This window comes from Sorangiineae bacterium MSr11954 (assembly GCA_037157815.1).
GTDB lineage: Bacteria > Myxococcota_A > Polyangia > Polyangiales > Polyangiaceae > Pendulispora > Pendulispora albinea.
On record CP089984.1, the window covers coordinates 10,885,464 to 10,943,134 of the forward strand.

At 66.4% G+C, this 57,671-nt stretch carries 46 protein-coding genes and 1 tRNA gene (2 of these 47 cut by a window edge); 28 read left to right on the plus strand and 19 right to left on the minus strand.

The window, feature by feature from the left end; translation table 11 throughout:
* Nucleotides 1-1,273: the final stretch of a hypothetical protein gene (locus tag LZC94_42640; GenBank protein WXB14511.1), read on the plus strand. Its footprint begins 1,697 nt before the window's first position; 1,273 of the gene's 2,970 nt are visible here — the last part of the coding sequence; its start codon lies beyond the left edge, outside the window; the stop codon is at nucleotides 1,271-1,273.
* Between the two features lie 14 nt (nucleotides 1,274-1,287).
* Here LZC94_42640 and LZC94_42645 read toward each other — a convergent pair whose 3' ends face one another.
* Entirely contained in the window at nucleotides 1,288-1,458 is a 171-nt protein-coding gene (locus LZC94_42645; protein ID WXB14512.1) for a hypothetical protein, read from the minus strand.
* A 310-nt stretch (nucleotides 1,459-1,768) separates the two neighbouring features.
* On the opposite strand from LZC94_42645, the gene LZC94_42650 reads away from it, so the two are divergent.
* Nucleotides 1,769-2,017, plus strand: a complete 249-nt coding sequence (locus LZC94_42650; protein WXB14513.1) for a hypothetical protein — start codon at nucleotides 1,769-1,771, stop codon at nucleotides 2,015-2,017.
* Here the strand turns inward: LZC94_42650 and LZC94_42655 are convergent.
* Nucleotides 1,963-3,441, minus strand: a complete 1,479-nt coding sequence (locus LZC94_42655) for a penicillin-binding protein (GenBank protein ID WXB14514.1) — start codon at nucleotides 3,439-3,441, stop codon at nucleotides 1,963-1,965. The genes LZC94_42650 and LZC94_42655 overlap by 55 nt on opposite strands.
* 158 nt (nucleotides 3,442-3,599) lie before the next feature.
* Between LZC94_42655 and LZC94_42660 the strand changes: the two genes are divergently transcribed.
* Entirely contained in the window at nucleotides 3,600-6,041 is a 2,442-nt protein-coding gene (locus LZC94_42660) for a HEAT repeat domain-containing protein (GenBank protein ID WXB14515.1), read from the plus strand.
* A 210-nt stretch (nucleotides 6,042-6,251) separates the two neighbouring features.
* Here LZC94_42660 and LZC94_42665 read toward each other — a convergent pair whose 3' ends face one another.
* The 3 genes from LZC94_42665 to LZC94_42675 all read right to left on the minus strand — a co-directional run bounded on the left by LZC94_42665 (nucleotide 6,252) and on the right by LZC94_42675 (nucleotide 11,338).
* Nucleotides 6,252-8,426 carry a bifunctional alpha,alpha-trehalose-phosphate synthase (UDP-forming)/trehalose-phosphatase gene (locus LZC94_42665; protein ID WXB14516.1) on the minus strand — a complete coding sequence of 725 codons (2,175 nt, stop codon included), beginning with the start codon at nucleotides 8,424-8,426 and terminating at the stop codon, nucleotides 6,252-6,254.
* Nucleotides 8,426-9,190, minus strand: a complete 765-nt coding sequence (locus LZC94_42670) for a TlpA family protein disulfide reductase (protein ID WXB14517.1) — start codon at nucleotides 9,188-9,190, stop codon at nucleotides 8,426-8,428. Before LZC94_42670 ends, LZC94_42665 begins: the two co-directional genes overlap by 1 nt.
* Before the next feature lie 648 nt (nucleotides 9,191-9,838).
* Entirely contained in the window at nucleotides 9,839-11,338 is a 1,500-nt protein-coding gene (locus tag LZC94_42675) for a B12-binding domain-containing radical SAM protein (GenBank protein WXB14518.1), read from the minus strand.
* An 81-nt stretch (nucleotides 11,339-11,419) separates the two neighbouring features.
* Between LZC94_42675 and LZC94_42680 the strand changes: the two genes are divergently transcribed.
* Both LZC94_42680 and LZC94_42685 read left to right on the plus strand, forming a co-directional pair.
* A complete protein-coding gene (locus tag LZC94_42680; protein WXB14519.1) occupies nucleotides 11,420-12,166 on the plus strand; it encodes a hypothetical protein in 747 nt (248 codons plus the stop codon).
* A gap of 181 nt (nucleotides 12,167-12,347) precedes the next feature.
* A complete protein-coding gene (locus LZC94_42685; protein ID WXB14520.1) occupies nucleotides 12,348-14,960 on the plus strand; it encodes an amidohydrolase family protein in 2,613 nt (870 codons plus the stop codon).
* A 12-nt stretch (nucleotides 14,961-14,972) separates the two neighbouring features.
* Here the strand turns inward: LZC94_42685 and LZC94_42690 are convergent, their stop codons facing one another.
* The 3 genes from LZC94_42690 to LZC94_42700 form a co-directional block, all read right to left on the minus strand.
* Nucleotides 14,973-15,398, minus strand: coding sequence for a hypothetical protein (locus LZC94_42690; GenBank protein ID WXB14521.1), 426 nt, complete (start codon nucleotides 15,396-15,398; stop codon nucleotides 14,973-14,975).
* A 9-nt stretch (nucleotides 15,399-15,407) separates the two neighbouring features.
* Nucleotides 15,408-16,088, minus strand: coding sequence for a hypothetical protein (locus tag LZC94_42695; GenBank protein ID WXB14522.1), 681 nt, complete (start codon nucleotides 16,086-16,088; stop codon nucleotides 15,408-15,410).
* 131 nt (nucleotides 16,089-16,219) lie between these two features.
* Complete coding sequence (locus LZC94_42700) at nucleotides 16,220-16,525, minus strand: YggT family protein (GenBank protein ID WXB14523.1); 306 nt, start codon at nucleotides 16,523-16,525, stop codon at nucleotides 16,220-16,222.
* 271 nt (nucleotides 16,526-16,796) lie between these two features.
* On the opposite strand from LZC94_42700, the gene LZC94_42705 reads away from it, so the two are divergent.
* The 3 genes from LZC94_42705 (at nucleotide 16,797) to LZC94_42715 (ending at nucleotide 21,357) form a co-directional block, all read left to right on the plus strand.
* On the plus strand, nucleotides 16,797-18,785 hold the full coding sequence (locus LZC94_42705) for a protein kinase (GenBank protein ID WXB14524.1): 1,989 nt from the start codon (nucleotides 16,797-16,799) through the stop codon (nucleotides 18,783-18,785).
* A gap of 167 nt (nucleotides 18,786-18,952) precedes the next feature.
* On the plus strand, nucleotides 18,953-20,260 hold the full coding sequence (locus LZC94_42710) for a 6-phosphofructokinase (protein ID WXB14525.1): 1,308 nt from the start codon (nucleotides 18,953-18,955) through the stop codon (nucleotides 20,258-20,260).
* Complete coding sequence (locus LZC94_42715; GenBank protein ID WXB14526.1) at nucleotides 20,257-21,357, plus strand: PAS domain-containing sensor histidine kinase; 1,101 nt, start codon at nucleotides 20,257-20,259, stop codon at nucleotides 21,355-21,357. The genes LZC94_42710 and LZC94_42715 overlap by 4 nt, the downstream gene beginning before the upstream one ends.
* Nucleotides 21,358-21,384: 27 nt before the next feature.
* Here the strand turns inward: LZC94_42715 and LZC94_42720 are convergent, their stop codons facing one another.
* Nucleotides 21,385-21,576 (minus strand): hypothetical protein, encoded by a 192-nt coding sequence (locus tag LZC94_42720; protein WXB14527.1) that lies wholly within the window; start codon nucleotides 21,574-21,576, stop codon nucleotides 21,385-21,387.
* A gap of 132 nt (nucleotides 21,577-21,708) precedes the next feature.
* Nucleotides 21,709-22,680, minus strand: coding sequence for an Rpn family recombination-promoting nuclease/putative transposase (locus LZC94_42725; GenBank protein WXB14528.1), 972 nt, complete (start codon nucleotides 22,678-22,680; stop codon nucleotides 21,709-21,711).
* Between the two features lie 143 nt (nucleotides 22,681-22,823).
* Between LZC94_42725 and LZC94_42730 the strand changes: the two genes are divergently transcribed.
* Nucleotides 22,824-27,452: a protein kinase gene (locus LZC94_42730; protein ID WXB14529.1), complete on the plus strand. Its 4,629-nt coding sequence runs from the start codon at nucleotides 22,824-22,826 to the stop codon at nucleotides 27,450-27,452.
* 10 nt (nucleotides 27,453-27,462) lie between these two features.
* Entirely contained in the window at nucleotides 27,463-28,809 is a 1,347-nt protein-coding gene (locus LZC94_42735) for a patatin-like phospholipase family protein (protein WXB14530.1), read from the plus strand.
* 75 nt (nucleotides 28,810-28,884) lie between these two features.
* Here the strand turns inward: LZC94_42735 and LZC94_42740 are convergent, their stop codons facing one another.
* Both LZC94_42740 and LZC94_42745 read right to left on the minus strand, forming a co-directional pair.
* Entirely contained in the window at nucleotides 28,885-31,185 is a 2,301-nt protein-coding gene (locus LZC94_42740; protein ID WXB14531.1) for a fused MFS/spermidine synthase, read from the minus strand.
* 334 nt (nucleotides 31,186-31,519) lie between these two features.
* Nucleotides 31,520-32,410: a LysR family transcriptional regulator gene (locus LZC94_42745; protein ID WXB14532.1), complete on the minus strand. Its 891-nt coding sequence runs from the start codon at nucleotides 32,408-32,410 to the stop codon at nucleotides 31,520-31,522.
* Between the two features lie 89 nt (nucleotides 32,411-32,499).
* Between LZC94_42745 and LZC94_42750 the strand changes: the two genes are divergently transcribed.
* Complete coding sequence (locus LZC94_42750; protein WXB14533.1) at nucleotides 32,500-33,921, plus strand: MFS transporter; 1,422 nt, start codon at nucleotides 32,500-32,502, stop codon at nucleotides 33,919-33,921.
* Here the strand turns inward: LZC94_42750 and LZC94_42755 are convergent.
* Nucleotides 33,869-35,323 carry a serine/threonine protein kinase gene (locus LZC94_42755; GenBank protein ID WXB14534.1) on the minus strand — a complete coding sequence of 485 codons (1,455 nt, stop codon included), beginning with the start codon at nucleotides 35,321-35,323 and terminating at the stop codon, nucleotides 33,869-33,871. The genes LZC94_42750 and LZC94_42755 overlap by 53 nt on opposite strands.
* A 194-nt stretch (nucleotides 35,324-35,517) precedes the next feature.
* Between LZC94_42755 and LZC94_42760 the strand changes: the two genes are divergently transcribed.
* From LZC94_42760 to LZC94_42785, 6 genes are all read left to right on the plus strand, one after another.
* Nucleotides 35,518-36,702: a thiolase family protein gene (locus tag LZC94_42760; GenBank protein WXB14535.1), complete on the plus strand. Its 1,185-nt coding sequence runs from the start codon at nucleotides 35,518-35,520 to the stop codon at nucleotides 36,700-36,702.
* Nucleotides 36,699-37,568, plus strand: a complete 870-nt coding sequence (locus tag LZC94_42765; protein ID WXB14536.1) for an MBL fold metallo-hydrolase — start codon at nucleotides 36,699-36,701, stop codon at nucleotides 37,566-37,568. The genes LZC94_42760 and LZC94_42765 overlap by 4 nt, the downstream gene beginning before the upstream one ends.
* Entirely contained in the window at nucleotides 37,565-37,768 is a 204-nt protein-coding gene (locus LZC94_42770; protein WXB14537.1) for a hypothetical protein, read from the plus strand. The genes LZC94_42765 and LZC94_42770 overlap by 4 nt, the downstream gene beginning before the upstream one ends.
* An 11-nt stretch (nucleotides 37,769-37,779) precedes the next feature.
* Nucleotides 37,780-38,382, plus strand: a complete 603-nt coding sequence (locus tag LZC94_42775) for a hypothetical protein (protein ID WXB14538.1) — start codon at nucleotides 37,780-37,782, stop codon at nucleotides 38,380-38,382.
* Nucleotides 38,375-39,538, plus strand: a complete 1,164-nt coding sequence (locus LZC94_42780; GenBank protein ID WXB14539.1) for a site-2 protease family protein — start codon at nucleotides 38,375-38,377, stop codon at nucleotides 39,536-39,538. The genes LZC94_42775 and LZC94_42780 overlap by 8 nt, the downstream gene beginning before the upstream one ends.
* 125 nt (nucleotides 39,539-39,663) lie before the next feature.
* Nucleotides 39,664-40,497 carry a hypothetical protein gene (locus LZC94_42785; GenBank protein WXB14540.1) on the plus strand — a complete coding sequence of 278 codons (834 nt, stop codon included), beginning with the start codon at nucleotides 39,664-39,666 and terminating at the stop codon, nucleotides 40,495-40,497.
* On the opposite strand, the gene purS is transcribed toward LZC94_42785, so the two are convergent.
* Nucleotides 40,481-40,732, minus strand: coding sequence for a phosphoribosylformylglycinamidine synthase subunit PurS (gene purS / locus LZC94_42790; protein ID WXB14541.1), 252 nt, complete (start codon nucleotides 40,730-40,732; stop codon nucleotides 40,481-40,483). The genes LZC94_42785 and purS overlap by 17 nt on opposite strands.
* Entirely contained in the window at nucleotides 40,729-41,718 is a 990-nt protein-coding gene (locus LZC94_42795) for a phosphoribosylaminoimidazolesuccinocarboxamide synthase (GenBank protein WXB14542.1), read from the minus strand. The genes purS and LZC94_42795 overlap by 4 nt, the downstream gene beginning before the upstream one ends.
* Nucleotides 41,719-41,822: 104 nt before the next feature.
* On the opposite strand from LZC94_42795, the gene LZC94_42800 reads away from it, so the two are divergent.
* The 4 genes from LZC94_42800 to LZC94_42815 all read left to right on the plus strand — a co-directional run bounded on the left by LZC94_42800 (nucleotide 41,823) and on the right by LZC94_42815 (nucleotide 45,475).
* Nucleotides 41,823-41,904 (plus strand) — tRNA-Leu (locus LZC94_42800).
* 312 nt (nucleotides 41,905-42,216) lie between these two features.
* Nucleotides 42,217-42,666, plus strand: coding sequence for a hypothetical protein (locus LZC94_42805; GenBank protein ID WXB14543.1), 450 nt, complete (start codon nucleotides 42,217-42,219; stop codon nucleotides 42,664-42,666).
* Nucleotides 42,663-44,000, plus strand: coding sequence for a hypothetical protein (locus LZC94_42810; GenBank protein ID WXB14544.1), 1,338 nt, complete (start codon nucleotides 42,663-42,665; stop codon nucleotides 43,998-44,000). The genes LZC94_42805 and LZC94_42810 overlap by 4 nt, the downstream gene beginning before the upstream one ends.
* A gap of 2 nt (nucleotides 44,001-44,002) precedes the next feature.
* Nucleotides 44,003-45,475 carry a hypothetical protein gene (locus LZC94_42815; GenBank protein ID WXB14545.1) on the plus strand — a complete coding sequence of 491 codons (1,473 nt, stop codon included), beginning with the start codon at nucleotides 44,003-44,005 and terminating at the stop codon, nucleotides 45,473-45,475.
* 315 nt (nucleotides 45,476-45,790) lie between these two features.
* Here the strand turns inward: LZC94_42815 and LZC94_42820 are convergent, their stop codons facing one another.
* Complete coding sequence (locus LZC94_42820; GenBank protein WXB14546.1) at nucleotides 45,791-46,186, minus strand: hypothetical protein; 396 nt, start codon at nucleotides 46,184-46,186, stop codon at nucleotides 45,791-45,793.
* Nucleotides 46,187-47,004: 818 nt separating this feature from the next.
* Between LZC94_42820 and LZC94_42825 the strand changes: the two genes are divergently transcribed.
* From LZC94_42825 to LZC94_42850, 6 genes are all read left to right on the plus strand, one after another.
* Complete coding sequence (locus LZC94_42825) at nucleotides 47,005-47,379, plus strand: hypothetical protein (protein WXB14547.1); 375 nt, start codon at nucleotides 47,005-47,007, stop codon at nucleotides 47,377-47,379.
* Entirely contained in the window at nucleotides 47,376-48,881 is a 1,506-nt protein-coding gene (istA, locus tag LZC94_42830) for an IS21 family transposase (protein ID WXB14548.1), read from the plus strand. Before LZC94_42825 ends, istA begins: the two co-directional genes overlap by 4 nt.
* The gene (gene istB, locus LZC94_42835) at nucleotides 48,878-49,663 is read left to right on the plus strand and encodes an IS21-like element helper ATPase IstB (GenBank protein WXB14549.1); all 786 of its coding nucleotides are present in this window, start codon (nucleotides 48,878-48,880) and stop codon (nucleotides 49,661-49,663) included. The genes istA and istB overlap by 4 nt, the downstream gene beginning before the upstream one ends.
* A 1,843-nt stretch (nucleotides 49,664-51,506) precedes the next feature.
* Nucleotides 51,507-51,968: a nuclear transport factor 2 family protein gene (locus LZC94_42840; protein WXB14550.1), complete on the plus strand. Its 462-nt coding sequence runs from the start codon at nucleotides 51,507-51,509 to the stop codon at nucleotides 51,966-51,968.
* Between the two features lie 323 nt (nucleotides 51,969-52,291).
* Nucleotides 52,292-53,404 carry a hypothetical protein gene (locus tag LZC94_42845; protein WXB14551.1) on the plus strand — a complete coding sequence of 371 codons (1,113 nt, stop codon included), beginning with the start codon at nucleotides 52,292-52,294 and terminating at the stop codon, nucleotides 53,402-53,404.
* A 197-nt stretch (nucleotides 53,405-53,601) separates the two neighbouring features.
* Entirely contained in the window at nucleotides 53,602-54,036 is a 435-nt protein-coding gene (locus tag LZC94_42850) for a CBS domain-containing protein (protein ID WXB14552.1), read from the plus strand.
* Nucleotides 54,037-54,053: 17 nt separating this feature from the next.
* Here LZC94_42850 and LZC94_42855 read toward each other — a convergent pair whose 3' ends face one another.
* Entirely contained in the window at nucleotides 54,054-55,001 is a 948-nt protein-coding gene (locus LZC94_42855; GenBank protein ID WXB14553.1) for an NAD(P)-binding domain-containing protein, read from the minus strand.
* Between the two features lie 175 nt (nucleotides 55,002-55,176).
* Here LZC94_42855 and LZC94_42860 point away from each other — a divergent pair, with 175 nt between their 5' ends.
* On the plus strand, nucleotides 55,177-56,007 hold the full coding sequence (locus LZC94_42860) for an AraC family transcriptional regulator (GenBank protein WXB14554.1): 831 nt from the start codon (nucleotides 55,177-55,179) through the stop codon (nucleotides 56,005-56,007).
* A 14-nt stretch (nucleotides 56,008-56,021) separates the two neighbouring features.
* Here LZC94_42860 and LZC94_42865 read toward each other — a convergent pair whose 3' ends face one another.
* Nucleotides 56,022-57,017, minus strand: a complete 996-nt coding sequence (locus tag LZC94_42865) for an Ig-like domain-containing protein (protein ID WXB14555.1) — start codon at nucleotides 57,015-57,017, stop codon at nucleotides 56,022-56,024.
* Between the two features lie 40 nt (nucleotides 57,018-57,057).
* A protein-coding gene (locus tag LZC94_42870) for a hypothetical protein (GenBank protein ID WXB14556.1) crosses the window boundary here: on the minus strand, nucleotides 57,058-57,671 show its 3' portion. The gene runs 46 nt beyond the window's last position; the window shows 614 of its 660 coding nt (coding positions 47-660); its start codon lies off the right edge, out of view — the gene reads right to left on this strand; it ends in the stop codon at nucleotides 57,058-57,060.

A 57,671-nucleotide genomic window follows, 5' to 3' on the forward strand; every position in this document is an offset into this window, starting at 1 on the left:
CGTCTCGCCCGATGGTCGCACCTTGGCCTATCTCGGCTACACGCACACGGGCTTCGATCTCTTCGCCATGCCGCTGCGCGAGAGCGAGTGGCTCGACCCGCTGCCGTACATCAACGATCGCCCGGCGCCCAACCCCACGCCGCCGCACTACGAGTTCCCCGTCACCGGCTACAACCCGCTCGAGACCTTGCGCCCCCGCCGCTTCGGCGTGTCGATCACGCCGGGGAATTTCGGGCAAATGGCGGTGGTGACCGCCGACGGCGCCGACATCGCGGGCCACCACCTTTTGGCGGCCAGCATGACCACGGAGTTCGAGCGACCGTATTTGCAGTTCGGCCTCGGCTACACGTACGCGCGCCTGCCGGTCGATCTCAACATGAGCGTCTCGCGCACCATCACCCCGCGCGGCGGCTACCAGCTCGGGCCGAACTACAAGCCCACGTGGATCCAAGAGGCGCTCGGCTTTTCCACCGGCATCAGCTACGGCCTACCCAGCTACACGGGCTTCGACGGCCAATCCTTCGCCCTCAGCTACGGCGTCACCCGCTTGGGCGGCGATCTTCCGATCCCGGCCGACAAGCTCGATCCCTACGACACACCGGTCATCCCGGGCGGGCGCGGGATGATGGCGTCGGTGCACCTCGGCTGGGGGTACTCCAACGCGCAGCGCTTCCTCTACAGCATCGGCGCCGAGAAGGGCTTCAGCATCAGCGCCAACTTCGACTTCACGAACACGGCCATCGCCAGCGATTTTTCGGGCTACGGCGCCACGCTCGACTTTTCGACCTACTTCACGATGCCGTGGCTGCAGCATCACGCGCTCGCCCTTCACGCGGGCACCGGCACCAGCGGCGGCAACTTCGGCCGCGCGTACTCCGTGGGCGGCATGGTCGATTTGCCGCTCTACGACGTCGTTCGCAACGTGCTGATTCAAGGAGGCGTGGCGCTTCGAGGCTATCCGCCGGTCGCCGAAGCCGGGCGCCACTATGCTCTGTTCAACGCCGAGTACCGGTTTCCGATCGTCAACATCGATCGAGGATTCTCCACCTTTCCGGTCTTTTTCAACCGGCTGACCGGCGCGGTCTTCCTCGACTATGGCAGCGCCTTCGACGATGCCACCACGGCCATGTTCAAGACCGGCGTGGGCGGCGAGCTTTGGCTCGACTCGCTTCTGGCCTACATCCTCAATTTTACGTTCCGGATCGGCTACGCCAAAGGGCTGGCGAGCGGCGGTCTCGACAAGTTCTATTTTGTCGCGACCGTCCCCTTCTGAAAAAATCGTCTCGCCTATTCCGCCTTCGCCTCGGGCTTGGCACCAGAGCTCTTCTTGGCCTTCGGAGCAGGCGCGGTGGTTGCTTGAGAACGCGCTTGAGCTTGGCGCTTGGCGCGCTCCTTTTTCTTCACCTGACCCTTGCGACGCTTCATCTTTTGCGAGTTGCGGCGATCGAACTTGCCCATGGTGTCCTCGTAGAATCGAATGATTTCACCGGCTTGCAACAGGCAAACGCCAAGCGAGCCAGCGGGTTGGAGCGCACTTTGCAGAGTCTCGGGGATCCCGTCAACCCTCGAGACAGGGGCCGCTCTTCCCAATGTCACCTGACGTGCGTAACTTCACAGTCCAAGGTGCTCGGATGTTCCGTACGGGGTTGGGTCCAGGCGCTTGGGGCACTGGGCTGATGTCGCTTCGACCAGACGCCACAATGCGTCGAGCACAATGGTGCACAAATACCTCAGTAGACGTCCGAATCGAGGATGCTAGATTGAGGACGTGGACGTGGTCCTGCGAAAGCTTGGTAAGGGCTCGCGCGCCGTTGCGGGCCGATTGGTCCGAGCGCCGCGCAAGGGCTCGGTGGTCGTCATCGAATTCCCCGATGGCATGCATGAATACGTGACCACTCCGGTCAAACGGGTGCTCCGCATCTGTGGCCGCGAAGTTTTTTACATCGAGACGATTAACAGTCGTTATCGGCTCGAAGTACGTGGTCGCGAAGAAGCGGTGGCCGAAAGTACGGGCTGACTTCTTCCCAGCGCCAGGGCCACCCGCGTTCGGTCGCGGTCGCGGTCTCTGCCTTGATTTTCGCTGTTTTCGTTGCCTGCGCGCAACGCATGCAGAGCTGCGCGCCGTCGCGGCCGCCGGCCCGAGAGCGCCGCGCCCGGCGCCGTAATGTGCTCGAGATTCTGCTGCGCGAAGTAGGCGCGCAACATTTCGCGCGCGACGACGTTGGCTTTGACGTTCCACGCGGGGTTGTTGACGACCAACACCGCGATGGCGACCGGCTTCACGTCGCCCTCGACGGCAACGGCATGACTCGGCGCGAAGCCCGTGAACCACGTGAAGAGCCGCCCGGTCTCGTGATCGGAGAGGGTGCCCGTCTTTCCCGCCACGGGAATTCCCCGCAGAAACGGCCGCCCCGAGGAATCGCGGAACGCGCGGTACGCGGTCCCCTCCGTGACGGTGTGCTCCATCATGGCGACGACGGCTTGCGCCGTCTCCGGCTTCAGCACGCGGCGCACAGAAGGTTTGTCGGGCTCCGTGTAGATGGCTTTACCTTGCGCATCCAGCGCCTCGCGCACGACGTGAAGGCGAATCGCCTCGCCGCCCCGCGCGAGCGTGGTGCTCATGGCGGCGGCCTGCAGCGGCGAGAGCGTGGTGTGGAAGAAGCCCGCGGCGGTGCGCGCATACTCCAAGCGATCGCCGGGGATCTGCAGCGCGCTCGGCTCGACGTCGACATCGAAGGGGACCTTCTGCCCGAAGCCGTACGCCTGCGCGGTGAGCTCCAGATCCTTCGGCTTGAGCCTGCGCAGCGCCAGGCGCGCAAAGACGGGGTTGATGCTGCGCCCCATCGCGTTGGAGAGCGTGATGCACCACCGGTCGCGGCGCGGGTTCTCCTCCAAGTCGCCCGCGACGATGCGCTGCTCGCCACCGCCCGCATAGCACTCACGCGTCTCGGGCCCCATGTCCGCGGTGTCTACGAGCGCGGTGCCCGTGACCACCTTGAAGACGCTGGCCGCCGGCGCGATCGCGCGCGCGCACAGATCGCGCGGGCCGCCCGACTCGACGTGGCTGGCGTACACGAGCACGCGGCCCGTGACGGGATCGACCATGACGATGGCGGCCTCCGGAAGATGGCGACCCGCCAGGATGCCTTGGGCGATGCGCTGCAGCGCGGGATCGACCGAGAGCCGCGCCACGCCTTGGTTCGGGAGAGGAGCGGTCGTGCCTTCGTCGTCGAAGCCAATGTGCACGAGGTCGAGCCCCGCTAGCAGCGGGCTCGCGCCGGGCAGCGCGGCCGCCGTCGCGCCCGGCTCGGGTCGGGTGGCGCTCGGACCCCCTTTGCTGCCCTCGGGGAGGCCGTTGGGCGAGCTAGGTGCCACGTGGGAGACCGACGGCTCGTCGACTTGCTTTCCGCCCAGAGGTCCGACCCCGAGCAGGCGACCCACGGGAAATTCTCGCACGAGGTAAAAAAGGCCGACGCACGCTGCCGCGGCCGATAGCCCCAGGATCCACCGTCGCATCGCGTCTGGGTGTGTCATACGGTGGGGGAGCAGGGCAAGAAATGCGGGTATGGTCGTGGGCCATGGCCAAGGTCCGAAGATCGATGCAGCTCGGCTCAGTCGCCCGCTCTCGCTCGCCGTTGCGGCTCGTGGCGCTGCTCCTCGCGCTGCCGGCCACGGCGCACGCCACCACCGAGGGGAGCGCTCCAGCGGGCGGCGGGCTCGCGGCCATCGCGGTGAGCGTGGACCTCGCCGCGGGGTCGATGCGCTACGGCAGCGAGGCGGTGGCCATCGAGCTCGATCGCAACGAGCTGCCGGACGGCAAGAGCGTGCGCATCGCCCCGGTCGCCGTGGGCGAGGGACGCAACGTGGTGCACGTGGTCGTCCCCTCGAAGACGCGCAAGGCGGCGTGGGAGGCCATCGTCGCGGGCGGCGAGTCGGGCAAGGGGCGCGTGGTGTACGCGGGGGTCACGGGGCTCACACGCGGGCGCAGCGACGGCGAGGGCGATCGCACGGGGGCCGCGGTCGACGTGCTCGCGCGCGGCGATGGTACGTCGATCGTGGCCGTGGGCGATCTGCGGGAGGACCTGCGCCTCTGCGGCCGCGAGACGACGCTTCTGTCGCCGCAGGTGCTCGATCCCAAGTCGATGCAGCTGCGCGGCGCCTCGCTCCAGCGCTTGCCGCGCGCGCAGCGCGACGGTGCCGAGCGCATCGCGGCGGGGCTGCGGGGCGGGCCGGCCGACGTTCCGATCGGGCGGCTGCTCGCGGCCACGGGCGCGAGCACGGCGCTGGGCAAACCGGCGGCGCTCACCGATGGAAATCCGTCGACGACATGGGCCGAGGCGCGCTCGGGGATGGGCCTCGGGGAGTTCGTGGTGATGCGCGCCCCCGAGGCGGTGCCGCTCGTGCGGTTTCAGCTCACGGTGGCCCCGCCCGGCGCCAACGCCACGGCGGGGACGGCGCCGCGCTCGTTCTTCCTGGTGACGGACACGAAGACCTTCTCCGTCACCCTCCCCGAGGACGGGTGGCTCAAGCCCGGCGCGTCGTACGACATCGCGCTCAAGGAGCCGGCGCGCACCAGTTGCGTGGCGCTGGTGCTCGATCAAGCTTATGCGCGCAGCAATGCGCGGCCCGAGGTCGCCCTGGCCGAGCTGACGGCGTACAGCGAGTTCGACGTGCCGAACGCGTCGACCGTGTCGGTCGCGCGGCTCTTGTTCGGCGGCGGACCGCGCGCGCAGGCGGCGGCGGCCGTGCTCCAGCGCGCGGGCAAGCGCGGCGTGGACGGCGTGATGGAAGCGTGGAACGAGCTCGATCCGGCGGGGCGCGCGCTGGGGGTCGACGTGGCCGTGATCACGGGGTGCGAGGACGGCGCCCCGCTGCTCATCGCGTCGCTCGACGACAAAGACCGCAACGTGGAGCGCAAGGGCCGCGAAAAGTTGGAGCGATGCGGGCGCGCGGCCGGGCCGGGGCTGGTGCGCGCTTTGGGCGAAGGGCCGGTGGCGCGCCGGGCGAAGCTGGCGTCGTTGCTCGCGTTCCTCGCCCCCAGCGCGGGGCTCGCGCCCATCGCTGCGCTGCTCGGGCAGGGCACGGCCGCGGATCGGCAGACCACGCGCGGCGCCTTCCTGCGCGCCGCGCGGAGCGCCGAGCCGGGCAAGCTCACCGAGCTGCTGCACGATCCGGGGCGCAACGCGGAGGGGCGGCTCGAGCTGCTTCGGGCCATGGGGCCGCGCATCGCGGACGTGCGCGACGACGCGCTGCCCGTCCTGGACGATCTGCTCAAGAACGCCCCTTCGTTCCAGACGCGCTATGTGGCGCTCGGGCCCATCGCCGAGCTCGCGCGCGGCGGCGATCGGGCGTCGCTCGATCGCTTCGCGGCGCTGATGTCGCGCGACAAAGAGTGGCCCGTGCGCGCGCGGGCGGCGGAGCTCGCGCTGCAGATCCCCGGCGCGCGCCAGGAGCTGATCGAGCGCCTCCGCGATCCCGAGCCGCGCCCGCGTGAAGCGGCGCTGCGGGCCATCGCCGAGGAGAGGCTCTCGGCGGCCGCCGTCACCGTGGAGGCGCTCTTGGCGCGCGATCCTTGGACCTTCGTGCGCGTCGCCGCCGCCTCGGCGCTGGGGGCCATGCCGCAGTCGCCCGACATCGACGCGGCCCTGGCCGCGGGCCTCGAGGATCCCCTGCCCCAGGTCCGCGTGGCCGCCGTCGAGGCGCTCGGCGTGCACCGCGCGGCGACGTACGCGGCGCGCGTGCGGACGCTCTTGGACGAGGACAACGCGCCCGAGGTGCACCTGGCCGGGGTGCATACGCTCGCGCAAATGTGCGACGGGAGCGCGCTCGATCGCCTGACGGAGCTGGCGACCAAGGCCGCCGCGCCCAACGCCGAGGCGAACGAGCTTACCTTGGGCCTCGCCTCCATCGACGCCCTCGGCAAGATCCATCCGCCCGATCTGGCGCGCCGCCTCGCCAAGGTCACCGGCAAAGACGTGCGCGCCCAAGTCCGCGGCGCCGCTCAATTGGCGCTCGCTGCGCCGGGCATCTGCAAGCGTTAGCGGCGTCGAAGCTCACGCGAGGCGAACCGCGCACGGCGGATGCGATCCGTGCGCGGTGGATGCGATCCGCGCACGGCGGATGCGATCCGCGCACGGCATGCGATCCGCGCACGGCATGCGATCCGCGCACGGCATGCGATCCGCGCACGGCATGCGATCCGCGCACGGCGGATGCGAACCGTGCGCGGGATGCGAACCGTGCGCGGAGCGTCAGATCAAGGCGCGGAGAAGGACCGACACGGCGGAGGGATCCGCCAGGCGGTATTGGGCGGCGCTGCGGCCTTGGCCGACGTGGATGGCGATGCCGTTGGGCGGCAGCGCGCGGAACATGTCCTCGTCGGTGCGATCGTCACCGATGGCGAGGACCAGCGCAGGCTGAATGCGCTCGAGGACCCGGTCGACGATGATGCCCTTGTGGATCCCTTGTTGGCGGATTTCCACGACCTTGTGGCCATGGATCACTTCCACCGGCGCGTTGGACAAAATGTCCGTCAGGTACGTGGCCAGCTCGCGGGCTTGCACGGGGCCGAACTCAGCGTCGGCCATCCGGTAATGCCAGGCGATCGAGGACCACTTCTCCTCCGTGCGCGAGCCGGGGGTTCGATCGGTGAAGTCGTTCAGGATCGGCCGCAGCGCCGCCTTCCACTCGCTTTGAAGCTCGCGCATGGGGCTCCACGATTGACCGTGATCGCGCCCCCACGCTCCATGCTCGGCGTAGAGCGCGATCGGCAGATCACCGAGCCACTCGTCGAGCGACTCGCGCGTGCGGCCGCTCACCACGCTCACGTGGGTCGGGCGGCTTCGGTGGGTGAGCGAGGCCAGCAGCGCCTTGACCTCCTTGGTGGGCACCGCCATTTCGGGCAGCAGCTCGAGCGGCGCCAACGTGCCGTCGTAGTCCAGAAAGAGCGCCAGCGAAGGGGCCTCGCGGAGGCGCTCGAGCAGGTCCTCGATTTCGACGTGCGTGGAGGGGGTGTCGCCGATTGGCTCGGCCTGGGGGAGGTGTTCCATGGTGGCGATGAAGGAGTCGGCCCAGCGGTGGACGTCGTGACGTTGGATGCGCTCGCGAAGGGTCCGCATGCGCGAGCGCCGCTCTTCCTCGGGCATCCGCAGCGCGCGCTTGAAGCTCGCGGCCATGCCCTCGATGTCGTACGGGTTGACGGTGATGGCCTCGCCAAGCTCCGAGTGCGCGCCGGCGAACTCGCTGAGCACGAGGACACCGTCGCCGTCGGTTCGCGATGCGACGAACTCTTTGGCGACGAGGTTCATCCCGTCGCGCAGCGGGGTCACCATCATCACGTCGGCCGCGCGATACAGCGCCGTGATCTGGCGTTGCGAAAACGATCGATAAAGGTAATGAATCGGCGCCTGGCCTACGGAGCCGTACGTGCCGTTGATGCGGCCCACCGTCTCGTCCACTTGGCGGCGAAAGGACGCGTACGCATCCACCCGTTCGCGCGAAGGAACGGCGACTTGGATCAACCTTACGCGGCCTCGAAGCTTGGGCTCGCGTTCGAGCAAACGCTCCATCGCGAAGAGGCGGTACTGGATCCCCTTCGTGTAATCGAGCCGGTCGACGCCGAGGAAAAGCTGCTGCCCCTTGGCCTCTTCGCGGATCGAGCGGACTTGAGCGAGCACGTCGTCGTCGGTGGCGAGCTTCTCGAACGAAGCCACGTCGATCCCCATCGGGAAAACGCCTAGCCGGACGGTGCGGCCTTGGTACGGGATGCGGTCGATGGAGAAGCTCGCATCGAGGCTGCGCACGATCGATTTGGCGAAATGGCGAAGGTACCCGTACGTGTGAAAGCCGACGAGGTCGGCGCCCAGCATGCCGTCGAGGATCTCCTCGCGCCACGGCAGGATGCGAAACACGTCGGTGGCCGGAAATGGGATGTGCAGAAAGAATCCAATTTTGGCGCGTGGCAACGCTTTCCGCAGGATTCCGGGCACCAGGGTCAGCTGGTAGTCGTGCACCCAAATGAGATCGCCTTCGCGGTATTGGGCAATCACCGCGTCCGCAAAGCGGTAATTCACGCGGCGGTACGCGTCCCAGTCGTGCACGTCGATGGGGACGCGCTGGAGCAGGTAGTGAAAGAGCGGCCAGAGCACGCCGTTGGAGAAGCCCTCGTAAAAACGGGAGACTTCACTGGCGGTCAGCTGCACCGGCACCGTTTTCAGATCGGCCAGCTCTTGATTCACCTGCGCGAGCTGCGCGGGTTTGAGCTTCGACGTATCGCCGGGCCAGCCGATCCAAAGTCCGTCGGAACGCTGGTGCGGCCCGCGCAGCCCGGTGGCGAGACCTCCCGAGCTCGGTATGACCATGCTCTCGCGTGCATCGGCCTTGACGGTGACCGGCAAGCGGTTCGAAACGAGGAGAAGCCGGGGCATCAGCTACCACCGACGTCGTCGCACACCTTCGCGCCGTCCCCGTGGGGCCGGCCGTCTTGGATTTCCATGGGGCAATAACCGCCTACCCGCAGCTGATCGACCAGCTCCACAACGGCTGAGCTAGACCAGTTTCGTTTGCCATCGAAGCGTGCGCGAATGACGCCGCGTGCGTCGATAATCCACGTTTCCGGGAAAAGGTGCGTTCCGTACTTGCCGGCAACGATGTCGTTCTCGGGGTCGAACAGGACGGGGAAGGGCGGCGCCTCGCGCAACACGGCGCGTAGCGTGTCTTGCACGTCGGCAGGGCCCTGATCGACGGACACCGTTAGTACGGTGACGTCGGGGCGGTCGCGGAGGATGCGCGAGAGATCCGCCAGGCTCGGCAGCTCCTCGAGGCACGGTCCGCAGGTTTTGGTCCAGAAGTTCAGCACCACGACCTTGCCCCGGTACGAGGACAAGTTGACGGTGTCCCCGTTCATGTCCTTGAGCGCAAAGTCCGGTGCGGTGCGGTTGGTGGCCGCATACTCTGGGTGCAACAGGCACATGGGCGCGCAGCGGCGCCGTGTTTCGCCTTCTTTTGCCACGGAAACGAAGCTGTAGACGAGCACTCCGGCCGCAAGGACGAAGCCGACGTACGACAGGTTGGCGATCCCTGCAAATCCCCCTTTGGTCGATTCCGGCATATGTGCCTTATAGTCCACGATCCGCGTCTTCCCCAACCCCATGGCGTCGGGGTGGTCACGATTGCTGCCAGCAGGCAGCAAATGGCACCCACACGTGTGGCGCGCCCGCGGATCACTCGCTAAAGCGCCACGCTAGAAAGCGAACGGCTGCGCTCGTCCCATCTAAAACTACCTTGGATCCGCAACGGGGTTTGAACGGCATCCCACATGCAAGGGTCGGCGGTGTCATTCAGTGGAGGGGAGAGAGAGACCGCGGTTCATGCGAAGCGCATTTCCAGCTCTGGTCGGGTTTTTGTTTCTTCTTGGTGCAGCATGCTGGTTCGACGCTCACTCGAGTGAGCTCGCCGGAGGATTGGGTAGCTCGAACGATCAACTCGTGCAGTCCAGCGCCGCCGTACAGTAGCGCACTTCAACCAAGCGGCCCTTCGCGGGGCCCTTAGCCAACTACCAATACGAAACAAAACGGCCCTTCGCGGGGCCTCGAAGCAAAACGACCCTTCGCGGGTCTCGAAGCAAAACGGCCCTTCGCGGGCCTCGAAGCAAAAACGGCCCTTCACGGGCCTCGAAGCAAAGCGACCCTTCGCGGGTCTCGAAGCAAAACGGCCCTTCGCGGGCCTCGAAGCAAAACGGCCCTTCGCGGGCCTCGAAGCAAAACGGCCCTTCACGGGCCTCGAAGCAAAGCGACCCTTCGCGGGTCTCGAAGCAAACGGCCCTTTCTCGGGGCCGATTTCAAATCTGAGCGATGGCCAAGCTACGACGCGGCTTGGCCATCGTGGCGACGGGCAGCGAAGCGAAGGCTCTCTTGTAATCGGCGAATCGTCCGCCTTCACGGACGGCGTCGACGACGGCGAGACCTTCCGCCTCGCTCCCCTGGGCAAGCACATATTCGACCCACGCCCATTTGGCGCTGGTAGAGCGCACGTCCACGCGGCCTCGCAAACCGCGTCGAAGGCGCTCGAGTCGATCCTGAACCACCTTGATCCCTGCGAAGGGTTTTCCATCCAGCGGTGTATTGCGCTTTGCGCAGAACGGCGCGATCCCGAGCGAGAGCGGCACGATGCGCGAGAGCTCCGTCGAAAAGGCGATGCACTCGTCGATATCGGCGTCGGTTTCGCCGGGGAGCCCGACCATCAAGTACAACTTGAGGCGGTCCATTTTATGGGCCTTCGCCAGCTCCGCGGCCCGGATCAAGTGCTTGACGCGCGCGCGCCGCTCCAGCGATTCGCGCATGCGATCGCTCGGACCATCCATGGCGGTGGTCAGCGTTTTGTAGCCGCCGCGCTTGAGCGCCGCCACGAAATCGTCGTTCAACCGATCCGGCCGCAGCGAGGAGAGCCCCACCTCCGCGCCGCGATCCGCGAGCGCATTCACGATGTTCGTGATGCGCGGATGATCGCTCACCGCCGCGCCCACGAGCCCCACGCGCGTGGCATCCTCGGGGATGGTCGCGAGGATTTGATCCATGGAGACGAGGCGCATGCCGCCGTTCGTCGAGCGGCGCATCACGCAATACGTGCACGTGCGCGAGCAGCCCCGCTCCGTCTCGATGAGGAACATGTTCGAGAGCACCGCGTGCGGCGTGCGAATGGGCGACCACGCGGGCAAGAGCGCATTGTCGACCTTGGCCACGATGGGCAACGTGGCGCCGTGATGCTCGGGGACGAAGACGTGCGGAACCTCCGCCAAGCGCGCCAAGAGGCGCGCGCGATCGCCGGACTCGCTCTCGATGATGCGGAGCACCGGCTCGACCAGCTCTTCGCTCTCGCCCACGATGATGGCGTCCACGATGCCCGCCAGCGGCAATGGATTCGAGAACGTGAGCGGCCCGCCCGCGAGGATGAACGGGTGGCGCTCGTCGCGCTGGGTGCGGCGCGCGGGGATGTTGGCCGCGTCGAGCATCCGCACCAGACCGGCGATTTCGAGCTCGTAGGCGACGCTGACGGCCACGATGGGGAACTCGTCCAACGGACGCAAGCTCTCGTAGCTATGCGGACGGGTTTGCTGGGCGAGGTCCTGCTCGGCTTCGTCGTCGAGGAAGATGCGCTCGCAGGCAAAGCCGGGCATGTCAAAAATGGCGCGATAAACGCGCTGAAATCCGAGCGAGCTCATCCCAGCGCCGTAAGGCGATGGATAGAGGAGTGCGACGGTGGTGGGCGCCTCCTTCGTGAACCGTCCGACCTCGTCGGCAAGGCGACGGCGGACGAGTGCTTCGAAGGGGACAGCCGACATGTGGGACTCTTCGTGAGCGATTTTCCGCCACAAAGCAAGGTCATGGTGCATTGCTCGTCTCGATTCGCGAGACTGGTCCCTGTGACGACAACCGATCCCAACGCACCCCTCGCCCGTTTTTGTCTGACCCTCGAAGAATTTCGCCGTAGCCCCGATGGGCGCGTTCGCGCCGAGCGCGAATTCGTGAGCCATTTCTTCGCCTACGACGCCAACGAGGCGACCGATATCGTCTTCCGCCATCTCCCCCGGGAGGTGCGCGGCCCCATCCTCTCCGCCTGGAAAATCCGCGGCCAGAAGACCGCCGTCCGCGACGACGACGCCAAGGTGAAAGAAGCCGTGCACGACGCGCTGGTCTCGGGCGACATCGACGCGCTGACCTTCGAGACGGGCATCGCCGCCGACGTGCTGATTCGCTGGGTGCCGCTCTCGGACTGGTGGTCCTTCTGGCGCGGCGGAAACCTCTCGGAGCGCGCCATTTTAAAGGCGCTTTCGACGGGCTACGAGCTCGGGCTCTTCGACGCGCACTGGTTCCTCACCACCCTCGAAGCGGGCGCCGAGTCCAAGGGCGGCATCGAGGTGCTGAGCGAGGGGCTCTCGAAGGCCGATCTCACCGAGTGGCTTCGAACGGTGCACCAAGGCGGCGATGGCTCGCCCAAAGGGTTGGTGCTGGCGCTTGGGTGGGAGAAGATCGTGCACCATACGAAGCCGCCCATTCTCATCGCGGTGCTCGATGCGCTGGCCAGCAAGACGGGGCTGACGAAATCGTCGGCGACGGCGGCGCCCGAGGCGGGGGCGGCGGATCCGCTGGATGCGGTCTTCATGAATTGATTTGGGCGGATCGAGGCACCGTTCGGTTTTCTCCCCACGTAGCGTAAACGCCGGCCCGGCTGAGCAGCGGCTGGCGTAGCCGTACCCGCGGCTGGCCGGCTGCGGTGGCGTACCCGGCTCGAGGGGGCTAGCGTGGGGACGCCGCGGTCGTTCGTCGGCGGCGGCGCGGGGGCGGGGGATCATGCGCTTGTGCGATGTTCTGCTGTACACGAGCGGGGCGGTGGTCGGGCTCGCCCTGCCCGTGGCGTGCACGGATCAAACGGTGGATGGGCCGGTTCGTCCGCGTTTCGTGGAGGATGCGGGCGAGGATCGAACGGCGCCGCGCGCCGATTCGGAGCTGGGGCCAAACCGCGCGGCGCCGGTGACGGAGTGTGGGCGGGCGCCGCTCGAGCGGCCTGCGTCGGGGATTTGCGCGGTGACCCAGCGGGGAAGCGCGGGGCGCCTGTTTCGAGGGACGGTGCTCCTGCCGGACGAGACGCTCCATCGCGGAGAGGTGCTGATCGGCGACGATGGGATCGTGGTGTGCGGTGGGTGCGATTGCTCGGGCGCGCCAGGATATGCGGCCGCCTCGGTGGTGACGTGCGCCGACGGGGTGATCTCGCCAGGGCTGATCAATCCGCACGATCACATCACGTACGCGAACAACGCGCCGGTGGGGCATGGGACGGAGCGGTTCGAGCACCGCAACGATTGGCGCAGGGGTTTGCGCGGGCACACGCGGCTCGAAACGAACGGCAGCGCGAACCAAAAGGTCGTGCGCTTTGCGGAGCTGCGCTTTCTCATGGGCGGCGTGACCAGCGTGGCGTCGGCCGGGGGAGAGCCCGGGTTGGTACGCAACCTCGACAGCGCCGATCCGGTGCTGCTCGAGGGGCTGCCCATTCTGCCGGCCGACTCCGACACATTTCCGCTCGACGACAGCGATGGAACGTTGCGCACGTCGGACTGCAACTACGGCAAGGGGCGGACGAAATCCGCGACGGTGGCGGCGCTCGAGGGGTACCTTCCGCATCTGTCGGAGGGGGTCGGGCCGGAGGCGCGCAACGAGATCGTCTGCAGCATGGTGGACGATGCGCAGCGGAACAAAGTCGACCTCTTGGGCCGCCACACGGCGGTGGTGCACGGCATCGCCCTCACGGAGTCGGACGCGCTCGGGCTTCGAATGGGCCAGACGTCGCTCATTTGGTCCCCGCGGTCGAACATCGATCTTTACGGCAACACGGCGCCCGTCACCTTGCTCGACGCGGCGGGGGTGCGCATTTCACTGGGCACCGATTGGATCGCCAGCGGGTCGATGAACCTTTTGCGCGAGCTGAAATGCGCCGACGCGCTGAACGCTTCGTACTTCGCCGCGCACTTCTCCGACGCCGATCTCTGGCGGATGGTCACGCTCCACGCCGCCCTCGCCGTGGGCGCGCAGAACATGCTCGGTGCGCTGAAGCCCGGGTACGTGGCCGACATCGCCATCTTCGATGGCCGCACGAGCAAGGACCATCGGGCCATCCTCGACGCGGGGGTGGAAGACGTGGTGCTGGTGCTGCGCGGCGGCAAAGTGCTCTACGGCGATACGGCGTTGCTCGATGATCCGGTCATCGGCGGGGGCGCGTGCGAACCGATCGACGCCGGCGCCGGCGAGGTGTGCGGGCGCGCAAAGAAGGCGTGCGTGGCGGCCGACATCGGCGGCGGCGTAACGCTCGACGGGCCCAAAGGGATCAAGCCGGAGGGCGAAAAATGGTACCCGCTCTTCGTCTGCAAAGACAAAACGCCGCCCAACGAGCCCTCGTGCACGCCGTACCGCCCGGAGTACGCGCGCGGCATCACGGCGGGCGATCGCGACGGCGACGGCGTGCCGAACGACCGAGACGATTGCCCGGCCATCTTCAATCCACCGCGGGCCGTGGACGGCGGCGAGCAAGCCGACGGCGACGGCGATGGCCGCGGCGATGCGTGCGATCGCTGCCCGGGCGATCCGCTCAACGCGTGCCCGCATCGGGATGTCGCAAACGACGGCGTCTCGGCGCGCGCGGATCCCAACGACACGGACGGCGACGGCATTTCCAATGGCAAGGACAATTGCCCTGGCGATGCGAACCCCGATCAGAGAGACACGGACGGCGATGGCTGGGGCGACATTTGCGATGCATGCAAAATGGCGAACCCCGGGGCCGCCCCGTGCGCGGTCACCGTGGCGCAGATCCGCGATGCAAACGCGCCGGAGCATCCGAAGCCCCACGGCGTGGTTCGCATCCGGAACGCGTACGTCACGGCGCTTCGCCCTTACAAGAACACGGGCGACGCACGCGGCTTCTACGTGCAGACCGGCACCGAGGCGTACGATGGAATCTACGTGCTCGCCGGCTCGAAGACATACGGCGTCGCCGTCGGCAACGAGCTCACGGTGGAGGGCTTCTACCTGGAGTCCTTTGGCGTGAGCCAGATCCGAGCGTCACGCGTGGCGATTGACGACGCGACGAGCATCCCCCGCTTCGCCCCCATCGAGGTGCGGACATCCGAGATCGTCACCGGCGCGAGCAAAGCCGAGACCCACGAGTCGATGCTCCTTCGGATTCGCGGACCGCTCACCATCACCGACGACAATCCCGACAAGCGCATCGAGTCGAACGAATTCGTCGTGACGGGCAATCTGCGCATCGACGATCACATCTTCACGACCTTCGGCGGCGCCGTTCCCCCCAAGGGCACGAGCTACCAAGAGCTCCGCGGCATCCTCTACTTTTCGTTCGCCAACACGAAGCTCCTCCCCCGCAACGCGGACGACCTCGTAAAAATGCCCTGAAGCGCGCGCCGATCAGTTGTTCGGCGCGTTGCAGACGAGCCACGCGAGGAGCGTCGAGCGTTGCGACGGGGTGAGCGCAGTCGCTTCGCGGGGAGGCATGTTGCACGAGTAGACTTGGCTCAGGACGGAGGTGCGGTGCGCGGAGAGGGCGTCGTAGCGGGTGAAGTCGCGGCCTGCGCGTCCGACGCCGGTGCCGTTGGGGGCGTGGCAGGGGGTGCAGCGCTCGGCCATCAGCGGCTTGATGTCGGCTTCGTAGCTGGGCGGGGGTGAGGGGCAGGCCTCTGGAAGGTTGGCGGGGCAGCTCGGGCCGGGATCGGTCGAGGAGTCGCTGCCGCAGGCGGTGAGGGCGGCGAAGGAAGCAGCGGTCAACGCGGAGAGGACGACGGCCCACGCGGGGAGCGCCCGGCGGCGGGGGGATTCGGGGTGGTGAAGGTGCACGATGACGACTTAGGGCACGGCGACGAAATAAGCAGCGTGGCCGTGCGGGGAGCTCTCGGCGTCGCCGCATTCTTCGCGGACGTGGAAGCGAACCATCCACTGGCCCGGGCGATCGAGGCGAATGGGGCCCACGCTGTAGACGCCGGGGGAGCCCGCGATTTCGAGCGACCTTTGATCGGTGGGCGGGGCCGGGAATTTGTGGTCGAGCACCGCTTCGACGCGAATGGGGACGTTGTTGCGTACGGGCGCGCCGTCGGCGGTGGTGGTCAGGGTGACTCTGAAGAAGATGTCGCCGTTGACGCAGACCGTGGACGGGTTCTCCGCCTCCCACTTGACGTGGTACTTGCAATCGTCGTCGTCGGACTCGTTGCCCGTCAAGGTGGGCCCGTAGCCGGGATCGGCGCCGCCGTCCCCCGCGGATGCATCGCCGTGGTGCAGAAGGACGGATTGGATGGTCGCGCCGCCATCGGGCTTGAGGCTGCAGGCCGATTCCATGATCGGCGTTTTGCTGCCCCCGCAGTGGTTGTCGGCCTGGCCCGATACGACGCCGCCGCTCGGGTTGTTGCACGTGATCGGCCCCGACTTTTTGTCGTCGTCGGAGCACGAGAAGAGCATGACGAGGCCCGCCAGCGACGAGGCCAGGGTCAAAGCTCGAACGATTTTACCCGACCAGGTCAGCCGTTTCGCCACAAACATTTCCTACAAGCAAAGGCTGCTTGCAGCAAGGTCGCGCGCACGAAGCGCGCACCTCTCGCGTGCGGCGCGGAGGGCCCGTAAAGGACGCGCGAGGAGGACCTCGACGCGTCCACCTTGGAGGGATCTCAATCCTCGATCAGCGCCGGTCGGGATATGGCCCGTAGGAGCGAACGGAGGATCAAGTGGACGATGGCGACCGCGGCCATCGCGGCCAGGATCGAAACAACGAGTGGGTGTCCACCCGGATCGGACATCACGGGGAGTAGACCTCGGAAGGGCCGATACAGAGGTTCCGTGTACTGCTTGATGAAGCGCACGAAACCGACTTGCTCGTTCGCACGAATGTATTCGAGACCGAATCGTATGAAGAGCAACGTGTAGACGCAGAAAAAAGCGAGATTGATGAGCTGGATCAGACGCACCCAAATCATCGATCGCGCGATAACCCCCCGGTGAATCACAAACCCGGTATCGCCTCGCATGCACTTTTAGATGCCCCACACAAGGGGAAGTTGCGAGCAGAATCATAGCTTTCCAGTCCAAACGGACAGGTCAAGCGGACGCTACTGCTACGGCCCGATGCTTTGGCTCGCTCGTACGTAAGATGCCAATCCGCAGTCCGAACGTTTCGTTCCTACATCTAGCGAGCCCGACCCCATCATGGGAAATCGGGCGCGTTTCGTGGTACGCATGGGAGCTAGGATGGCTGCACCCGAGCTCGTAGAGCGCTCCAAGGCACGCATCGGAAGCGTGCTGCGCGACAAATGGCGGTTGGACTCGTTGCTCGGCGTCGGAGGAAGCGCGGCCGTCTATGCTGCAACGCATCGGAACGGGAAGCGCGGCGCCATCAAGTTGCTTCATCCGGAGCTGTCGGTTCAGACGGATTTCGTGGCGCGGTTCCTCCGCGAGGGGTACGTCGCCAACAAGATCGAGCACTCGGGGGCCGTCTCCATTTTGGACGACGATCACACCGAGGACGGAACGGCGTTCTTGGTCATGGAGCTGCTCGAGGGCTACACGCTCGAGCGGCGGCTGCGAAAACAGTCGGCGTTTCCGGTGGGCGATGCGCTGAAGATCGTGGAGGACCTGCTCGACATCGTGAACGCGGCCCACGACAAGGGCATCATCCATCGCGATCTGAAGCCGGCGAACATTTTCGTCACCAAGAAGAACGAGGTCAAAGTCCTCGACTTCGGCATCGCGCGCCTGGGCGAAGCGCACCATTTGAGCGGCTCCACGCAAATGGGGATGCCGCTGGGAACCCCCGCCTTCATGCCGCCGGAGCAGGCGCGCGGTCGCTGGGGGGAGGTCGATGTGCGCACGGATCTCTGGGCCGTGGGTGCGACCCTCTGGGCGCTCTTGTCGGGTCAGAGGCCGCGCCGGGCGGAGACGGCCAACGAGGAGCTCCTGCTCGCGATGACCGAGCCGCTGCCGCCGATTGGCTCGGTGGCGCCGCATGTCTCGCTCGAGGTGTGCAAGCTGGTCGATCGCGCGGTGGCCTTCGATATGAGCGCGCGCTGGCCGAACGCGCGCACCATGCAGCAGGCGCTCCGGCTGGCGCTCTTGCTCGAGCAAGCGCATGGCGCGGGCGAAGGCGCCGCGGTGGAGAAGCCCAAGGTCGAGGCGCCGGTGCCCGCGATCGCGCGGGTGGGTGAGCCCAAGGTCTCCACGGGGACGATCTCGGGGCTCGGCGGGTACGTTCTGCCCGAGGTGCCGTCGCCTCCGTCCCCGTCGGCGACGAAAGCGGCGGTGGCCATTTCGGAGGCGCCGGCTCCGGCGGTGGCGGTGGCCGTGCCGAGCGCCAACCCGGAGCCGGGCGCGCAGGCGGGTGCGCCGCCATCGGGCGAGGCGCCTTCGTCGATGACGGCGGTGCGGCCGTTTGCGTCCATCGTGGATGCGCCGCCGGCGCCAGCGGGGCGCTCGCCTTCCATTCCATCGGCGGAGGAAGCGGGGCAAACCAATTCGCTCGAGGGGCCGCCGTCGCTCAACTTCAGCGGCGCCCTCTCGCTCTCGCGCTATGACGCGCTCGGAGAACGGCGTCCGCGGGCCGCGGGGCCGTTGGCGGGTGGTTCGAACCCCACGCCGTCGGGTGAGACGCGGCTGCTCACGACGGAGACGCCGCTCACGGCGGGCGCGCGGTCGATGCTGGCCGAGGGTCCGGAGGCCGCGCCGCGGCGAAGCGGGTTTTTGCTGTCGGGGCTCCTGGCAGCGGTACTCGTGTGCGTGGCGTTCTTGGGCTATCGGGCCGGGTGGTTCGGGCACACCAGCGCGCAAGCGAGCGATCCGAATGCGGTGGCCGCGGTGGATGCGGGGGTGGCGCACGAGATGGTCGCCGACGCAGGGGCCACGATGACGACGGGCGCGTCGGGGATCGGGGAGCCGGATGCAGCGATCGCGACGCCGGTCGATGCGGGGAGCCTGAGCGCCCCCGCCCACGATGACACTCCGCCCGCGGCGGCTGCGAGCAGCGCGCCGCCTGCGGCAACGCATAGCCGTCCTTCACGTTCGCGGCCGCGGCCCTCCAAGCCGCGTTCGGCCGCATCTTCGGATCCGAGCGCTCCGGCCAGCTCGAGCGAGCCGTCGGCGCCTGCGCCGTCCCCCACCACGACGAATGCGCCTGCACCTGAAGGGCAAACTCCTGCGCCGATTCCGCCGTTCGTCGAGCCGGAGTCGAATCCCAATTCCAATTAGCGTAAGTGCACGAATGTGCACTCCGACCTTCAATCGGGGGCAGGCCACAAGCCATCCGCTTTAGCAAGCAGGATCGCAGATTCTGCGGTCACGATGTAGCGAGCCGAGGTGTGGCAATGTCCCCACGAAGTGGAAATGACGCACCGCAACTGAGCTACCATCGCCTCATGCTTGAACGGCGTCTCGGCATTCTGGTCGGCGGGGGCCCTGCTCCCGGTATCAACAGCGTCATCGGTGCAGCAACCATTCGTGCCTGCCTCTCCGGTTACGAGGTGCTGGGCATCTACGATGGCTTCAAGTGGCTCATCGAGGGGAACACGTCCCACGTGCATCCCCTCACCATTACGGAGACGAGCCGCATTCACTTCCGCGGGGGCTCGCACATCGGCATCTCGCGCGCGAACCCCACGAAGGATCCGAAGCACCTCGCGCGCGCGCTCGAATCGCTGCATCACCATCGCATCACCAAGCTGATCACCATCGGCGGCGACGACACCGCCTTCAGCGCGCACAAGCTCGCGGAGGCGTCGAACGGAAGCCTGTCGGTGCTCCACGTCCCCAAGACGATCGACAACGATCTCGATCTGCCGCCCGACATCGTGACATTCGGCTTTCAGACGGCGCGCCACATCGGCGTGGAGATCGTGAAGAACCTGATGGTCGACGCCAAGACGACGTCGCGCTGGTATTTCATCGTGGCCATGGGGCGAAAGGCCGGGCATTTGGCGCTCGGCATCGGCAAGGCCGCGGGGGCCACGCTCACGCTCATCCCGGAGGAGTTCGCGCCCGGGCTTCGCCTTCGCACGATCGTCGATACGTTGGCGGGGGCGATCATCAAGCGCCTCGCGTATGGCCGGCAGGACGGCGTCGCGGTGCTGGCGGAAGGTTTGGTCGAGATGCTCTCCGAGGAAGATCTCGCGGGGCTCTCAGGGGTGGAGCGGGACGCGCACGGGCACATCCGCATCGCCGAGGTCAACTTCGGCGACATCGTCAAGCGCGCCGTGCAAGAGCGGCTCAGCGAGCTCGGGATCAAGCTCACCGTGCAGGCGAAGGACATCGGCTACGAGGTCCGGTGTGCCGACCCGATCCCCTTCGACATGGAGTACACGCGCGATCTCGGCTATTGCGCGGCGCGCTACATCACCGAAGGCGGCAGCTCAGCCCTGGTATCGATTCAGGATGGGCGCTTCCGTCCCATTCCGTTTTCGCAGATCATGAACCCGGAGACGGGGCGCATGCGAGTGCGGATGGTGGACATCGAATCGGATCGCTACAAGATCGCGCGGAGTTACATGCTTCGGTTGAAGGCAGAAGATTTCCAAGACGAGAGCGAGATCAAGCGGCTGGCGGGCACGTGCAACCTGTCGCCCGAGGAGTTCCGCAAGGAGTTCCTTCCGCTGGTTCAGCAGCAGAAGGACACCCCGCCGTCGCTTCGGGATTCGAGGCTGCCGCAGTCGAGCTCGAGCTCCGTGTGAAACCTCCCGAGGACATTCTCAAGCAAATGCCGGTGCCCGTGGCGATGTTCACGGGCCCGGACCACGTCTACGAGTTCGCCAACCGACTCCACGACGACGTGATGGGCCGGACGAATGTCATCGGGAAAGCGTTTCGCGAGGTTTATCCCGAGCTGGTGGGGACCCCCATCCTCGAGGCGCTCGATCACGTGTACCGCACGGGCGAGCCGTTCTCGGCGGAGGAGTTTTCCATTCCGCTCATCCGCGGTGGAAAGAAGCGCGAGGCGATCTTCAAATTCGCCATCGAGCCTCTCCGCGACGAGAGCGGCGCGACCACGGGTCTGCTCACCGTCGGCATCGAGGTGACCGAGCAGGTGCTGGCCCGCTGGGACCTTGGCGCTGCCCTCAACGTGCACAAGCGCGCCGAGACCATGCGCGAGCGCCTGCTCGGCATCGTGGGCCACGATCTGCGAAACCCGCTGTCGACCATCACGGTGTCCGCGCACATGATGCTGAAGCAGGAGTCGCTCACGGCGGCGCAGCAGAAGATCGCGCGGCGCATCTTGAACAGCGCCGAGCGCATGGCGCGCATGATCGCCGAGATCCTGGACTTCACGGAGGGGCGGCTCGGCGGCGGCATTCCCATCACGCGGGCGCTCATCAACCTGCACGAGGTCACTGCACAGACGGTCGAAGAGCTCTGCGTGCTCTACCCCGATCGAACCATCTCGCTCGAGACCCACGGCGACGCCAAAGGGCATTGGGACTCGGACCGCATGGTCCAGGTGCTGACGAACCTGGTGCTCCACGCGCACCAATCCGCGCCCAAGGAGTCGTCCATCCAGGTCATCGTGGCCGGCGAAGCCGACGACGTCCGCCTCGACGTCTCCTACGCGGCGCCGGCCATCCCCGACGACATCCTGCCGTACATCTTCGATCCATTCCTGCGCGCCACCGAGGGCGGCAACGCCCAAAAGCCGCTGCGCGGGCTCGGTCTGGCGCTCTACATCGTCGACCAAATCGTGCGCGCCCACGGCGGCACCATCGACGTGCGCTCCACGGCGGACACCACCACGTTCTCCGCGCGCATCCCCCGCACCGAGGCGCACGAGACCTAGTCGCGGGGACGCCGTGTCTCGTTTGCGCTAGGGCGCGAAGAGCGCATCGGCGGACGTCGCCGTAACGACCGTTTTGGCCCAGCGTGAGAGCTGCGTCGGGTCCGTGCACGCGAGGATCCGCGCGCGCTGTTCGCTCGTCACACGCAGACCACGGGCCTCGAGCACCTCGAGCAATGTCTCGGCTTTGCCCTGCGCTACCCAGTTTTCCGCGATCGTCATGATCACTCCTTCGACCTTTGGACCGATCGCAGCCATCACGGCTTGCCATAGCGGCTCGGTCGTCCCTTTTTTCACGCTGACATCACCGAGGCGCACGAGACGTAGTCGTGCGGGCGCCGTGTCTCGTTTGCGCTAGGGTGCGAAGAGCGCGTCGGCGGACGTCGCCGTAACGACCGTTTTGGCCCAGCGCGAGAGCTGCGTCGGGTCCGTGCACGCGAGGATCCGCGCGCGCTGTTCGCTCGTCACACGGAGACCGCGGGCTTCGAGCACCTCGAGCAATGTCTCGGCTTTGCCCTTGAGCAAGCCCTGCGCTACCCAGTTTTCCGCGATCGTCATGAGCACTCCTTCGACCTTTGGACCGATCGCAGCCACCACGGCTTGCCGTAGCGGCTCGGTCGTCCCTTCTTTCACGGTGACATAATAGCGCAGGAGCGTCGCCAGGGCCGCTTCGCCGCGGGGAGTGCGCCAGAGCTCGCGGAGCAGCGCGGAGAATACGTGTAAGCCCTGCACCAATGCGTCGCCACGTCGCGTTTGTTTGAGGAAGAAGAGCGCGAGGCGGGCGTAGGCCGTGGCCGTCGCGCGATCGCGTAGCTCTTCGTCGCTCACCTGGATGAGGTCATCCAGCATGAACCGAAAGCTCGGAACGAATTCGCTGAGCTCGGCGTAGTCGTCGGGCTCGATCGCGAGGATCTCCGAGAAGCGCACCGCCTCGTGCCAGCCGCGCTCCCCATGGTGAACGACGATAGGGAGGATCGCCGGAAGGCGTTTCGCGTCGGGGTGGTCCTTCAAGAACTGCTCCCAGATGCGAACCTGGTAGCCGAGCACGCGAAGAACCATGAAGCGATCCGGCTCGCTTTGATGCTCCATCAACACGTACGCGAAGGCGCGCTCGGCGCGATTGTGGCGGAGCGACACCGAGAAGAGGAGGTCCGTGTGCCGCCCCACGAACGCTTCGTCGACGAAGCTGCCCGGCTCGTGGCGGAGGGTGCTCCAGTCGAAGCGCGCCGCCAGCGACGGTGGGAGCACGGCCTGGAGCTCGCCCGATGCGTTCTCGGGCTCCGAGAAAACGGCGCGGAAAAGCGCGTCGTGGGGGTGCGACGTCATGGGACGCCATCGTGAGGCCTGCGCCGCGTGACGACGAAATTTTCCGCGCGGCTTGATCGATGGGTGACCGCAGGAAGGTTCATGTCAGGAAGGAGCTCGAGCGTAGAGCGTTTTGCGGCGACAGGGATTACAATGGATGGCGCATGGCAGCACGTGCCGCCCCCCATCAGCTTGCGCACTTCGAGGTGGTGCGCCGACTGGGGGCCGGGGGAATGGCCGAGGTGTTCCTCGCCAAGAAGAGGGGCGCCGAGGGGACGTTCAAGCTGCTCGTGGTCAAGCGGATTTTGCCGACGCATGGAGCGTCGCGGCGGTTTCGCGCGATGTTCATCGAGGAGGCGCAGCTCGCGACCCGGCTGAATCATCCCAACGTCGTTCAGGTCTTCGAGTTTTACGACGGGGGCGATGAGGGGCAGTTGCTCGCCATGGAGTATGTCGAGGGCCCGGACCTCGGGATGCTGATGGCCAGCGCCAAGGCAAAAGGGACGCGCCTCCCGCCATGGGTCGGCGCGTGGGCGATCGCCGAGGCCGCCAAGGGGCTGCACTACGCGCACGAGAAGAAGGACGAGGGCGGCGCGCCGCTCGACATCGTGCACCGCGATGTTTCGCCGCAGAACGTGCTCTTGTCGTACGAGGGCGCGGTGAAGATCGCCGATTTCGGCATCGCCAGCGCGCGGCTGTTCGTGGAGGAGACGGGGGTCATCAAGGGCAAGTTCGGGTACATGTCGCCCGAGCAGGCCCGCGGCGAGAACGTGGATCGGCGCAGCGATTTGTATGCGCTGGGGGTCATTTTTTGGGAGATCCTGGCGGGGCGCCCCATCCACGGCGGGCTCGGTGGCGAAGCGCTGCTCGACATCGTTCGCTCGGGGTTCGTGGAGCCGCCCAGCACGTACGTGCGCGACGTGCCGACGGAGCTCGAGGCCATCGCCATGAAGGCGCTGGAGCCGCGGCGCGAGGATCGCTACGCCACGGCGCGCGATCTGTCGGCCGCGATCGCACGGGCGCTCTTGGCCAAGCAGGTGCTCGTCGACGCGTCGACCTTGGAGGCGACCATCGCGCAGCTGGTCGCGCCGCGCAGCAACGAGAGCAGCGCCAACGACGACGGGGCGAATGTCCCGGGCGCGAGCTTTCCGCCGTCCATCACGGTGGCGCCGAGCGCGGACGACGAGCACGAGCTCGGGGCATCGAGCCTCGCCGGGGAGCTCGCCGGCGACGCGGGGTCGATCCGGGGGGCGGCAAAAGTCTCGGTGGAGGAGAACGTCCCCTCCGTGCCGAGCAGCCTCGAACAGCGCACGCAGGCGGCGGTGCCCCTGGCGAAGAGCAGCGTGGACTTCGCCCTCGGGCTCTCGCACTTGAACAGCGCGCCGCTGCGGATCGAGCGCTCCATCCCGCCGCCGGCGTCGGAGCGCGGAAGACCCACCGGCCCGCGCGAGGTGCGCCACGTGGCGGTGGTCACCTTGCGGCTCCATGGCGTAGAGGAGCTCCTCGAGCGCGATCGCGCGTTGGGTGAGCGCACCCTCGACCGACTGCGGACCATGCTCGGGGACATCGCCTACAAGCGGGGCATGCGCTGTTGGATCTGGTCCAGCGACACCGAGGCTCGGGCGGTCGCCGGGCTCACGCGCAACCCGGGCCGCGCCGCCTTCGAGGCCGCGTGGCTCGCGCTCGATACACACGAGGCCATCTCCGGGATGACCGAGGATCTGCCCATCGCGCTGGGTGCGTCGCTGGGCATCGTGCGCGGCATCGCCTCGGGCGCGCGCGATCCGCACGGAAACCTGGTGCGCTACCGCCTGCACGATCCGGCCACGTATTTGGCGGACGTGGTGGGGCAGGAGACGCCGCGCGGGCGCACCTGGGTGGCCGGCGGAGTGTACCGATTGGTACGACGCGATTTTCGCTGGGGCGATGCGACGACCTTGCAGCTCGATCCGCGGGCCTCGGTGGACAACGTGCCGCCGACCATGCGCATTTATGCGCTGGAGCGGAGCTTGTCGCGCGAGGAGCGCTTGGCGGAGCTGTCGGCCGCGCCGAACGACTTGGTCGGGCGCGACGCGGAGAAGGCCGATTTGCACGCCGCTTACCATCGCGCGGTGAGCTCGGGCAGCGGGGACGGCAGCGGCAAGCTGACGGCGCGGGCGGTCGTGGGCGAGATGGGCATCGGCAAGACCGCGCTGGTCACCACGTTCCTCGCGGAGCTCCCGCCGAACGCGCGCATCGTGCGGGCCACGTGCTCGCCGGTGAAGATGGAGGTGCCCTTCAGCGCCGCCGGCGACATCGTGCGCGACGCCATCGGCACCACCGGCGAAGAGCCGTTCGACGACGTGGTCGATCTGGTGGCGCGCGCCGGCGGTGGCAGCGCCCAAGGCGACGCGTCGCACCCGGTGGTGGCGCGCCTCGCGGAGCTGGCGACGAACCGCCCGCTGGGCGGCGGAGACGACGAGCACGCGAACTACCGCCGCAAGCTGGTGAGCCAAGGCCTGCGCGCGCTGCTCGCGGCCATCGCGCTGCAACAGCCGTTGGTGCTGGTGGTGGAAGGGCTCCAGTGGGCCGACAAACAGAGCCACGATCTGCTGGGCGAGATCATCCACTCCGACGATCCGCTGCCGCTCCTCATCCTGCTGGTCTCGCGGCCCGACGACCGAAGCACCGCCCTGCTCGACGGCGTGGTGCGCATCGAGCTGCAGGCGCTCTCGAGCGACGAGCAGGTGCGCTTGGTCGAGACACGGCTGGGGGTACGCAAAGGCGTCCGCAACGTGTGCGCGGATCTTTTGCCGCGGGTGGGCGGCAACCCGTTTTTCCTGCTCGAGATGGTCGACGCGCTGCTCGAGCGCGGAACCTTGGAGATCCGAGAGGAGCGCATCGCGGGCGACCCCAGCGACGCAGGTGCGCCCGGAGCTGGCGCGCCCGACCGCATCGAGCACGTGCTGGTGCGCACCGAGCGCTCCGAGGGCGGGCTCACCGGGCTTCCGTCGACCTTGGAGCAGCTCCTCGGCGATCGCCTGCGCGAGCTTCCGCGCGAAGAGCACGCCGTGATCGATTGGCTCGCCATCGCAGGCGGGCCGCTCTTGTTGGGCGATCTGACGCGTCTGACCCGCGCCCAAGGCGACGATGCGGTCGTCCGGCTCTGCGCGCGCGGCCTCTGCGATCGCAAGGGCGACGTCATCGACTTTCGCCACCCGCTCACGCGCGACGTCGCCTACTTGGCGCTGGCGCCGGGCGATCGCGTGGTGATGCACCGCACCTTGGGCGAGCACCTCGGTCGAACGAATGTGGGGCGCGGGCTCTCGGCCGCCATCGTGGCGCGGCACTTGGCGCGCGGCGAGGCGGGGGAGCAAGCCGCGGATTTTTACCTCGAGGCCGCCCTGGCGGCGAAGAACGGCAACCAGGTGCCGCTGGCGGTGCGCTACTACAACCGCGCGCTGGCGTACCTGCCGCTGAGCGATGCGCGGCGGGTGGTGGCGCACGAATCGCTCGAGTCGATCTTTCGCGTGCTCGGCCGGCGCCTGGAGCGCATCCGCCACCTCGAGGCCCTGCGCAAGCTGGCGCGCGCCCAAGGAACGCCGCGGGTCACGTGCTTGGCGCTGCTCCGCTCGGCGCGCTTCGATCTGGACGACGGGCGCCTCGCGCACGGTCTGCCGCTGGCGCGGCGCGCGGCCGAGGTCGCGCACGGGTGCCAGATCCCCAACTACGAGATCGACGCCGAGGCGATGGTGAGCGAATTTTTGCGCGAGCTCGGGAGCGTGCAAGGCGCGCTCGCGGCCTCCGATCGCGCCCTCGCCGCGTGCGATCCCAACGTGAACCCCCAGGTGCCGCCGCGCGCGCGGGCCGACGTGCTGCGCGCGCGCGGGGTCTTGCTGCGCCGGGTGGGGCGCGTGCGCGAGGCGGTGGACTCGTACGTCGATGCCATCGCCGTCTTTCGCAAGGTGGGGGCGCGACGGCAGGAGGCGCGTGCCAAGCACACCCTGGCGTTTGCGCTGTTCTGCCAGGGGCGCTACGAGGATTCCATCGCGCTCGCCTTCGAGTCGATCCAGCTCGATCTGGCCATCGGCGGGCGCTTTCAGCTGGCCAACACGCTCACCAACATCGGCCACGCCTACGCGAAGGTGGGCGACATCCCGAGGGCGCTGGCGTACTTGAAGCGCGCGCGCGACGCGCACGTTCGCTACAACGATCAAGATGCGCACGCGGACACGCTCACGGTGAGCGCAGAGGTGATGGCCGAAACGGGTCAGCTCGACGAAGCCGAGCATTTCCTCGAGCAGGCGTCGGCGCTCACCGCGGTCACCCACAACGCGTACGATGAGACGCACGAGCTCGTCATTCGCGCCGAGCTGCAGCGCTTGCGGCGCAACGCGCACGCGGCCATCGTGCAGGCCATCGAGGCGCGGCGCACGGCCGAGGATCGCTCCCTGGTGAGCTTCCACTTCTACGGCCTCGCCATCGAGGCCGCGGCGCGGGTCGAAGCGGGGGAAATGCACGCCGCGACCTTGCTGGCCACCACCGTGCTGGGCGCGGTGGAGACTTTGCAAGGGTGCGAGTATGGCGTCGAGATTCGGGTTCTTTGCGCCGACGCGCTCAAGCGTGCCGGCTCGCCGCAAGCGCCCCAAGCCCATCAACGCGCGGTCGACCATGCGGTGGCCGTCGCCTCGAGCATCCGCGATGCGCGGTTGCGTACGTTGTTTCTCGAACGTCCCGTCGTCAGCGGTTTGTTCGACAAAACACCGGTGCCGCAAGTAGTTCTATCCGGTGTGTCCGAATCCCTGGAACCATGAGTGAGCTCGCATGACCCCGAATCGACCGCCAGCGCAGCCAAGTGGACGGCGCGTCGCCATGATCCTCTCCGGGGGCGGCGCGCGCGGAGCCTACGAAGTGGGGGTGCTCTGGTACATCTTCGACGAGCTGACGCGCATCCGCGGGCGGCCGCCGAAGATCGACATCCTCTGCGGAACCAGCATCGGCGCCATCAACGCGTGCTACCTCGCCGCGCACTTGGGCGATCCCGTGCTGGGCATGCGCCGGCTGGTCGACCTTTGGAGCGAGCTGCAGCTGCCGCGCGTGCTGGGCTTCGGCGTGCGCCAGGTGCTCAGCCTGCCGCGCCTGGTGCTCGGCGGCACGGGCGATGGGTACGGGCTCTTCGATGCGCGGCCGATGGCCGAAATCGTCACCCGTGAGATCAGCTGGCGCGCGGTGAGCCGGTGCCTCCGGCGGCGGCAGCTCTTGGCGCTCAGCGTCTCGTGCACGGAGGTCTCGCGCGGGCGCACGGTGGTGTTCATGCAGACGTCACCGCACTGGACGATCCCCGAGACGCCGCCGCCGCGCACCGTCTTTCGGTCGTGCCACGTGGGGCCGCACCACGCGCTCGCGAGCGCGGCCATCCCGCTGCTCTTTCCACCGGTGCGCATCGATCGCGAGCTGTACCTCGATGGGGGCCTGCGCCAGAACACCCCCATCGCGCCAGCCCTGCGCCTCGGGGCCACGCACATCTTCGCCATGGGCAGCTCGCAGGTGGTGCACGGTCCGCTCGGCAGCGAGGGCCCGCGCAAGACCACCGAGATGCCGGCCGCCGCGTTTCTGTTGGGCAAGGTGCTGAACGCGTTCTTGCTCGATCACTTGGACACGGACATCGAGCTCCTGACGCGCATCAACCACGTCATCGAGGATGGAACGAGCACCTTCGGCACGGACTTCCTCGAGCGGCTCAACACGGCGGCCACCAAGCGAAACGCGCCCGCGTACAAACACGTCCACTGCGTGAACGTGCGGCCGAGCGAGAACATGGGCCGCATGGCGTCCGACTTCGTGCGCCGCGGACGTTACCGAGGCGATCCCTTCGTGACCAAGCGGCTGCTCTCGATGCTCGACTTCGGCGTGGGCGACGAGGCCGATCTGGCGAGCTACCTGCTCTTCGACGGCCAATTCTGCCGCCAGCTCATCGAGATGGGCCGCGCCGACGCGCGCGCCCGGCGCGACGAGCTGCTCGAGTTCTTCGCCGACGACCCGGAGACCGGCGTGAGCGCCGTCCCCGAGTCGTTCGAAGACTACGGCGGCGGCGGCGAAGGCGGCGGGGACGACACCGATAACCTGCGCGCCTCCGGCGATTTCAGCGCCGCCGTCGCGCGGGAGCGGTGAGGCGGTGAGCCGCCGTCGCGCGGGAGCGGTGAGCCGCCGTCGGTAGGCGCGGCAAACGCCCCCGCGGGGCCGCGTCTACCACCGATAGACGGACAGAATGTTCGAAAAGTCGTCCGTCCAGGGGCGCCGCGCGGGATCGGCCTCGAGCCGCTCCCACTGCGGATCGCTGGCGATGGCGCGGAGCGTCTCTGCGTCGCGCGCTGCGACGAGCCAGCGCGAGCCCGTCTTGCCGTTGGAGACGGTCAAATCGTCCGACACCTGGAGATCGGAGCGCCCGTACAAGACGAGCCCCGCGTCGTGCGCCACGCTGGCGAAGACCGGACGCAGATCGAGGTGCCGGTTGGTGACGTGGAACGCCAGGATGCCGCCGGGCGCCAGCTTGGCGAGGTAGAGCGCCATCGCCTCGCGCGTCACCAGGTGCACCGGCACCGAGTCGCTCGAGAACGCGTCGAGGATGAGCAGCCCGTAGCCGTGATCGGGCGCGTTGCGGATCTTGAGGCGCGCGTCGCCGAGCTCGATGCGCAGGGCGCTCGGATCGGGGAACGAGTCGTGGACGAAGGTGAAGTAGCGCGGATCGCGCGCCACGATTTCGACGATGGGATCGATCTCGTAGTACGTCCATGTCTCGCCCGGACGCGCGTACGTGGAGATGGCGCCCGCGCCCAGGCCGATGACCGCGTTGCTCGACGCGGCGGGGTGGGCGCGGTACATCTCGATCACCTGCCCCAAAGGTCCGGTCGCGTGGTAGTAGGCCGTGGCCACGTTGCGCTTGGCCGGATCGAGGAACTGAAGACCGTGCAAGGTGCTCCCGTGCACGATCTGAACGAACTTATCCGTCTCGTCGTGCGTCACCTTCACCACGCCAAAGAAGTTGCGCGCCACGTAAACGGTGCGCCCGATGGCGCCGTAGTTGAAATAGCTGGCCGCGAGCACCGCGCCCACGCCGAGCGCGAAGCGCAGCGGGTGCTTCTTGGTGGTGTGGTTGACGAAGACGGCCAACGCGAAGATGGCGAAGGAAATGTCGTTCTTGATCGACGGCATCCCCCAGGCGCGCAGCGCGAGGACGAGGCCCGCAGTGATGGCCCCCAGCGCCAGCGGCACCAGGAGATCGCGCCGGCGCTCCTCGGGCGGGGCGCGAAGGCTCTCGGCGCGGCAGAGGCACGCGAGCGCGATGGCGAGCGGGTACTCGATGACGCGATCGAAGACGAGCGGCGCCACGATGCCGTTGAAGATCCCGCCCAGCACGCCGCCGACGCTGATCCAGAAGAAGAACTCCGTGAGGTGCTTGGCCGGCGGACGGTCCTTGGCGAGGGCGCCGTGGCCGACCATCGACGCGAAGAAGAGGAGCAACAGGTGCGGGGTGATGAACAGCCACGCCGGGCGAGCAAACTCGCCGATGTAGATCAGGACGGTGATGGTGGTCAGAAACGGCAGCACCGCCACCGAGCGCTCGTGCGAGATGGGCGGGCGCTTGGCGAAGACCAAGATGAACGTCAGGAGATAGAGCGCCAGCGGCAGCACCCAGAAGAGCGGCGTCGCCGCGATGTCCGTGGTGACGTACGTGGTCACGCCGAGCAGCATGCTCGAGGGAACGAACGACAGCCCAATCCACCGCAGGCGATCCCCCAAGCCAATCGCGCGATCCGGCTCCGCCTCGTCGCCCTCCGCCGCGCCTTCGTGCGCCGCGGGACCGGCCTTCGCCTCCGCCGCCGCGACCTCCGGCGCGCGCTTGAGGACGACCGCGCCGCACGCCATGACCAGCACGATGAAACCGATGTACGCCCAGCGCCAGAACGACGACTGCTCCGCGAGCCGCATGGTCGGCTCCATCACGGCGGGGTACGCCGCGAGCGCGAGCATGCTGCCCGCGTTGCTGGCGGCGTACAGGAAGTACGGGTCTTTTCCGGAGGGGTGACCGATGGTCGAGAACCACCTCTGAAGCAGCGGCGCGCTGGTCGACACCACGACGAACGGCAAGCCGACGCGCACGGCGAGCAGGGCCATCAAGCGCCAGACCGGCGTCGCCGCCGGATCCCACGTGGCCGTTTCATCGCCCGAGAACGCGAGCGGCAGGAACAAGAGCGGCAGCAAGAGCACGAGCGAGTGCACCAGCACTTGGCCGCGCACCTTCACGTGGTGCGTGAGCAGGTGCGAGTACCCGTAGCCCACGAGCAGCGCGGCCTGAAAGAACACCATGCACGTGACCCACACCGCGGGCGCCCCGCCGAGGAGCGGCAGGAGCATTTTGCCGATCATCGGCTGCACGCAGAACAGGAGCGTCGCGCTCATGAACAGCGCGATCGCGAACATCGGCAGGAGCAAGGCGATGCCCGAGCGCGGCACGGCGACCGGATTGGCCTGGCGAGCGCCCATCATCGCCGACACCCGAACGCGTTCGGGGTGAGCCAGGACGTATCCAATTCATTCGAGTCGATCATCGGGCGATCACCGGGATGGTGGGAATGACGGTGTGGGAATGAGGGCCGCACGGGAGCCATGCGCGAACACGCAAGAATACGGTCGGCTATCAAGTCTGGTGCCATTCTTTGGGCGCGCGTCTTACGCAGGATACCGTGTGCGCACGGGTGAACGACTCGTTGTCCAGCCTGGGAAATCCGTTCCGCGTGAAAAGTTCACGGCGCCGTCCGAGCGAACCTGAAGCGAGCTCCTCCAGGGGACGAACCGAATCTTCCAGCGCATCGCGAGGACGCTAGAACTTCTGCGACTTCACATAGGCCACGATGGCGTTGCGCAAGGCGCGGGTCGCGGCCGTGAGGTACCCCGCGCCGCGGTGAACGACGCCCACGTCGCGGGAGACGACCCCGCCGGCGATGGGAATGGGGTCGACGCGCCAGCGCTTGTCGCGCGCCATCAGCGCGGGGACCAGCGAGATGCCGAGGCCCGCCTCGATCATGCGCCGCACGCTCTCCAGGTTCTCCGTCTCGAGCGCGATCTGCGGGCGCTTGCCGGCGGCCGCGCAGATCTCCTCCATCTTGCGCATACCGGGCATGCCGGGGATGACCACGAAGTGCTCGTCGATCAGGGCTTGCAGCGCGATGGGCTTCTTGCTCCCCGCGAGCCGGTGGTTGGGAGGAACGGCCAGCCAATGGGCCTCGCTCCAGAGGAACAGGGCGGAGACCTCTTCGCTCTTGGGCGGGTGCTGCACGATGGCCAGATCGAGCTCGCCGCGCACGACCTTGGCCTCGAGGGTCGAGGAGAACCCCTCGTGCACGATCAACTTCACCGCCGGGTGCGCCTTGTGAAAGGCCGCGACCACCGGAGGGAGCACGTACGCGTTGATGGTCGGGAGCGCGCCCAGCTTCACCTCCCCGCGCGGCTCGCCCGCGAGCTCGCTCACCTCGGCGATGCCGGAGTCGATCGACGCCAGCGCCCGCTCGGCGTGCGACAAGAAGCGTTCGCCGGCGTCGGTCAGCACCACGCCTTGTGGGGCGCGCACGACCAGCTTGGCCCCCAGCTGCTTCTCGAGCCGCTGAACGAGGCGCGACAAGGTGGGCTGCGAGACGCCGAGCGACCGCGCCGCGCGCGTGAAGCGCTGCTCGCGGGCGAGGGCGGTGAAGGCGCGGAGCTCGCTTTCGTCCATGCGTCCCTCTCTCTACCATGCGAAATTTGCATGGCCACTATTCTCGTCATGCGCTCGACGCATGGCGTCTGAAACCCCATCATCGGGGCATGTCTTCATCGGTGTCTTCGCAGCTGCTGGACGGACCAGCAGCCACCGCGGGGACACGACGGAAGATCGCGACCCTCGCCATGATGACGGCGCTGGTCGTCAGTGCGTTCGAAGGAACCGTGCCGACGACCGCGATGCCCAGCATCGTGCGGGAGCTCGGAGGGATGCACCTCTTCTCCTGGGTCTACGCGAGCTTCCTCGTTGCCTCCGCCGTATCCATCCCCGTTTTCAGTAAGCTCGCCGACCGCGCCGGACGGCGCCCCATCTTCACCGCCGGCATGATGCTCTTCTTGCTCGGCTCGGTCCTGTGCGGGGCCGCGCGATCCATGAACGAGCTGATCGCTGCGCGCGCCCTCCAAGGCTTGGGGGTCGGCGCCATCGGGCCGCTCGTGCCCACCGTCATCGGCGATCTCTACACGTTGGAGGAGCGCGCGCGGGTGCAGGCGCTCTTCATGGCCGCGTGGGGCGCGGCCAACGCGCTCGGTCCGCTGGTCGGCGGCCTCATGGTCTCCACCATGTCGTGGCGCTGGGTCTTCTTCGTCAACGTTCCCTTCGGCTGCGCGGCCATCGCGCTGCTCCTGGCCTCGTACGTCGACCCGCCGCGCGCGGGCCGGATCGGATCGCTGTCCGAGCTCCGCGCCTTCGTCCGCTCGCACATCGATGTACGGGGAACGTTGCTCTTCGCGGTTTCGGCCGGCACCTTTCTGCTCGGTCTGGAGCGCGAAGCGCCCTTCGGTCTCGCGGTGCGCGCCGGGCTGTTTCTGCTGGCCGGAGGCTTCGCCTTCGCGCTCATGCAGGAGGAGCGAAAGACGAGGGTGCCCATCCTGCCGTTCGCGGAGCTCTCCGATCCGGTGGTTCGCGCGGGCGCCGTGGGCAGCCTGTTCGCCGGTGGATTGATGTACGCCGTGCCCGCGTACGTGCCGCTTTGGTTCGCGACCGAGCGGCATGGGAGCGCGGTGGTGGCTGGGTTCGCGCTGGTGCCCTTTCTGCTCGCGTGGGCGGTGGGCTCGGCGCTGGGGGTCAAGCTGCTCGTTCGCAGCGGCACGGTCGTGATCGCGCGGGCCGCCCTCTCGCTCTCGGCGGTCGGGACCGTGCTGGTGGCGATCGCCGCGCACCTGCACGCTTCGAGCACCACCGTCTTCGCCGCGCTCGGCGTCGTGGGCCTCGGGCTCGGCGCCACCGCCAACGCGACGTTGGTCGGGCCGCAAGCGCGCGTGCCTTGGGCCAAGCGCGGCGCGGTGACGGGGCTCATTCAGACCGGGCGCACCTTGGGCGGCGCCGCGGTGGTGGCGGTGCTCGCGCTCGCGCCCTCCGCCTCGTGGCGCTTCGCGATCCTGGCGCTGCTCACGTTCCTGGGCGGCCGTGCGATCAGCGTCGCGGGTTCTTCGAGCCGCGCAGCCGATCCCGCGCCTCGCGCATGATCTCGGTCACGTCGTCCGAGCCGTCGGTCTTCACCGTGGTCTCGTCCGCGAAGTCGTTGGGGGGCGCGGGCGAGGCGGTGCGGCGCTGGCCCGTGCGCGCGGCGCGCAGCATGTCGATGGCGTCCTGACGGACCTCGGTGGCGGCGACCTCGTCGTCGTCATCGTACGGACGGGGGCGATACTCGGTGCGCTGAATCTCCGTCGGCATATCGTCGAAGTCGTCGGGGTCGGGTGCGCGCGCGGCGCGGGCGTCACGCGCGTGCGGATCGTCGAGGCGCACGGTGGCCGGCGGTTCGTGGTCGGAGGATACGGCCGGGCGCGGCGCCGAGGGCGTGACGGAGCGCTGGAACGACTGGCGCGCCGCCTCGACCAGCTCGGGCGAGATGGGGTGAAGCCGCGTGGGCAAGCTGTAGTCGTCGCGCAACACCTTGAGATCGCCTTGGAACTCGGCCGCGGAGCGGTAGCGCTCGTCGCGCGAGCGGCGCATGGCCTTCTCGACGATGCGCTCCACGCCGTCCGGCATGTTCGGCCGGAGCTCGCGCATGGGGCGCGGCGACGTGGTCAGAATTTGGAGCAAGAGCGCGTTGTAGTTGGGCGCCAGAAACGGACGGCGCGCCGTGAGCGCCTCGTACATGATCACGCCGCACGCGTAGAGATCGACCCGCGCGTCGAGATCGCGATCGCCCCGGGCTTGCTCCGGCGACATGTAAAACGGCGTGCCCATCACCATGCCGGTGCGGGTCAGGTGCATCTCCTCGTCGCGATCGCCACCATTACCCGTGGCGATCATCTTGGAGACGCCGAAGTCGAGCAGCTTGGCGATGGGCGGGCAGCCGACCCTGCGTGTGAGAAAGACATTCTCGGGCTTGATGTCGCGGTGCACGATGCCCTTCTCGTGGGCGGCGATGAGCCCGGAGAGGACCTGCGTAAGCACATCGAGCACCTCGTCGAACGGCAGCGCGCCTTGCCTGCCGATCCGATCGGCCAAGGTTTCGCCGACCAAGCGCTCCATCACCAAGTACGGGCTGCCGTCGTCCAGCTCGCCCAGATCGTACACCTCGCAAATGTTGGGATGGCCGATGGCCCCCGCGGCGCGCGCCTCGTGGTGGAAGCGTTTGACGCTGACCTTTTTGCGCGCCTGCGAAGGGTGAAGCACCTTGACGGCGACCGCGCGGCCGATGGCGGCGTGCTCGGCCTCGTACACGGTGCCCATCCCGCCCTCGCCCAGGACGGAACGAACGATGTACTTTCCATCGATTCGTTTTCCGATCAGATGGCGCCCGCCGCGCTCCTGAATGACCCTACGTTCGGGCGGTGCGAAGCTGCTCGCTCCTGCTGGCGCCGGACCGCGGCTGCCTCGCTCGCCCCCTCTCTCGGGCGAGCCGAGGGTGCTTTCCGCCATTTTTCTTCCCGTGGTTGGGCACACGGGAAGAGCTTCGTCGTGCATGCGTGCACAGTGAGGACAAGGAATGGAACGGGGCACCGTACTCTTGGAAGACTAAGCCTACGGACGTGGCGTAGCAATCCTCCCCCGGAGCGGGATGGAGTGCTAAGGATGTGCAGCAGGATTTGACCTGATTCAAGGGAGATTTTGCCATGACGACGACTGCACCCGTTTACATCGTTTCGGCCTCGCGAACCCCAATCGGTTCTTTTTTGGGTAGCCTGTCGGCCTTGCGCGCGCCGGACCTGGGTGCGGCCGCGATTCGAGGCGCTCTCGAGCGTGCCAAGGTGGCCCCCGAGCAGGTGGGCGAGGTGTTCATGGGGAACGTGCTCTCGGCCGGCATCGGCCAGGCCCCGGCGCGTCAAGCCTCGATTTTTGCAGGGATTCCCAACACCGTCCCCGCCACCACCGTCGGCAAGGTGTGTGGATCGGGCCTCCAAGCCATCATCTTTGGCGCGAAAACGGTCGCGCTCGGCGATTCCGAGATCGTGGTCGCCGGCGGGATGGAATCGATGTCGAATGTACCCTACTACCTGGAGAAGGCGCGGAGCGGGTACCGCATGGGCGACGGGAAAATCGTCGATGGCATGATCTTCGACGGCCTCTGGGACCCGTACAACAACGTCCACATGGGAAATTGCGGCGACGCGTGCGCCAAGGAGTACGGCTTCACCCGCGAAGCGCAGGACGAGTACACCCGCGAGACCTTCCGCCGCGCCCTTGCCGCGCAGCGTGAGGGGCTGTTCGACAACGAAATCACACCGGTGAAGGTGCCCCAGAGGAAAGGCGAGGCCCTCGAGGTGAAGCTCGACGAGGGCCCGGCCAAGGGCGATCCGTCGAAGTTTGCTTCGCTGAAGCCGGCTTTTTCCAAGGACGGAACCATCACGGCCGCCAACGCCTCGTCCATCAACGACGGCGCCAGCGCGCTGGTCCTCGCCAGCGAGGCGGCGGTCAAGGCGCACAAGCTCGAGCCGCTGGCCCGCATCGTCGCCTACGCAAGCGCGGCGCAGGAGCCGGAGAAGTTCACGACGGCGCCCATCAAGGCCATCGAGAACGTGTGCAAGCGCACGGGCCTCTCCACCAACGACATCGACTTCTACGAGATCAACGAGGCCTTTGCGGTCGTCCCGATGGTGGCGGTCAAGCAGCTGGGCCTCGATCCGCAGCGGGTCAATGTGCGCGGCGGCGCCTGCGCCCTGGGGCACCCCATCGGCGCCAGCGGCGCGCGCATCGTGACCACCCTGCTCCACGCCCTGAAGCACCAGGGCAAAAAGCGCGGCATGGCCTCCATCTGCATCGGCGGTGGCGAGGCCTTGGCGCTGGTCGTCGAGCGGTGATTCGTCCGCGCGAGCTCTCCGCCACGTTGGAGCTGTTCCCGGCGCGCACGCCTACCTTGCTGCCGGCGACGCACACGAACAGCTACGCGCTGGGCTCGCGCGACGTCCTGCTCGTGGAACCGGCCACGCCGTACGAGGACGAGCAGCGTGCCTTTCTCGCATGGGCGCGCGCTCTCCCGTCGAACGGCCGCCGCCCGGTGGCCCTCTTCGCCACGCACCACCACCCGGATCACGTGGGAGGGCTCGACGTTCTGGCCCGGGAGCTCGATCTGCCGGTGTGGGCGCACCCGGAGACGGTGTCGCGCCTGGAGCCCTCGGTTCAGCACCACGTGACGCGCCGGCTCGAGGATGGCGAGGCGCTGGTTCTCGATGGCCCCATCGCCGAGTCCTGGAGCGTGCTCCATACGCCGGGACATGCGCCCGGGCACATTTGCCTTCACGAACCGGCGAGCGGAACCGTGGTCGTGGGCGACATGGTCGCCAGCGTCGGCACCATCCTCATCGCGCCGGGCGATGGGGACATGCGCATTTACCTCCAGCAGCTCGCCCGCCTCGAAGCGCTCGGCGCGCGGCTGGCGCTCCCGGCCCACGGTGAGCCCATCGACGGGCCCTCGGCGCTCTTTCGCCGGTACATCGAGCACCGCCTGATGCGCGAGGCCAAGGTGCACGCGGCGCTCGTGCGCACCGGACCGGGCGGGGCCCCCGCGGAAGAACTCGTCGCCGCTGCGTACGACGATACGCCCATGCACTTGTGGCCCCTCGCCCTTTTGAGCCTGCGCGCGCACCTGGAGAAGCTCGCCGCCGAAGGTCGCGCCGTCCCGCGCGGTAACGTGTGGCAAGCCGCAGCGGAGGGTGCGCGGTCATGAGCTGGCGCAAGGCGTATTTGTCCACGTGCATCGTGCTGAACGACGCGGCGGCCGCCTCCGCGCTGGGCGACGCCCAAGAGGACACGTGGCGCGAGCTCGCGCCGGGCAGCGACTCCAAAACGGCGCGGGCGCGGCGGCTTGCGGACGCGATTCAGTCGACCGTGCGCGATCTGGAGCGCATGGAGCGGGCTTGGGAGTAACGGAGACGAGCATGGCGTACGTAACGCGCGGAAGGGTGGTCCCGCAGGGCGAGGCGCAGGAGGCGAAGTCGCTTCCGCGCGAGACGCCATCGAGCGCGCTGCGCGGCCGCATCGTCCCGCGCGCCGTGCTCGACGCGCACCGGCAGGCCGACGAGGTGACCGAGCGGGCGCGGGCGCGCGCCTACCGTGAGGCCCGGGCCGACGTGGAGTCGGAGCTCGCCGCGCAGTTTTTGGCGCTCCAGCAGCGTCAGGAGCGAAGCGCCGAGGCGGATCTCGATCGCACCGTCGCGCTGGCCGTGATGTTGGCGGAGAGGCTCATTGGCGCAACGCTTCGCGTGGATCGCCATCGTATCGTCGAGATGGCTCGAGCAGCCTTGGCCGAGGCACGCGGCGCACGACGTGTGCGGATCGAAGCGTGCCCCCTCGACGCGGAGGAGCTTCGGTCCAATCTTTCCGCGTTCGGGCTCCCGCCCGAGTGCATCGACATTCAGGAAAATCCGGAGCTTGCTTCGGGCTCTCTCTCCCTTCATACCGACCTTGGATCGCTGGATGCCAGGCTCTCCCCACAACTCGAGCGACTCGCCACCGCCCTCCGTGACGCACTCCGTGAATAGCGAGGGCCGCGCATCGGGCGAGGAGCGCGCGGCCTCCCGCCCTCTCGCGTGGCGCGCCAACCTATGGCTCTTTCTCGCCACCGCCGCGAGCGTCTTCTGGACGGGGATGCAGACCGCGCCCGACCTGGGGGATCTCTCGCCGTGGGCCCTCTTGCGCTCGCCCCTCGCGGTGAAGAGCGGCGCGCAGTTCACGGCCACCTTGCTCGCCATTTTGGTCGCCCACGAGCTGGGGCATTTCATCGCGGCGCGCCTTCACAAGGTGGACGCGTCGCTTCCGTTCTTCATCCCCATCCCGTACCCCATCTCCCCCTTCGGCACGATGGGCGCGGTCATCCGCATGCGGGGCAACATCCCGAACCGGCGCGCGCTGCTCGACATCGGAGCATCGGGCCCGCTCGCGGGGCTCACCGTCGCCATCCCCGCGTACATGTGGGGCGCGACGCACTCCAGCTGGGCCCCCATGAACCCGGACGCCGCCTCACTGGGCGACTCGATCCTCACACGCCTGTTCAATCACCTGGCCCCCGCGGTGCCGCCGGACATGGACTTGGTGCTCTCGCCCGTGGGGTACGCCGCGTGGATTGGCTTCTTCATCACCATGATCAACCTGCTGCCCATCGGGCAGCTCGACGGCGGGCACATCGCGTACGCCCTCTTGGGCCCGCGCCAAAACCGCGTCTCGGTCTATGTGCACCGCTCGCTGCTGGCGTTCTTCTTCGTGAGCCTCACGAGCCTCCTCTTCCGCGATCTCCGCGCCGGCTTCGGCCTGGTGAGGCTCGGGCAGCACGTTCAAAATTCGCTCTTTTGGTTTGGCCTGTTCGAGCTCTTGGCGGTGCTCGGCACCTTGTCGAGCCAGGAGCCCGCGCGCGCCGGCGAGACCCTGTCGATCCGAACGCGCCTCTTCGCCCTGGTCGGTTTGTGGGCGGTCGCCGATGTGGGCCGCAGCTCCACCAGCGTTCTTTTGTGGCTGGCGTGGTTTGGCGGGTTGGGGCTCCTCCTGACGATGGAAATCCGTTGGGGTGCGCTCCGTTCGCACACGCTCTTCGAGCACCCGGCCGTGGGTCAAAATCCGCTCGGCACCGGGCGCGCGGCGATCGCCATCTTCACCTTGGCGATGCTGGTGCTCCTCTTCATGCCCACTCCGATGTCGCTGTAACGCGACGCGCGACACGCGACACGCGACACGCGACACGCGCCAACGGCGAAAATGGCAGACGCGCCGAATTTGGGTTCCGTCACCGTTGGGAATTCGCGCCGCGGCACATTCGTTTGGCGACGAAGATGATACCGGCCGCGTTTCAGGGCAGACGCATTCTCCAGCACTTGAATGTGGCGGCGGTGGGCTTTGCGCTCTCGTCGCTGGTCGGGTCGGTGCTCGCGAACCTATTTCACGGCCACCACGCGGTCGTCGAGCTCGGGCTCGTCGTTCCCACGCTCTTGGTGGGCTCACTCTGGGCGTGGCTCCTGCGTTGGAAGAGGCTCGTCGGACCGGTGCGCATCGGTTGGATCCTCTCCGTTCCGTTGGCGATGTTGAACTCGGGCCTGGCCTGCGCGATCGCGGTGGAGCAAGGCGAGCATTGGGGCCTCTTCCTGCTGAAGTTCTTCCTCGGCGCCACGATTGGTGTCCTCGTGTGGGGGCCGACGCTCATCGCGACCCTGCTCTGCTTTGGGCTGCCGATCGCGTGGGCGCAAGCGCTCGCTCAAAAGGGCCTCGCCGGCGAAGAGCGGGGCGAGCGCATCGTCGGCGCGACGTGCTTGGCGCTGAGCGTAGGGGGCTTTCTAATGTCCTTCGGCAGCGCCGCCCTTCACGCGCAAGGCGGCGGGGGCATTTCGCGCATGGCCGCGGTCTTCGGCGCGCTCACCGGCGGCGCCGCGATGATCCTCGCGCACCTTCGGGAGATGAAGCGGCGAAGGTTCGTGGCCAACGTGGAAGCGGGCCGGGTCGAGAACTTTCGCATCGACACGACCCGCGAGGGCAAAGTGCTCGTCCGCGTCACCCAGGTGGGCGAGGGCTACCGGGTGGCGGACTTCCAAGAAGAACTGTTCGAGCTCGACGAACGCGGCGACGCCAAGCGCGCCGTGGTCGGCGCCCCCGGCTTCAGGAATCGAGCTTGATCTCGTAGTCCTCGATGACGGGGTTGGCGAGCATCTCGTCGGACATCTTCGCCAAGCGCGCCTTCAGGCCCGCGGCATCCTTGGCGTGCGCTTCGTCGATCTCGATCTCGACGATCTTGCCGATGCGCACGTCCTTGACCCCTTCGAAGCCGAGCGTCCCCAGCGCACGCCGCACCGCGTCCCCCTGCGGATCGAGCACCTCGGACTTGAGCCTCACCACGACCGTCGCCTTCATTTCGTCTCTCCTGGAGCAGCGGCAGCTGCTGCTAAATTCTTTCGGATGCGGGCGATCGGCTCCTCCGTGTCGGGCACGAACGTCTCGCCGGTGATTTTCTCGTAGGCATCGATGTAGCGCTTGGCCGCTCCCACGCGGACGTCGTCCGGGAGCGGGGGCGGGGCGCCGTCGCCCACATAGCCGAGGGCGGTGTAGTGGCGGCGCACGAAGTCCTTGTCGAACGGCTCCGGATCTTCGCCGCGGGCGAAGCGCTCCTCGTAGGTGTTGGCCATCCAAAAGCGCGACGAATCGGGGGTGTGAATCTCGTCGATGACCACGATGCGGCCATCCTTCGTTTTGCCGAGCTCGTACTTGGTGTCGACCAGGATGAGCCCCCGCTCGGCCATGAGCTTCGCGCCGTGCTCGAAGAGCCGCATGGCCATGTCGGCCGCTGCATCGAACTCCTCGGCCGTGACCTTGCCGCCGGCGAGGATCTCTTCGCGCGACGCGCTCACGTCGTGCTCGCCCTTGGGGGCCTTGGTAGCCGGCGTCAAAATCGGCGCCGGGAGCCGCTGGTTTCGCCGCAGGCCATCCGGCAGCGCATGGCCGGCGAAGACGCGCGCGCCCTTTTGGTAGTGGGTCCAGATGCTGGTCGACGTCGAACCGGTGACATACGCGCGAACGACCATCTCGACCAGAAGCGGCTCACACTCGATGCACTCGAGCACGTTGGGGTCGGGCACCCGAATCAGGTGATTTTCCGCGACGGCGCGGGTCTTTTCGAACCACCACGCGGCCAGCCGGTTGAGCACCTGTCCTTTGAACGGGATGGTCCCGAGCACGCGGTCAAAAGCGCTCACCCGGTCGGTCACGACGATGAAGCGCCGCCCATCGCCGGGGGAGTAATTGTCCCGCACCTTACCTTCGTATTTTTCCCCAAGGCCGGGAAAATCGGTCCCGTTCAGGGTGCGCCCGAGGGCCGCCACCAGGTCCTGCTCAATCGACATGCCTCACCTCCTACTCCCCAACGCTTCCGTCCGAAAGCCGAAACGATGCGCCGTGGCATTGCAGCAGCGGGCAACCCAGTATACTAGGTGCTCCTTGTCCTTGAGCACGGGTGGCGAAACTGGCAGACGCACCGGATTTAGGTTCCGGCGCCGCAAGGCGTAGGGGTTCGACTCCCCTCCCGTGCACTTGGGGGGCTATGGCGTGCTCAAACGAGGTGCCCTTACTTCCTCGCCGCGCCGGCGCATGCAATGGATGCTCGCGCGCGAGAGTAGGTTGAGCCTGCCATCATCCCTCCGCCGGGGCTTTGCTCGAATGGCAGTCTTGGTTGGGCAGCCGGGAGCGGCGCCGCCGATGGCCCATGGACGCAGCCGACGAGGAGGTCGACCGGTGCGAGGAGCTCAAGTAGAGTCAGCCTCGTGGTGCTCCGCCGGGTTTACGCGCGTTGTCGAATGGCGGCTCGTCTCCTTAGAAACCTCCACACAAGTTGTATAAACGAAATGTCGAACCTCTCTTGGAATGACGATGATCACCCCGAAGCAGCTGCAAAACACCTCCACGATGCGGAGGTCTTACTGCACGCTGCAAGATTCGACGGTGCCGGCTACCTCAGCGGCTACGTCGTCGAATGTGCCCTAAAAACGGTGTTCCTTTTCGATCAGGTTATGCAACATGGCACAACGTGTCTCACCAAGGCGCATCGTCAAGTGGCAATGAAACCTTTTGGCCACAATCTGGCGGCACTCGCAGCGCTCACTTTCGGACCCCACGGCGCGCAATATATGCCCGATCTTAGCTTGTCCCCATCCGTGGTCCAACGCTGGAAGGAAACGATTCGTTACCGGTGTCAGGGTACGATCAAGGAAGACGAGGCCGTCGCATGGTATTGGTGGGCTAGTTTCGTATATGCGGAGAGCGTGCTCCGCATGCGCCTCGATGGGGTCCTATGAATACGGCTCGGCATCTCGATGAGGCCCGGTCCCAAGCCGTGGAGGTGACGCGTGCATTGCTCGAAGAGGACGCGCGAATTGCCAAGGCCGTCCTCGTAGACGATCTGTTTGGACGCATCCGACTGATTCTTTGGGCAGAAGCCGAAGATTCCATCATGGATATCACGCCGGAGATTGCGTCGACGCTTCGCGAGAAGTGCGGGCAGTTCTGGACCGGGGACATTTACATAGCCAACACTGGGGCGTCGCCTTCGGACCGCGCCTTTCATGAAGCGGCCTGGGGAGCTGGGAGGCCGGTGAGCGAATCCTCGAAGCTGAGGATCAACGACCGATATCGGAATCGGGCCGCTTGGTTTGCCCCGCCCGCCGATCCCCTATGGAGTGGCAGCGAGGGGTCACCACTCGTTGCGTTCCATTCGTTCAAAGGCGGAGTGGGGCGAACGACTGCACTCGCGTCCTATGCGATCCAACGCGCTCGACGTGGTGACCATGTCGCGGTGGTCGACATGGATCTCGATGCCCCAGGGGTCGGGACTTTACTCGATGCCGGGGAGGGTGAGAGCGCGCAATGGGGTGTCGTCGACTTCATGCTCGAAAGTAAGAACAACGTCGCGCTCAACGACTACCATCACCGTTGTACGCGACTCGAAGTGACGCATGGGGAAGGAGCGATCTCCGTCTTTCCTGCGGGCCGTGTCGACAGGGAATATCTGTCTAAACTTGCGCGAGTGGATCTCGAGATCTCCTCATCACCGGTCGATCATCCCTTCAGTCGCCTACTGCACCGTATTCGTGACGAGCTGCGCCCATCCGTGATCCTCATCGATAGCCGAGCGGGTCTCTCGCCTGCCGCCGGGCTTCTCCTCATGGGGATTGCGCACGCACACGTGTTGTTCGCTACGACAAACGAGCAAAGCCTGCGGGGACTCGCGCTCGTCGTCGAGCGCCTCGGAGGCGAATATGCTCGTCGCAATCTAGTGCAGGCGGACTGCATCGTAGTTCACGCGATGGTCCCTGACAGTGCCGAGATCGCTGCTTTGGCAAGCACACATTTCAATATGCGGGTCGAAGACATTTTTCGCGACCATTACTATGCCTACGTCAAAGATGAGAAGGACGATGCGGATGATCGGCTTTGGACGGTACGCGATCTCACAGATCGCGACGCCCCTCACATTGGGTCACCGTTGGGATATCGTGGAAAGCTGGCCTTCTTTCGCGATATCGATCAGATTGCGGACGTCTTGGCGAGCGAGAAGGAGTATGCCGATTTGGCTGCACGGATTGACAGCAGGTTGGATCGCTTGAAGGTCGAAGCCCTCCAGGAGCCCTGACCATGGCTGGATTGAGCAAGGAAGCGCGACTCAACCTTCTCGAAGCCCTCCGCTTGGACGCCGGACAGGCAGACGTCTCGTCGGATCGTCCGGATCGTGTCGCGGCAGATTTCTATCCCATTGCCGAGCACTTGCGCGCAATAGAACCCGACGTCGTTCTCATCGTCGGCGACCGCGGGGCGGGGAAAACAAAGCTGAAAACGGCTGTGACCGACAATAGCCTGAGAGATGCTCTGGTAAAGTACACGCCAGGCCTTCGAGCTCCAGATGGTAACGTATCGTGGTACGACGCGTGGCCTTTGCGAAGGAAGGGACCGGATTCGGGTGCATGGACCTCTTTTGCATCTGCACACAAGCACGATCGTGAGGTGATTGACCTTTGGGCAGCGTATCTCGTCCGCGTGCTCGAAGAGCGCCTCGACGGCGAGGGGCGCGCGGCCATGGAGCCGCTCATTCGCGTTCAAGGTGGCGATGCGGAGGCCTGCTTCAACGCCTACTCGGCGGTGAAGCTCAGCGCCATGCTGGCACTCGATCGCCTCGACGAGCATCTCGAGAAGAGGGGTGAATGGGTCTTTCTCGCGTATGACGAGCTCGATACGATTGTGTTCGCGGACTGGGAGGCTCTCGGATCTGCCGTGCGAAGCCTCGTAAGCTTCTGGGCGAGCTACGCACGCCGCTGGAGCCGGATCCGACCCAAGATCTTCATGCGCACCGACTTCTACGCGCACAATCGAGAAATCGCGGGCGCCGATATTGCAAAACTTTCGGCCAATCGAGTGGAGCTGGCGTGGAACGATAAGAACCTGTATGGCGCGCTTCTGAAACATATTGCAAATAAATCCGAAGAGTTACTCGACTATGTAAGAAAAGTTGTCTCAGTAATAGATTTTCATCAATTAGGGCACATACCCAAGCTCGCGCGAGCCACTGATGCCTTGCCGTTCGTGACTCGCCTCGTCGGCGACTACATGGGGGCGAACAGCAAGAAGGGGGCGGCATTCACTTGGATCCTCGATCATCTTCGCGATGGCAATGGTCGCGTTTCACCGAGGAGACTCGTATGGCTTCTTGAGTTCGCTGCGGCGCAGGAGCGCAAGGACCCAAAGGCGGTGGGGAATCATCTCCTGCATCCTGTCTCCTTGCGAAACGCGCTCGATGATGTGTCCGTTCAGCATGTTGACAACGCCAACTCGAGCGAATTGAGATGGCTCCGTGGGCTCGAAGCTCGGTTGAAGGTCGATCGCGAAGTGCCCTGGACTAGGAAAGAGCTGGAGCGTCTCCTCGCCATAGACTTCGAAAAGAGTTGGTCGACCAATGACGAGGTGCGACCGCCAGGTCAGGACATTCGTGAGGTCTTCGAGAATCTCATCGAGCTGGGAGTCATTCGCGTACGCTCTGCAGACAGCTTCGATGTTCCCGACCTTTATCTCGCGGGCCTCAAGCTCCGACGTAAGGGCGGCGTTCGCAAGCACTGAACGCGGGCTCCCCCTCGCCGTCACCCCACATCACCACGGGCGCTCACGCTCTGTGCAGTGTGCAGTAACGAGTAACGAGCTCCCTAGACTGCTCGGGTATGCACTGCACGAGCCCCGTCTCGACGGGGAGAATTGGACGGCGCAGAGTCGTGTGTGTGGACGTCAATCAGCGCGAGAACGCCCGCTCTTCCGGAGCAAGCGGAGGCGGGACGTAGATGTTGCGCTTGCTCGGTCTACCAACGTCAAGGCGCTCGCGGCGCCCACGGATCGCCGCGCGCACGCGAACAGCTTTCCTGCGCCGTTATCAGGCCGCGGCTACGGAGCGGTGATGAAGGGCTTCTTGAAGACCTTTGCCGCAGCTGCGAGCAAGGCCCACGATCGGCTGTTCAGTGACACTTTTGGTGCAACAAGTCCCAAGACCGATGTCTCAAGATTCCGTCGCTGCTGGCTAACATCGAGCAGGAACTCACAGAGCAGCTCGCCCCGGTCAAAAACGGAGACCACGCCGATGTGGCGAGGAAAACTCGTCATTGTCTGGAAGTCACGCCTGCGGCCGAAGTCGAGCGACATCTCAAACAGAGATCGCTCGTAGGCGTCGCCGGCCACGAAGCGAGCACTGTACTTGAGTTCAAGACCGGGAGGTGGACTCGTCATTGCAAATTGGCAGCCAATTAGCAGCGGGGTCACCTGGTGGTTCTGTTTGGTCGTCATCCCCCACGGAATTCCGTGATTTAGCGTCCTACGGCGACCTCGATCGTCTTTAGGTTCCGGCGCCGCAAGGCGTAGGGGTTCGACTCCCCTCCCGTGCACTTGGGGGGCTATGGCTGGCTCGCTTGGCATTTCGCCGAGCTCGCCAGGGTGGAGCTCGGCGGTCGTCCGTTCACCGTCTTTCGCGGCGCCGTAGCCACCCCAGTGCTTCACCACGGCCACCACGCTGCCGCGATGGATCCCCTCGAGGCCCGTCTTGAAATGTTGGCGGGCGCCTCGAAGCGGGGAATTTCGGGCAGGCCGGTCTCGTGACGTAGTTGGCCACCGCGCGCCGGTTCTGGGACGATTTGGGATGACCGCCTGAAAAAAGAGAAGGGCCCGAAGTCTGACCACTTCGAGCCCAGGTCGCCCGCGGTGTGCACGCGTTCGACGATGACGTTGTCGCACGAGTGCCCAGCGCCGGCCCAATTCCTGGCGGCGCCGTGTGCACGACGCTCTCGATCTTCGACAAATTCAGTGCATTCGCGACACCTGTCGTCGGCTCATCCTGCTTTGCTCGTCTTGCGATCGGGGTCATCTCTATTGCAGTGAGACCTGTCGCGATTTGCAACGCGCCGAGGCTCGAGCCTTATCGAAGCGAAGGCATTGGCAGAGCTTCGAAGGTCGGTGGGCCACCGCCCGTCGGGTCGCTCGCCTCCGCGATCGCGGGCGAAATGTAACGGACACCGGTCGCCCAGAAGTTGGCCCTCCAGCAACCCTCGTTTCGCCCGAGCCGCCCGCCGTCACGGAGATGGCGCAGCCCTCGGCGATGGAGACGCTCGATGACCGACATTTGGATGGGGATCTCCCCCGGACCGCTCACCACCCGCGTACTCGCGATGGCCGGCGCCCGCGAGACGATCGTAAAGGCCAATCTGCGCGCGGACCCTGCGCACCCGCGCGCCCTCGCGACGCTGCTCGAGGCCGTGGCCCTCTGGCAGGGGCAGAAGGTCCGCGCTGCACTTTGTGCCAAAGACCGGGATGGGGCATCCGACTCCATCCTCTATCGCGCGGCATTCGGGGACGAGGGCGGATTGCTCTATTCGCTCGATTGGTTGCCCGCGCTCCCCCCGAGACGACGGCGCCATCGTGATCTCGCGGGCGTTGGCGATTTCAACGACTTGCGACAGTTGCTCCTCTTCGAGGTGGCTCGATGATCGCGCCCGAGCTTCGCTCGCGCATTCGCCGCCTCTTCTTCGCCGAGCACTGGAAGATCGGCACCATCGCGGCCGAGCTCCGGCTCCACCGCGACACCGTCGAGCACGCGATCGAGCCACAGCGATTCGCCAATGTCGCCTATCGCGCGAGCGCTTCGATGCTCGATCCGTACAAAGCCTTCATCCGCGCGACCCTCGAGACCCACCCGCGACTGCGCGCCACCCGCGTGCTGGAAATGATCGCGCAGCGTGGTTACGAAGGCTCCGTGTGGCCGCTTCGGCGATATGTTCGGCGCGTCCGGCCCATCTCTCGGCACGAAGCCTTTTTCCGTCTCACGACGCTCCCAGGGGAGCAGGCTCAAGTCGATTGGGGCTCGTTCGGTTCCATCACCATCGGCGAGACACGGAGACCGCTCTCGTGCTTCGTGATGGTGCTCTCGTATTCGCGGGCCATCTTCGCCCGTTTCGTTCTCGATCAAACGCTCGAGAGCTTTCTGCGCTGCCACGTGGCGGCTTTCCATACGTATGGCGGTGTCCCGCGTGCCCTCCTTTACGATAATCTCAAGACGGCGGTGCTCGAGCGCGTGGGCGATGTCATCCGATTCCACCCTCGATTGCTCGATCTCGCCGGGCACTACCACTTCTCCCCCCAGCCCGTCGCGCCGGCGCGCGGCAATCAAAAGGGTCGTGTGGAGCGCGCCATTCGGTACCTACGCGAATCGTTCTTTGCCGCCCGCGCGTTTCGCTCCGTCGAAGAGCTCAATCGCAAACTGGACGACTGGATTGGCAGCGTCGCACATGCGCGCATCGTCCCTGGCGATCTGCACAAGCGCACCATCCATGACGCCCTCGAGCAGGAGCGCGGACGTCTGCTCGCTTTGCCCGAGCACCCTTTTCTCTGCGACTACGTTCGAGCTACCGCCTCCGGCAAATCACCCTACATCCGTTTCGACGGCAACGATTATTCGATTCCTCATACCCTCGTGCGCAAGCCACTGACACTCGTCGCATCCGACGCCCTGCTTCGCATCCTGGATGGCAACACCGAGGTCGCGCGCTACCCGAGGTCATGGGAGAAAGGACGGCAGATCGAGACGCCGCAGCACCTCACGGCGCTCGCCGACGAAAAACGACGTGCGCGCGAGCATCGCGGTCGGAATCGACTCTTTGCCGTGTGCACGAGCGCCGAGCCCTTCCTCCACGAGGTCGCGCGCCACGGCGGACACCTCGGAGGGACCACGACCCGATTGTTGCACCTGCTCGAGGAGCACGGCGAAAGCGAGCTCCAAGCCGCCCTTTCCGACGCCCATCGGCGTGGCGCGTTCACCGCGCAATCGGTTGCTCACATCCTCGACCAGCGCCGACGCGCCCGCGGCGCTCCGCTGCAAGTGCCCCCCGTACTGCCCAACGATCCGCGCGTGCGCGACATCGTCGTCGCACCGCGCTCACTCGCCGTCTACGACAAACTCGCCAAGAGCCACGACGGGGAGGACGAGCCATGACCGAGCTTCGCGAGCGCCTTCGCGCCCTCGGACTGCTCTCCACCGCGAGCGCCTTCGACGATCTGGTCGCGCTCGCGACGAAAAAGCGTTGGGGATTGACCGAGATCCTCGAGTACATCGCCGACCTGGAAGAGAAGGACCGGGCCAGGCGCGGTCTCGAGCGGCGGATGTCGCGCAGCCGGCTGGAGAAATTCAAGCCGATGAGCGACTTCGAATGGGACTGGCCGACCAAGATCGACCGACCTCTGGTCGAATCCGTCCTCTCTGTCGACTTCGTCGCGGCGCATCGCAACGTCGTGCTCGTGTCGCCGAGCGGGCTTGGAAAAACGATGATCGCGCAAAACATCGTACATCGCGCGGTGCTCGCCGGGCATTCCGTGCTCTTTCTTTCGGCCGCAAAGCTCTTGCTCGATCTCGGAGCTCAAGAGTCGGCGCGGGCGCTCGAGCGCCGGCTGCACTACTTCTCCAAGATCGGCCTTCTCGTGATCGACGAGGTGGGGTTTCTCGCCTTCGACAATCGCAATGCCGATCTCCTCTTTCAAGTCGTCAGTCGAAGGTACGAAAAGAAGAGCCTCGTGCTCACCACGAACCTCGCTTTCAAGGACTGGCACACGATCTTCCCATCGGCCACCTGCGCAACGGCCCTCGTCGAGCGAGTGATTCATCACGCCGACGTGGTCACCATCGAAGGAGAGAGCTACCGAATGCGCGAATCCGAAGCCACCGCGAAGGACAGGCGGGCAGCCCGCAAGGCGAAGAAGGACCCGCCGGCCGACTCGTGACGGAATGGGCAGCCCGGATCATCCGCGTTCACGCGGCGACCGGGCTGCACCGAATTCTGCGCATCGACACGCTCGGCAACATTGAAAGCCGTCGACATAAGCGTTCACGTGCGCGCTCACCGCACGAACGTCGTTCCCGAACGTGCCGCTGATTCGCCCCTCAACGCGGCTCGGTCGCGAGACTCGCCTGTGGCGATAGGGACTGTGTGAGCTCGACGGAGAGGCACTCCTGGCGCGCAACGTCCGCGAGGCGGCGCGTCAAGTCCGGATTGCCGACTGCGGACAGCGAGCCTCGGCTCCCCCCGTAGCCTGCACGTCCGACGGCACCGACCGAAGTCCATTTCGAGATCATGCATACCCGCATAGGGCTGGCCGGAGAGGCACGAAGATGCAAAACATCATTCGGTATCTATCGAATTGGGATACGTCTTCGGAGCTTCTCATCCCGTTCGGCACTGCAATGCAGCATCGCGACGCGCGGATGGTCGTACCTCGATATGCGCCGAAGTACGCTTTCTGCGCCGCCTCGCCAATGGATCGGGCGACGAGCATCGACATCATGGGACGCTGCGACCTGGTGGGAGGTCCCCGCGTGCCCTCGGCTCCCCCCTTGGCAAATGCACTTGCCAGCAATACACACGGGAGCCGAGGGACACGGCACGACATAGTATCCTAAACAATCAACGGCAATGCCGTTTACGAGCTAGGATCTCGAGTCACACAGATGGAATTTTGCGGCATCAATCGCTGCACTGAATATTTCCATTGTTGTTGACGAGATCACTGCAGCAGCGCCCCGACCACGCGGGGTTGTATGTCAAATTGCCATTTCTTTGTCGGCACCACCTTGCGGATGCCCACTCATAGCAGGACCCCCCACCCCAGTTGGCTCCGTCACACGAATTGACGAAGGAGGGAACCCCATCCTTGGCATCGCTCGACGCCAATGGTGTCTTCTCTACATCATCGGTCGCATGATTCGTTTTCGCGCTCCGAGTTTCCACACTACCACCGCTGGTCGGGGCAGCTGCACCTGCTACGGCCGTGAACAACCCCGCTACTCCGATAAGGGTGCCCAGTATCGTGTATTTCGCCATGGTTTGGCCTTTCGGTTTCCGTCCAATCACGAACTTCAAGATTGGCAATATTGTGGCTGTTGTTGGGATAAGGATTTGGGTCGCGACCGATTAGCTATCCAGCAACAGACATGCCCGGGGATATGTAGCGTTCTGATCGGCGTTGATTCGCGGAAATTCAAAGCCTGCGAGGTATGCGAAATCGATTGAGTGTATCTTTTATTGGGTGCGGTACACCGTCCTGGTACATCGAAGTGTTCGACTCGGTACATCGTTCGCGTTCGTCCGCCACGGCGATGTGCGCGCGCAGAAACGAGCCCAAGCACATAATGGATGATCGGCGCCGGCCATCATCGACGCATATTACGTGCACGCACACTCCGCGAGATCTTTGTACCTTCATTTACGTCCCCGGGACCGAGAACGGCGGGCGGCCACTCCACGGAGGAAACCAATTCCGGCAGGCCTGGCGCGGCGGATGGTGGAGAGCACCAGGGTCGTCGAGCTTCCATCCGCCCGCGAGTCGCTGGGCAATGAACCGCTCATGCCATGACCATCGAAGGCTCGTTCCGAGCCCACCGTCGCCGTAACTGTGCTTCGCTTCGTACAGGAACGGTCGACCCTGCGTGAGGGCGTTGGACGTGGGGAGGGCACCGCCACCCTGGGGCTAACCGGTCGTCCCGGATTTTGTGCCGGTTGCGGCAGCGGGGGGGCCGTTGGCGGCTTGGACCGAAGGTGGACGGGGCCGCATTGCTAGGCCATGGGCCATGACCAAAGGCTCCAAGTTCGTGGCGGTGGTGATGGCGGCCCTTGCGGTGGCGGGGGTGGCGTATGGTGCGGCGCCGGCGGATCCGACGGCGGAAATTTTGCGGATCGATGATCAGTGGGTCGATGCGATCGATCGGCATGATCGGGCGACGCTCGACGCCATCGTCGCCCCCGATCACATCGAGACCACCCCGCGCGGCGTGCTCTATACGCGCGCGCAGCTCTTTCGCTTTCTCGACGGGCCGGCGCCACGAAGTGCCACCGGGCAAACCTCGAAGCTGAGCGATCGCCAAGTGCACCTCTATGGCAACACGGCGATTGTCACCGGGATCAACACCATCACCAACACCACCCCGGCGTCGATCGTCACCATCCGCTTCACCGACGTGTTCGTGAAGCTCGACGGACGATGGCGCGCCGTGGCTGCCCATACGTCACGGGTCGAGCCGGCCCCGAAGTAGGCAAGCGCAACCCGGAAAGCTCCGGCAGTCACGCCAGGCCATACCCGCGATAGCCAGATCGCATAGCGTGGGTGATCGCGATTTCTCGTCCACGATCAGAACACGCGCATTCCTGCCCAGTGGCCCTTCCGACAACACCGGCACCGCCATCTCCGCCCGGTCACCGACATCGATGCCCAACGCGCGGCGCGCGAATTCGTCGAAAGGTCGTTCGGCAAGGTCGGATTTGCGCGTGGAAGGGCGGAGATGGGCCGCCAGCGGGCGACGCAAATGCCTTCGGGGTGGTTGACGGTGCCGGGAAGTTCCATAATCTCTCGACGAACGTGATCGTACGCTCGAAGGTGCCTGCGGCTCTGAGTTTCGGCCTCGCGCTGCTGGGCGCGGGCGCCTCGTGCGGTGGAGGTATCGAGACGGATTTTTTCCGGGGGGCCGATCGCGATGACCCACCTGGAACGCCGTCCGATCTGGACGGGGGAGCGTCGCCCTCCAAGGACGGCGGTTTGGATGCTCCCGTGCGCGATGGTAGCGCCACGGGCGATGGCGGCACCACCGCGCCGCGTCCACCGAACGACGGCATCTGCACGCCAGGGAGCATGGCCGCGGGGACCTACGATCCCGATTGCGTTTATCTCTTGGGAACGACGCGCGAAGGTTCTTGCTCGTACGATGCGTTCATCTTTCCAAAGAACCCAACCGACCGCGTATACAACTTCGGTTGCTCGCCATGGTTGGCGTTCGTGCGGCCGACCGATGGGCGCTTGATCTTCACGTCCTCTGCCAATGATGGCCTCGCCGCGTACGCCTATCGCCCCGCAACGACGCGGTCCCAGTGGGATTGGCAGCAACTCCAAGCCCACGAGAAGATCGAGACATGCCGCCATCTCCATCGTATTTTCATGTTTCCCGATGATGGTAAGTTGCTCTACTTCTGTTCCTTCAACGATGCTGGCATTGGGCCTTGGGTCGAAGGCTCCAGCGAGCCCTTTGCCATGGCGGGCTATTACCCGATGGCCGCGGGAGAAGGGCGGACCGTCCTCGGTGCCGATACGGAGCCCGAATTGCACTACGCCATCATCGCCAATGGGCGAGCGACTCCATTGAAGGATATGGAGGGCGCCAGCATATCGACGGTGCGGTCACGCCGTGGGGGCGGCTTCTTCATCGTCAGCTCGCGCCTCTGGGTCCGCGCGGAGCTGCGCGAGGTTTTGCCCACCGGCGAGACGAAGATTCTCGGTACCTACCAGACCGATCGCCCGACTGGACCCGCGGGCCCGCAATGCGTGATCGAGCCAAACGGCGCGCTCGATTGCATCGCGTCCCGCGATTTCCACGACGAGATCGTGAGGTATACGTTCAATGCGTTGCCCGAGGTGCTTTACGAAGAACGCACGAACGACGTGAAGATGCACATTTCGCTTCTCGTCACGGGTCCCTGAAGATCCCGGCAGCACCGGCCCACGTGCGCGTGCCGCGCCATCGATGCCGATGTGCGCGCGCTTCGAATCGTGCCGGTGATTCCAAATCGTACGGTGAGCGGATGAGCCCCTCGAACGCGGCGACGGCAGCTCTGCGCGTGGCGCCTACTTGACGGCGCTGCGCCGGGGCGGGAGCCTGAAGGCGAGAGGAGGTTCTCATGCCGCCTGCAGCCGCTGTTCCCCGACCCGTGGTGTCGGTTCCGAAGGACGCGACGGTGATGGACGCCGTTCGAGCGATGGTGAACCGCAATGTCGGGGCGGTCGTGGTGCTCGATGGTGTGCAGTTGCTGGGCGTGTTCACGGAACGTGACGTGGTGATCCGGGTCGTGCTCGAGGGCCTCGCCACCGAAACGACCCCGGTCGCCGAGGTCATGACCAAGTCGGTCGTCACCGTTCGCGAGGACGCCGATCGATCGTCGGTGCTGAAGCTCATGGCGGATCATCACATCCGTCACCTGCCCGTCGTCGATGCCGACGGCCGCGTCAAGACGATGCTCTCGATGCGCCATTTGCTGCGGGCCGAGGTGCAGGATCTGAAGCAAACCGTGTGGAGCTTGGTCGCGGAAAACTCCGCCGATGGCCCCGGCGGCTGACGGCGCTCGCGCGCGACCTAAGGGTTCGCGGGGTTGGCGGGGTTCGCGCCGCGGGCCGCGGCGATCGCGAGGTAAAGGGCGGCGACGTCGCTCTGCGCGTGCCCGGCGTCGGTCACGTGCCGGAAGATTTTGTCGAGCGCCTCGGTGAGGCCGCGATGGAGGCCGTGCTCCTCGTTCATCTGGTGAATGAGCCGCGCGGACGCGTAGCAGGTCTCGACGGACGAGAAGGTCGACTCGTCGGCCTCGAAGCGGCGTTTGTCGATCCGCTTCAACGTCGAGAGCACCGCGCTCGTGAGCACCGGCATGGTGGCTTCGAGCGAGCTCGCGAACTCGTCGACCGGATAGTCCTCCGCCTCGCTAAGGGCCGCGCCTTGAAGCGCGCCGAAGAGCGAGCCCCATAGAACGATGAGGAGGGAAGCGTCCAGCGTGCTGGCGTGGCCGACATTGGCGCCGACGTAAACGTGCCCGCCCAGCGCCGCGAACACCGGTTGGTTCGCCTCGAAGAGCTCCTTGGGTCCCGAATAGAGGATGTGGCCTCCCTCGGTGCCGATGAATTCCGGCGTCGCCATGATGGCGCCGTCCAGGTAATGAATCTGGTGCTCGCGCGCCCACCCCGCCATTTCCTTGGCCTGGCGCGGTGTGCCGGTGGCCAATTGCACGAAGAGCCGCTCGCGCAACGCCTTCGTCACCGCCGGTGGTTGCACCAGCTCGAGGCTGGTGGGGTAGTCGCTCACATTGCCAATGATGACGTCCGAGCCCGACACGGCGTCCTCGACCGATCCCGCCACCCGGGCGCCTTTGGCCGCGAGCGGCGCGCACTTGGATGCCGTGCGGTTCCAGACCGTGACGGCAAAACCGCGCGCGAGAAGCGCTAGGACGAGGGCGGAGCCCATTCTTCCCGCGCCCAGAACGGCGATTCGTCGCTTGGTGGGGGCCTCGGCATCGTTCACTTGGACCTTGCTCATGAAATCCTCCTGCGCGGCACGCTCGGTGAGCCTCGCACCCCGTTCAGTAGATCCCGGCGCGCGCGCGGTCGCACACGATCCGATGTTTCGAGAGCACGAAGTGCTGGCCAGCGGCCGAATGGCGCGGGACCGGTCCGCTTCGATCGCGCCGTGCGAGCTGCTAAGATCGCACCGTATGAAGGAATCGCGTAAGACGGCGACAGGCGCTCGACCCCGCGACGCGCGGATCGGTCTCCGCATCGAGCGGCGCAACACGTCGGTCGGTGGGCACCATCATGCGGCGATCCCGGATCATCAGATCACGTTGCACACCGGCCCGCCCGTGCGGATCTCGTGCATCCCCAAGGGACCTCGTTGTGTGCGCAACCGCGGTGAAATCAACGTGGTTCCCGCGGGCGTGAGCGAGAAGTGGATCGAGGACGACGCCAGCGACGTCATGGAGCTGCGACTTCCAGCGCCCCTGGTGCGCCTGGCGGCCGAGGAGATGGGGCTCGATCCCGACCGCGCGGGCATCGTGCCCCAGTGCCATGTGCGCGACACGCAGATCGAGCACATCACGTGGGCGCTGGCCGCCGAGCAGGGCGCGAACGCTCCGAACGGCCTTATCTATCGGGAAAGCCTGGGCATGGCGCTCGCCGTTCATCTCTTGGCGCGCTACCCCGCCCCCGCGGCGCCGCGCCGGCTCTCGCAAAGTCAGCTCGCGATGGTCACCGAGTACATCGAGGCCCACCTCGGCGAGGATGTCTCGCTTTTTCAGCTCGCGCGCGTTTCGGGGCTCAGCGCATCGCACTTGCGCGCGCTCTTCAAGCGCTCCACCGGGGTTCCGGTGCACGAATACGTCATTCAGCGACGGGTCGAGCGCGCGCGTGCCCTTCTTTTGCGCGGGGATTTACCCGCGAGCCAGGTCGCGCTCGATGCGGGGTTTTCCCATCAGAGCCACATGGCGCGCTGCATGCGGAAGGTGCTCGGCGTTACCCCCGCGTCCATCGTGCGATCGCGCGCGTGAGCGGCGAGGCGTGCTCACCGCTCGAGCTCGAGGATGAACTTGAACGAAGGATCGCCGAGGGGACCGAGCTTCACGTTGTGGTCGTGTGCGCCGTCGATGGTGAACCGCACGGCGTGTGTGATTCCCGCGCAGGCGGGCGGCTTGGGTCCGTTGAACGTGAGGGGCACGGGCTGCGCCGTCGCTTCATCCTGAATGGCGACGGGCACGGCGCGGTCGAGATAAAAGGTGTACCCAACGGGAGCGCTCGCCCCCGGTGACGGGGCGGGAATTCGCGTGAACCCTTCGCGGGCGGGCGGGAGGCTCACCTCGTAAATTTTATGCCCTTTGTCCGCGTTGGGCGCGCCGGAGGCCGACGGCGTGGCGGTCACCTTGGTGGGGGCGTCGAAGATGGCGTGAAAGCACGCGTGATTGAGGTTGCCGTCGACGTCACCCGTTTTGAAATCGAGCACGCCATCGCCGAGCGGAGGCCCTGAAGCATCGAGCGGCCTGCCGGAAGCCGCGCGCAGCGCGCGAAGGTCGAGGCGATAGGCGGTGCGGGGCTCGAGGGGTGGATCGCGATCGGGCACCGGGCCAAAAACCGTGAGCTCGATGCTGCGCGCATCCGGAGCCCAGACGCCTTCGATCGTCCGCGGCGCCCCCGCGTCTGCGCCGCCGGAGATCAAGGTCGCGCGCGTTACCGTGGTATCCATCGCCGCGTCGAAGCGCACGGTGATGCGTTTGCGTTGGGCGAACTTTCCCCCATTGTCGTAGATCTCGACGGGGTACACGTCGGTCGCGCCCTCCGTGGGGTCCGATGAGAGGACGTGCGGAGATCCCGCGTCGCCTGGCGGGGTGGCGTCCTTCCCCGCGTCGGGGCGCGGATCGTTGGAGTCGGGCCTTTGCCCGGCGTCCGGATCGGGGCGCGGCGAGATGGACGTGTCGTCCGAGGAGCAGGCGCCGAGGGACGCGGCGAGGGCTATGAACAAAGTGGGAAATGCCGCGACGATGGCGCGGTGTTTGCGAACAATCATTATTTTCTCCTGCGAAAGCACTCGAACGAGTGCCGTGGCTTTACGGGTCTTCGAACTCGATCTCTTCGATCACCAGGGCGACCCGGCTGGCGCCGCTGGCACCGAGGGAGCCGCTGGCGCCGAGGGTCAGCTCGTATGTTTCGCCTTGGACCAGCGGGAGCTTCGTGACGTAGGTGAGCCCCGCGCACTTGCCCAAGGTGCTCCCCGCGCACACGGGTGCGAGGGTCTGCCCGCTGCGCGCGGTGACCACCAGGCCCGGATCGATGTCGGCGTAAACCATGTATGGGCGCGATTTGCGTGCTGTGTAGCGCACGATGCCCGTGTGGCTGCCGCACGTTGGGGGGAGCGTGACGACGAACTCCGTGTGGGGTTCGCTCACGTCGGGTGCGGCTTGCGCGCTGGCGGCGGTAACCGCGCGGCTCGGGCCGTAGGTGCGGTGAAGGCACGAGTGCTCTTCCAAGGCTTCGTAGTCTTTGCCGGAAGGGCAGACGCGGAGCGCGGGATCGCTGGGTTTCGCGGCGTCGCGGTTTTCTCCGGCGTCGCCGGTCGCGCCGTCGCACGAGGGCTCCGGCGCCGCCGCGTCGGCGATGCCCGTATCGCGCGTGCCGGCGTCGCCCGGCTTCGGGCCGGCAGCGGGCTCGGAGCTCGCGCTGC

What these genes read in the sequence shown, in the direction of transcription:
- LZC94_42645 (WXB14512.1), bottom strand. Translation starts at nt 1,458, where the DNA reads ATGGGCAAGTTCGATCGCCGCAACTCGCAAAAGATGAAGCGTCGCAAG.
- LZC94_42660 (WXB14515.1), top strand. Translation starts at nt 3,600, where the DNA reads ATGCAGCTCGGCTCAGTCGCCCGCTCTCGCTCGCCGTTGCGGCTCGTG.
- LZC94_42665 (WXB14516.1), bottom strand. Translation starts at nt 8,426, where the DNA reads ATGCCCCGGCTTCTCCTCGTTTCGAACCGCTTGCCGGTCACCGTCAAG.
- LZC94_42675 (WXB14518.1), bottom strand. Translation starts at nt 11,338, where the DNA reads ATGTCGGCTGTCCCCTTCGAAGCACTCGTCCGCCGTCGCCTTGCCGAC.
- LZC94_42685 (WXB14520.1), top strand. Translation starts at nt 12,348, where the DNA reads ATGCGCTTGTGCGATGTTCTGCTGTACACGAGCGGGGCGGTGGTCGGG.
- LZC94_42700 (WXB14523.1), bottom strand. Translation starts at nt 16,525, where the DNA reads ATGATTTGGGTGCGTCTGATCCAGCTCATCAATCTCGCTTTTTTCTGC.
- LZC94_42705 (WXB14524.1), top strand. Translation starts at nt 16,797, where the DNA reads ATGGCTGCACCCGAGCTCGTAGAGCGCTCCAAGGCACGCATCGGAAGC.
- LZC94_42710 (WXB14525.1), top strand. Translation starts at nt 18,953, where the DNA reads ATGCTTGAACGGCGTCTCGGCATTCTGGTCGGCGGGGGCCCTGCTCCC.
- LZC94_42720 (WXB14527.1), bottom strand. Translation starts at nt 21,576, where the DNA reads ATGACGATCGCGGAAAACTGGGTAGCGCAGGGCAAAGCCGAGACATTG.
- LZC94_42725 (WXB14528.1), bottom strand. Translation starts at nt 22,680, where the DNA reads ATGACGTCGCACCCCCACGACGCGCTTTTCCGCGCCGTTTTCTCGGAG.
- LZC94_42730 (WXB14529.1), top strand. Translation starts at nt 22,824, where the DNA reads ATGGCAGCACGTGCCGCCCCCCATCAGCTTGCGCACTTCGAGGTGGTG.
- LZC94_42735 (WXB14530.1), top strand. Translation starts at nt 27,463, where the DNA reads ATGACCCCGAATCGACCGCCAGCGCAGCCAAGTGGACGGCGCGTCGCC.
- LZC94_42740 (WXB14531.1), bottom strand. Translation starts at nt 31,185, where the DNA reads ATGATGGGCGCTCGCCAGGCCAATCCGGTCGCCGTGCCGCGCTCGGGC.
- LZC94_42745 (WXB14532.1), bottom strand. Translation starts at nt 32,410, where the DNA reads ATGGACGAAAGCGAGCTCCGCGCCTTCACCGCCCTCGCCCGCGAGCAG.
- LZC94_42750 (WXB14533.1), top strand. Translation starts at nt 32,500, where the DNA reads ATGTCTTCATCGGTGTCTTCGCAGCTGCTGGACGGACCAGCAGCCACC.
- LZC94_42755 (WXB14534.1), bottom strand. Translation starts at nt 35,323, where the DNA reads ATGGCGGAAAGCACCCTCGGCTCGCCCGAGAGAGGGGGCGAGCGAGGC.
- LZC94_42760 (WXB14535.1), top strand. Translation starts at nt 35,518, where the DNA reads ATGACGACGACTGCACCCGTTTACATCGTTTCGGCCTCGCGAACCCCA.
- LZC94_42770 (WXB14537.1), top strand. Translation starts at nt 37,565, where the DNA reads ATGAGCTGGCGCAAGGCGTATTTGTCCACGTGCATCGTGCTGAACGAC.
- LZC94_42775 (WXB14538.1), top strand. Translation starts at nt 37,780, where the DNA reads ATGGCGTACGTAACGCGCGGAAGGGTGGTCCCGCAGGGCGAGGCGCAG.
- LZC94_42785 (WXB14540.1), top strand. Translation starts at nt 39,664, where the DNA reads ATGATACCGGCCGCGTTTCAGGGCAGACGCATTCTCCAGCACTTGAAT.
- purS (WXB14541.1), bottom strand. Translation starts at nt 40,732, where the DNA reads ATGAAGGCGACGGTCGTGGTGAGGCTCAAGTCCGAGGTGCTCGATCCG.
- LZC94_42795 (WXB14542.1), bottom strand. Translation starts at nt 41,718, where the DNA reads ATGTCGATTGAGCAGGACCTGGTGGCGGCCCTCGGGCGCACCCTGAAC.
- LZC94_42805 (WXB14543.1), top strand. Translation starts at nt 42,217, where the DNA reads ATGTCGAACCTCTCTTGGAATGACGATGATCACCCCGAAGCAGCTGCA.
- LZC94_42810 (WXB14544.1), top strand. Translation starts at nt 42,663, where the DNA reads ATGAATACGGCTCGGCATCTCGATGAGGCCCGGTCCCAAGCCGTGGAG.
- LZC94_42815 (WXB14545.1), top strand. Translation starts at nt 44,003, where the DNA reads ATGGCTGGATTGAGCAAGGAAGCGCGACTCAACCTTCTCGAAGCCCTC.
- LZC94_42820 (WXB14546.1), bottom strand. Translation starts at nt 46,186, where the DNA reads ATGACGACCAAACAGAACCACCAGGTGACCCCGCTGCTAATTGGCTGC.
- LZC94_42825 (WXB14547.1), top strand. Translation starts at nt 47,005, where the DNA reads ATGACCGACATTTGGATGGGGATCTCCCCCGGACCGCTCACCACCCGC.
- istA (WXB14548.1), top strand. Translation starts at nt 47,376, where the DNA reads ATGATCGCGCCCGAGCTTCGCTCGCGCATTCGCCGCCTCTTCTTCGCC.
- istB (WXB14549.1), top strand. Translation starts at nt 48,878, where the DNA reads ATGACCGAGCTTCGCGAGCGCCTTCGCGCCCTCGGACTGCTCTCCACC.
- LZC94_42840 (WXB14550.1), top strand. Translation starts at nt 51,507, where the DNA reads ATGACCAAAGGCTCCAAGTTCGTGGCGGTGGTGATGGCGGCCCTTGCG.
- LZC94_42850 (WXB14552.1), top strand. Translation starts at nt 53,602, where the DNA reads ATGCCGCCTGCAGCCGCTGTTCCCCGACCCGTGGTGTCGGTTCCGAAG.
- LZC94_42855 (WXB14553.1), bottom strand. Translation starts at nt 55,001, where the DNA reads ATGAGCAAGGTCCAAGTGAACGATGCCGAGGCCCCCACCAAGCGACGA.
- LZC94_42860 (WXB14554.1), top strand. Translation starts at nt 55,177, where the DNA reads ATGAAGGAATCGCGTAAGACGGCGACAGGCGCTCGACCCCGCGACGCG.
- LZC94_42865 (WXB14555.1), bottom strand. Translation starts at nt 57,017, where the DNA reads ATGATTGTTCGCAAACACCGCGCCATCGTCGCGGCATTTCCCACTTTG.